We start from the raw sequence: 57,671 nt of genomic DNA, 5'->3' as shown, positions 1-57,671 counted from the left end.
AAAATGCACAAAGGCCGCAACCGCGGTTTAGCGCAAAACGGTAACAAAGTAAGCTTCGGTACTTTCGGTTTGAAAGCTACTGGTCGTGGCCGCATGACTGCTCGTCAAATCGAAGCAGCTCGTCGTGCTATGACGCGTCACGTGAAACGTCAAGGTAAAATCTGGATCCGTGTCTTCCCTGACAAGCCGATCACAGAAAAGCCTCTTGAAGTTCGTATGGGTAAAGGTAAAGGTTCTGTTGAATATTGGGTTGCTGAAATTCAGCCTGGTAAAGTACTTTACGAAATGGAAGGTGTTTCTGAAGAGCTTGCTCGTGAAGCGTTTGACCTTGCAGCTCGTAAACTGCCATTCAAAACAACTTTCGTAACTCGGACGGTAATGTGATGAAAGCAAGCGAACTAAAAGACAAAAGCGTAGAAGAGCTAAATGCTGAACTTCTAGGACTTCTTCGTGAGCAGTTTAACCTGCGCATGCAAGCAAGCACTGGTCAGTTAGCTCAGACACACACGCTAAGAACAGTACGTCGCGATATCGCGCGTGTAAAAACAATTATTAACCAGAAGGCAGGTCAATAATGAGCGATAAAATTCGTACTCTTCAAGGCCGTGTAGTAAGCGACAAGATGGAAAAATCTTTCACTGTTGCTATCGCACGTTACGTGAAGCACCCAATCTATGGGAAATTCATCAAACGTACTACTAAGCTACACGTACATGACGAAAACAACACAGCAAAAGCGGGTGACGTAGTTACTATCCGTGAATGCGCACCAATTTCTAAGAATAAATCTTGGACTTTAGTAGACGTTGTTTCTAGTCCAAAACAAGCTTAATTTTTAAATTAAGTAAGTTTTGTAAAAAAGCCCTGGCATTAGCCGGGGCTTTTTGTTTGCGTTTAAAAAGGCTGTAAGTTTGAAGTTTTCAGTCGTTAGCTGCTCGCAGTGAAGTGAAGCGCCGTAGCTTGGGTTGAGACTAGAACACTTGAAAAAAAGCACGCCACGAATACGTAATAGTCCTAATTCTAATCGAAAATAATACCAATCGTGTTAAGTTATTAGGCATTTATAGCGACAGATTAAAATTTCTGATGTACGACTGTATAGATGTTTCAGGTAGAGTAATACTGGAGTAATTGCCAAGAACAACTAAATAACAGCTCTATAATTTACCAAACCTATGCCTTTGCGAGAGTAAAGCTGCAACAATAGATATTAATATGCACACGGCAGAGCCTACCACTAGGAAGCGGTTCTCGATTCGACTGACTTGCCTTTCACCTACAATTTGATAGGTCACATCCCCCTCAATAAAGCGTTCGCCTTGGTATTGCTGAGTGACGTTAAATGCTAAAAAGTCACCTAGCTTTGCTTGATAGGTAAAGTAGGTTTGTGGATAAAAAATTTCATATGTTGCACATAACCACGCTATCAGCCCACATATAAATAAAGTCAGGCACATAATTAAAGTGATGTTTGAGGGCTTATCTATCGCTGAACTTATAGGTAGGCATTTATCAATACAGCCTTCGCCATAGCAAAGTTTAAGCTTTTCAATTACCTCAGTTGAGGGGATAAACTGTCCATTTTCAAGCTTTGAAAGGTACGACTGTTGAATTCCAATTTCACGCGCTGCATAAGCCTGAGTCCACTTTTTATTTGCTCTAAGGCGTTTTAACTCCATTCCTAACGCTTGCATACCCTCTGCTCTTATTTGATTAGTTAAGCGTTTTATTATCGCTAAAATTAGTATTTATAAATAGTCTAAAAGCGTATATTCATGCTTATTAATATAAAGAATATTATGAATATTAATAGCTTATATTAAATTTAACAAAATATAAGGTATGCTCAATTTGATTTTAATAAGGAGATATAATATGCCGAATAAATTTACTAGCGCTATTTTAGTGCTCATCAGTTCACTGTTTTTTATAAACCCCAGTTACGCAGAGCCTGTTTTTGCAATTAAGGCCAGTATTTATAAATTACAGAATGAGATTACCGTAGATAGTAAAATAGAGCAGGCTTTAAAAAATCTAAGCCCTACGCATCAACCTCAGCTACTCACGCTATTAAATAAAAGTGCAATGATAGAAATTGGTGATGATACGCAAATGACGGCGCTTGAAGTAAAGCCTAACGCAGAGGGGTCGCACTTTAACGCTAGTTTGAAGCTAAAAGAGCAGGTTGATGGCAAGTGGGAATCTATTTCTTCCTTTATGCCGCAAATCCCAAATGGGCAAACAGTGTATTTAAGTCGCACCTTTACAGATAAAGTATGGCTGATAAAAATTACAGGTAAACGCTACGAATCAATAGAACGTGCAGAGCAGGCCTTAAATCAAAAGTAACGCCTGTTAATTTACCGTACAGTGTGTGGCTGCAAAAAAAGTTTAATATAAGTTTGCTGGTAAAGTGTGGCGGGCACGTTAGTATGCGCTAATAAAGGTACAAGGAGCGTAGTATGGCTAAGCAAACAGTGTTAATTATAGGTAATGGCCCCGTCGAAAAGGATGTAAGTAAAGCTCTAAATAGCTTTGATAGAGTGGTGCGCTTTAATATGTGTGCAAACATGCCTGCATACTTAGGCCGTAAATGTACTGATTTATGGCTAGTGGGACGAGGTAAGCAAGGCGCAATGCTTTGCGCAGCGTTTCCAGATATAGATATAATGCAGCTGAAAAATGTCATGATCACTGACCCAAAACCTAACTTATTTACTCAACCTTTTTATAAGCTAATTAACCGTAGGGGCTGTATTGACCATGGCGATGAAATAATACGTAAATATAGCCCGCATGCAAACGTGAGTCGAATCGCCCAGCACGATAAAACAGCATTATTAAAACACTTATATACGTTTGGCAAACCTGCTTTTAAAGCTAAAACACCCAGTTCGGGAATGTTAGCTATTGAGCACTTTTTAAAGCAGCAAGCACAGGTGCATATTATCGGTTTTGGTTTTAAGGGCTGGAAGCGTCATCCGTGGGATTTAGAAAAGCAGTATGTAGCGTCACTCATTGCCAGACAAAAAGTACAGTTATTAAAAAGCCCCAGTTAATGCTGGGGCTAAAAAGTTATAAGCAGGCTATTACCAAATCATCTCAACAAATTCAGGGTGATCGATATACGGGTTACGATTACCTTGAAACTCATAAGCTGCTTGGTTACGGTCAAGTTCCATTTGGCTAACAGGGTCGGCGTTATGCCAGTTAAGTAGCATAGCTACTACCCAGTTTTCGAATACTTGATTGCTTGTACCATTAAGGACTGCATTACTGGCAGTTGTGTTATTTTGCCACGAGCCTATTACATTCTCGTAGCGGGTTGCCATGTAAAAATAAGCGCGGGCAAAGTCACCTTTAAACTCATCAATTGGCTCAAACACCGTACCTGAGTAATTAATAGAGCTTGCTGCTGAACCGACTTTACTACCGTTTGTTGATGTAAATGATGCACTAGCCACTTCACCAAAAGGGTAGTTACTACGTTTTGAGTTTACATAACCGTCGGTTGCATAAATGTGGTGCACGTCTGAATTCATTGGCTCATTTGTACCGCCAAACCAGCTTTTAGGGAACGAATGCTCGCGGTTATAGCAATCTGCTTCACTGTTATAAGTACCACACTGATCGCTTACCGCAGTGTAAGTATAGCTGTCGCTACCATTTGGCTTTTCACTATACATATCTAAAATACTGTTATCGTTTTCAAAGTATTTATCGCGTGCTGAAGAATCGTAAAAGTTCCAAATAGCCGAGTAACCTTGCGAGCTGTGATTTTTGATAATGTTATAAAGTTCAGTTTTTAATGCATAACCAGATAAACCCTGAGTTGTTACGTAATAACCTGTTGGTGTTGGGTTAGTGCCACCGCCAGTATCACCACCAGAGCTATCGCCTAATTCAAAAGTTGTACTATCTGTGTTATTAAAACTTGCGCCACTGGCAAGTGTGGTGCTGCCCTGAGTGAGCGCGTAATTACCATTACCTACGTTACAGCACATACCGTCGCCATAGCTGTCACTTATAACGAGGGTGTATGCGCCATCAGTTAAACAGAGTTGCTCATTATATTGTGTGTTAGAGGCATAACCACTACCACTGGCTACGCTGCTACCTTGGCTGTTGTTAACCACCCAGCTGGTTTCGCTGCCGTAGTTATCGGTATTAAGTGTTAAAGTAAGGCTATGGTCGTTACAGCTGCCTGAAGCGCCGCCGTCTGTATTAGGCAAAAAATTATCTACATAAACGGTTTCATTACCATCAAAGCCGCTCATATCGTAAAAACGTAAACCAACATTAATGGTTTTATTACTGCTAGGCGTATAACTGTGGTTAATTGTTTGCCACTGGTTAGTTTGCGCTTGGTTAGAGTACCCTTGGTAGCCATCTACATACAGGCGGGCCCTTATGCTTCCTTCAGTGTGATATACATCCACTGAGAAATCATATGTTTTGCCAGCCTCCACACTAACTTGTTGTAATAAGTCGGTATTGCTTTGCGAGCCGGTGGTCACATTAATAGCCGCCGCGCTGCTTGCGTTATTTACGATACTGGTTGAGCGCGATACATTAATACCGCTATCAATTGTGGTCCACGCGTCAGGCGTATTGCCTGTCCACTGCTCAAAGCCGCCATTTGCGACATTAGCCATTGCTGGGGTGGCGGCAATCAGTAATGCCGTGCTAAGTAACTTATTTTTGTATGTCCCGTGTGACATGATTGTTCCTATTTTTTATAGTTGAGTAAATAACATACACTATCTGCACAAGGTTACAAATTTGTTAAATACAAAATTAATAAAATAGCAATAATCAGCCTTTAAGCTGTTTTTGAAGGTCTTTATATAAATTAATAACTAAATGGAATAACAAAGCAGATTCTATTCTTTTTTTCTCACCGCATAGCCCGCTATCCTGCACACTAATAAAACCTCAGCAGAGTTACTCTGGGTGAGGTAAAACTCATTTTGAACAGCGCATTATGTGGGCTGTATGTAATTTTCAGGGTTATGGGGAACAAATTCATGTTGTTAGGTCAACTTAACGCAGCGGCAAGCCCGCTATCGCAAGAGCAAGTACAAAAGCTGCAAGGCTTAGTAGCAGAACTTAATCCGATTCAGCAAGCGTGGGTAAGTGGTTACTTAGCTGCAAATGCTAATTCTGCGGCTCTTGGTGGGCAAGCGCCTACAGCGGCTGCAAGCGATGCTGCGCCACTTACTATTTTGTATGGTTCGCAAACAGGTAATGCAAAAGGTGTGGCGACTAAGCTTAAAGAGCAAGCAGAGTCGCGCGGTTTAGCTGTAAAACTTGTGAGCATGTCTGACTACAAACCTACAGCCCTGAAAAAAGAAAAGTTTTTAACCGTTGTTGTATCTACCTACGGTGAAGGTGAGCCACCTGAAGATGCTGAAACACTGTATGAATTTTTAACTACCAAAAAAGCACCTAAGTTAGATGGCGTTAAAGTCGCGGTACTGGGTTTAGGCGACTCTAGCTATGAGTTTTTCTGCCAAACAGCAAAAGACTTTGAAGAGCGTTTAAACAAACTTGGCGCAGAAACTATTTTCCAACGTGCCGACCTAGATGTTGATTACGATGATGAAGCAGCCACTTGGATCACCGGTGCACTTGATGCATTCGAACCTGATTTAAAAGCGCAGCAAGATGCTGCGGGCGGCCAAGTTGTATCAATGCCATTTGGCGCGCCAACAGCGGCAGCAAGCCAATACACTAAGCAAAACCCATTTGCGGCAGAGCTTGTTACAGTACAAAAAATTACAGGGCGCGATTCTACTAAAGATGTACGCCATGTTGAGATTTCGCTTGAAGGCTCAGACATCACCTACTTACCTGGTGATTCATTAGGCGTGTACTTTTTAAATGATGAAGCCCGCGTAGATGAGCTACTAACACATACGCAAATCGATTCAAGCACACTTGTAAAAGTGGGCGAAGAGTCACTGCCTATTCGCGATGCATTAATCGAAAAGTTAGAGCTTACTCAGTCATACCCAGGCTTTGTAGAAAAATACGCAGTTGCAACGGGCACGCCAGAGCTACTAAAGCTTGTAGAAGATAAAGCCGCGATGCGTGAGTACATTGAGCCTCGCCAAATTTTTGATGTAGTGGCACAAAATCCTGCAAAAATAGACGCACAAACCTTAGTTGATTGCCTACGTAAACTACAAGCGCGCTTATACTCAATCGCTTCAAGCCAAAGCGAGGTTGAAGAGGAAGTGCACTTAACGGTAGGTTTAGTTGAGTTTGACGCCTTTGGCAGCGAACATTTAGGTGGCTGCTCTGGTTATTTAGCACGCCGTGCTGAAGAAGGGTGTAAAGTTAAAGTATTTAGTGAGCACAACGACAACTTCCGTTTACCTAGCGATGATAATACCCCCATTATTATGATTGGCCCAGGTACCGGTATTGCGCCATTCCGTGCATTTTTACAAGAGCGTGACTCGCGAGAAGCACAAGGCAAAAATTGGCTGTTTTTCGGTAACCCACACTTTACACAAGACTTCTTGTATCAAGTAGAAATTCAGGGTTATTTAAAATCAGGCCTATTAAGCAAAGTTGACGTTGCATTTAGCCGTGACCAAGCCGAAAAAGTATACGTACAAGACAAACTACGCAAAAATTCAAAAGAAATTTTTGAGTGGCTAGAAGCAGGTGCGCATTTTTATGTGTGTGGTGATGCAAACCGCATGGCAAAAGATGTACACAACGCCTTAGTTGATATCATCAGCGAAAACACCGGTAAAAGCTACGAAGACGCAGAGCAATATTTAAAAGACTTACGTAGCGCTAACCGCTATCAGAAAGACGTGTATTAATCACGTTTCTTATTTTATTAACAGCTAGCAGCCGTCACTGTAACAAATTTAGGATTTAAAATGAGCGAACAAGATAAAAACGTAAAACTTTCTGATAACGAACGTTTGAAAAGAGAAAGTAACTTTTTACGTGGCACCATAGAGCAAGATTTAAAAGATGAAATTACCGGTGGTTTTACAGCCGATAACTTCCAACTTATACGTTTTCACGGTATGTACCAGCAAGATGACCGCGATATACGCCCTGAGCGCGCAAAGCAAAAGCTAGAGCCGCTGCACAATGTAATGCTACGTGCACGTATGCCTGGCGGTATTATCAAGCCTGAGCAATGGCTAGCAATTGATAAATTTGCCGATGAAAAAACAAGCTACGGCAGTATTCGTTTAACAACACGTCAAACGTTTCAATTTCATGGTGTATTAAAGCCAAATATTAAAGGCATGCACCAAATGCTTAATAGCGTTGGTATTGACTCTATTGCCACCGCAGGCGATGTAAACCGTAACGTACTATGTACGACTAACCCTGTTGAGTCAGAGTTACATCAAGAAGCGTATGAGTGGGCTGCAAAAATTTCTGAGCATTTACTTCCAAAAACGAAAGCATACGCTGAAATTTGGTTAAATGGCGAAAAGGCAGAAACCACAGAAGAGCCAATTTTAGGTTCTAACTACTTACCGCGTAAGTTTAAAACCACGGTTACTATTCCGCCTAACAACGAAGTTGATGTGCATGCGAATGACTTAAACTTTGTTGCTATTGCTGAAGATGGCAAGCTTGTTGGTTTTAACGTACTTGTAGGTGGTGGCCTTGCTATGACCCACGGTGATACGGCTACGTATCCGCGTAAAGCTGACGACTTTGGTTTTATTGCCCTAGAAGACACCTTAAAAATTGCTGAGCACGTTGTATCAGTGCAGCGCGATTGGGGTAACCGTTCTAACCGTAAAAATGCAAAAACTAAATACACACTAGACCGTGTTGGGTCTGACGTATTTAAAGCCGAAGTAGAAAAACGTGCCGGTGTAAGCTTTGCACCAAGCCGCCCTTATGAGTTTACTCACCGTGGCGATCGTATCGGTTGGGTAGAAGGCATTGATGGCAAGCACCACCTTACGCTATTTATACAAAGCGGCCGTATTTTAGACTACCCAGGTAAGCCATTAAAAACAGGTTGTCGTAAAATTGCAGAAGTGCACCAAGGCGATATGCGCATGACGGCTAACCAAAACTTAATTATTGCTGGTGTGCCTGCCGATCAAAAAGCAGTTATTGAAGAAATTGCCCGTAACCACGGCCTAATTGATGACAAAGACACTGAGCAACGTAAAAACTCAATGGCGTGTGTAGCATTGCCAACGTGTCCGCTTGCTATGGCCGAAGCTGAGCGTTACTTACCAAGCTTAATTGAAAAAACCGAAGCACTACTTGCTAAGCATGGCATACCTGATGACAGCATTATTATGCGTGTTGTAGGTTGTCCTAACGGTTGTGGCCGCGCAATGCTTGCAGAAGCTGGTTTAGTAGGTAAAGGCCCTGGTAAATACAACGTTTACCTAGGTGGTAATTTAGAAGGTACACGCATTCCTAAACTGTACCTAGAAAACGTAGGTGAAGATGTTTACCTAGACGCGTTTGATAAGCTAATTGGCCAGTGGGCAAGTGAGCGAAACGACGGTGAATGTTTTGGTGACTTTGTAATTCGCAAAGGCATTGTTGCTGAAGTAAAAGTATCAGTAACCGATTTTCACGCTTAATTAAATACCCACGCGGAGCGTGGGTGAGGTTTAAAATTGACCATGAGTGAATTTAAAAACATATTACAGCTTGATAAGCAAAGCCAAGCGGCATTGCTTGCAGATGCAAACGGCATACTTGCACCAATGAGTGCGGAGCAGCGTGTTGCATGGGCACTAGAGAACTTACCCGATACAGCTTTTTTATCATCAAGCTTTGGTATTCAAGCGGCGGTCATGCTGCATTTAGTAACATCTCAGCGTCCTGATATTCCTGTGGTATTAACCGATACGGGTTATTTATTTCCAGAGACGTATCAGTTTATTGAGCAAATGACAGCGCGCCTATCACTTAATTTACAGGTGTATAAAGCTGAGCTAAGCCCTGCATGGCAAGAAGCTAAATACGGTAAGTTATGGGAACAAGGCGAGGACGGTATTAAGCAATATAATCAGCTTAATAAAGTAGAGCCCATGACCCGCGCATTAAAAGAAATTGGTGCCGGTACTTGGTTTAGTGGCTTGCGCCGTGACCAATCATCGACCCGTGCAGATAAACAGTTTGTTGAGATAAGCCGAGGTACGGTAAAAGTGTACCCGATTATTGAATGGTCAAACCGCGATGTATATCAATACCTTACCAAGCATGATTTACCTTACCACCCATTATGGGAGCAAGGTTATGTGTCGATGGGTGATGTGCATACTACGCGTAAACTTGAGCCAGGTATGAGCGAAGAAGAAACGCGCTTTTTTGGTTTAAACCGCGAATGCGGACTGCATATTGACGGCGATGGTATTTAAAAAAAGCGAATGCTAAACAACTATTTAAACGCAACTTAGGTTGCGTTTTTTATTGCAAAAAAATTGCCTGATTAAGTATTTTTTATTAGACTTGCCTTTCAAGGATTCATTTTTAAGCAGGAACGCTATGAAATACTTCACCTACTTGGCAATATCAGTCATGATTATTGCTGTTATCTCTTTGTTTTACCTAAAAAAGCCAGATGGCCAAACATGGCTTTCTAGTTCATCTATTAGTGCTGAATCTCACAAAATTAAAGAAAAAATGGTCGCGTTATCTACCAATACGCTTAATCAGGCAGTGCAAGGCGCAAAACAAGCGGGCGATAAAATTGCGCAGAGTGTAAACAATGATGCGGCGACAATTAAACCCGGTAGCAAAATTTATAAGTGGCAAGATAAAAACGGCCAATGGCATTTTTCAGATACGCCTAATGCAGATGGCAAAAGTATTGAGGTAAAACTTGATGCCCGCGATGTCACTGTTGTAGCCGCAGAAGACACCTCAATTTTGAGTAGCAGTGCAAGCACCTCAAAAAAGAGTATTCAACCACCTACACCTACCGTTTACAACGCTGAATCTATTCAAAAACTGTTTGAAGATGCTGAAAAGGCAAAGCAAAAATTAGAGCAGCGCAGTAAAGAGATGCAAAGTATAGGTGGGTACTAAATTTTTATTGTGCGCTTAGCATTAAAGCTTACTCAATATGAGGGGTTTTAATCGTGCGGGGTTTGTAATTAGTGAGCTGAGTTACTGCGCCTTCGTTATGCTAAGGGCTTATAACCAGTTAAGAGCAATATCAAGTTGCAATACTCGTTAATTTTTTTGTGCATAAAAAAGCCTAGCGACTGCTAGGCTTTTTAGTTTTAAGTATATGATTAGTCAAGCATGTTACGTAAAACGTATTGTAGAATACCGCCGTGCTTGTAGTAATCCCACTCTTTAGGGGTATCTATACGTACATCGGCGCTAAAGCTGACTTTTTTGCCCTCAGCATTCGTGGCAATAATGCTCACTTCATTCGTTTTGTCGTACAAACCTTCAATATCAAACTGCTCTTGGCCAGTTAAATTTAATGATTCGTGGCTCTCACCTTCTTTAAACTGTAAAGGCAGCACACCCATACCAATAAGGTTAGAGCGGTGAATACGCTCATAACTTTGTGCAACCACCGCTTTTACACCTAATAAAAGCGAGCCTTTTGCTGCCCAGTCGCGTGATGAACCGGTACCGTATTCTTTACCAGCTAACACAATTAATGGTGTGTTACTATTTTCATATTCCATTGCGGCATCGTAAATGCTGGCAAGCTTGTCATCAGGTTGGGTGCGAGTAACGCCACCTTCTGTACCTGGTGCGAGTAAGTTTTTAAGCCTAACGTTCGCAAATGTGCCTCGCATCATCACTTCGTGGTTACCACGGCGTGAACCGTACGAGTTAAACTGCGCTTTTTCTACGCCTTTTTCCTGTAAGTAAATACCGGCTGGCGCTTCAGCTTTAATGGCCCCCGCAGGAGAAATATGGTCAGTGGTTACTGAGTCGCCAAGTTTAGCTAAACAACGCGCCCCTTCAATTGTTGGCACGCCTGGTGGTTCAACGCTCATGCCCTCAAAGAATGGTGCTTTTTTAATGTAAGTTGACCCATCATCCCAATCATAGAGCTTACCATCAGGAATTTGAATTTTTTGCCAACGGCTGTCGCCTTCGTATACGTTGGCATAGCTTTTTTCGAACATTTCTCTGGTTACCGTTTTTTGTACTAGTTCGCTGACTTCGCTCACGCTTGGCCAAATATTTTTTAGGTAAATATCGTTACCGTTTTCATCTTGCGCTAAAGGTTCGTTGTATACATCTATGTCTGTACGCCCTGCAATGGCATACGCTACCACAAGTGGAGGCGAGGCTAAAAAGTTCATTTTAACGTCTTGGTGTATACGCCCTTCAAAATTACGGTTACCCGATAAAATAGAGCTTACAACTAGCTTATGCTTTTGAATAGCTTCGCTAATTTCATCTGCTAGCGGGCCTGAGTTACCTATACACGTGGTACAACCATAACCGACCAAGTTAAAGCCTAAGCTTTCTAGGTCATCCATTAGGCCTGCTTTTTCAAGGTAGTCGGTTACCACTTGCGAACCGGGTGCAAGCGATGTTTTAACCCACGGTTTTACATTAATACCCAGCTGTTTAGCTTTTTGAGCCACTAAGCCTGCGGCTAAAATAACACTGGGGTTAGAGGTATTTGTACAGCTTGTAATAGCGGCAATAACACAGGCGCCATCGTTTAGTTCAAATTCTTGGCCTTTAAACTTCACTTTGGCTGCACCCATAAACTGCGCTTCGTCTACCGGTTCATCAGGGTTGGTTGTTGGGCCTTCACTTTCAATGCGCGCTTCTTCAATATCGCTTTTATCACGACGAGCCATACGCTCATCTTGGAAACCTTTTAGGTGCTGGCCTATCACATCACCGGCTTTATCAAGTGTAATTCTGTCTTGTGGGCGTTTAGGACCTGCAAGGCTAGGTACTACATCGTCTAATTTAAGCTCAAGGGTGTCTGTGTAATGCGCTTCGTCGCCTTCATGGCGCCATAAGCCTTGGTGTTTAGCGTAGTCTTCAATCAGTTTGAGATGATCTTCATCGCGGTTCGTTAAACGCAGGTAGTTAATTGTTTCATCATCAATTGGGAAAATACCACATGTTGCACCGTACTCTGGCGCCATGTTGGCAATGGTTGCTCTATCGGCTAGCGGTAAATCAGCTAGGCCGTCACCATAAAACTCAACAAATTTACCCACTACGCCGTGATTACGTAGCATTTCGGTAACGGTGAGCACTAAATCGGTAGCTGTGGTGCCCTCGGGTAAGCGGCCATTTAATTTAAAGCCCACTACCTGAGGAATAAGCAAGCTAATTGGCTGCCCAAGCATGGCTGCTTCGGCTTCAATACCACCTACGCCCCAGCCTAGCACACCTAAACCATTAATCATGGTGGTGTGCGAATCAGTCCCTACAAGGGTGTCTGGGTAGGCTATTGATTTTCCGTTTTCACTGTCGTTAAAAACAACACGCGCTAAAAACTCTAAGTTTACTTGGTGCACAATACCTGTAGCTGGTGGTACTACTTTTAAATTATCAAAAGCAGTTTGCCCCCAGCGTAAAAATTCGTAGCGTTCTTTATTTCGTTCGTATTCTAGCTTGGCGTTTAAATCAAACGCACCGTCGTCACCATAGCCATCTACTTGCACTGAGTGGTCAATTACAAGTTCAGCAGGAGAAAGCGGGTTTATTTTTGCAGGATCGCCACCTAGCTTTTCCATTGCATCACGCATGGCAGCTAAATCAACAATGGCGGGAACACCTGTAAAGTCTTGCATTACAACACGTGCCGGCGTAAAGGCCACCTCAGCTGAGGGCTTTGCTTTAGGGTCCCAGTCAAGAAGGGCTTGAATATCTTGTTCTTTAATATTTACGCCATCTTCATTGCGTAATAGGTTTTCTAGTAATACTTTGAGAGAAAAGGGCAATCGCTTTGCTTTGTCGCCTAATCCTTTAAGTGAGTGAATATGGTATTGCTCGCCATTAATCGTTAATTGTTGTTGGGTGTCGAAACTATTCATTTTTTGCCCCTTTGATAGTTAGGATTATGTCCTTGATAAAATAACGTGTTTATTTGCCAATAGTTTGCAAAGTGCATACCAGAGATAATAAATATGACAAATCAGGCTAAAAAGCAGGTAGCGCAATGCATGTTTTTTAGACAGTACTAAGTATAGAAGTGCTACCTAAAATTGTTTTTTCAAGTAGCAAAATAATGAGTTTACAAAAGGGGGGGAGGTTAGTTCAACCAACCTTGTTGTTTGCTTTTTATGCTTAAATATAAAAGCAAAAACGCAATAACAATCACTAAAATAGGCATAAACACCGCGCTTACCCCCAGCATTTTAATGCTATTTATCACAATGAAATTATAAAATTGCTGAATAAATATCGCTACCAACGATAGCGCAAAGGTAGGCGTTGCAAATGCATTTTTGGCCAATAGTAGTATGCAGCCAAGGGTGCCACCAAATACCGCTACAGCAAACGCAATGGTAGACCATAAAGGCACGTTTGAATATGCAGCTTGTTGATCTAACGGAAGTTTACTTATCATCTCGGGGGTCATCATAAGGTGCATTATAAATGCAAACACACCTAATAAATTCCAGATAAGTGCTGCCCACAGGGCGGGTTTAAACCAATTGGGTATGGCTGAGGTTGTCATATTATTACCTTGTTTTTATTGTATTTTACGAGGTAATTAAAGAGCAAAAAGGCTAACTGTTCAAGCTAGCCTATACATATAATAAAAATGGCACAAAGCGCTAATGGCTAGCCAAATGAGATAGGGCGGCGCCCTGTATTTTCATCAACCTTTGGCTTTTTAGTGCGCTTTCTTTTATTTTTTGCCGGCTTTTGAGCTGTTTCATTAGGTGTTTTTTCTGGCTGTGGCTGGGTTGTTGCCACTGGGCGCTCTACAGGAGTCGCATCTTCACTTAAAGTGAGTTGAAAAAGCTCGCCATCAAATTCAAGTACATCGCCACTGTATAATTTTTTCCGTTTTATTGTACATATTTCATGGTTAACCCCAACATAGCCTTGCGCTATTAGGTTTTTAGCTTGGCCGCCACCTTCTACTAAATCGAGTACTTTTAGTAATTTACAAAGCTCTATAGGTTCTTCTTCAAGTTCAATTTCAATGTATTCTTCTGACATGGTTATCTCTGTTGGTGGCGCATAAGCAGCAAGTATAAAGGCTTGCACTGTTTTTTGCACCTAGCAAGCTCGCCCTAGTGGGATAAAAAAGAGTGACAAATATAAAACTTTTTTCAATTTTAAAAAAACTGCAGCATTTGATGCGTATGCTCTAGAAAAAATTTGGTGTGGTATTTGCTATTGCTTTGGCAAATAAAAAATCGTACCTAAAACATGGTAATTATTTCACCGTTTTAATTGTTTAGGTCTGCATATAATTGGAGCAGTAAATGGGCATAAGATTAGCAATGAAAAAAGAGCTAATGGGCTTAGATAATTCAGATATGCTGACAGCAGATGATGTAAGAGCTCACTTAGCTAACTCGGTAAAAACACAAAAAGAGCAAGATGAACGCGGCTTTTCGGTTATTTCTAAGTTTAACGATACGCACAGTCGGCTAATTAGTGGCGATCCACTTAAAAAATCAAAACTGGAATTTGAACGTCATCGCTTATTTAACGAAGTTTTATATACGCGCCAAAGTGTAGATGCCTGGTTAGACAGCCAAACAAATTATACCAACGTACAATAATACTTAATTAAGCACATGAGTATTAAGTTGCTATAGATAGTTTCCTCCAATAGACTACAATTGTAATCATTGGAGGTAACTATGAAAAATGGCATTTTAATCTGTATGTGGGCACTATTATTAACTGCGTGCCAACAACCTACCGTTTATGTTTTTAGTGAAAACTTGCAAGATGAGCAGCGCAAGCAGCTCGATGCTGCGCTAAAAGCACAATCGCTTCCTTATGAATATGTTGAGCTAAAAATCCCACCTACCTTTGGTGAGGCTACATTACTCTTATCAAGCGATAAAATTTATTCCAAAGAGACAGAACGACTTGCGTCCATAATGCAAGCGCTCGGGTATGAGCCACAAGTTAACTATACAACGCGATCAAATCATTTTTATGGCGATGGCAATATAGGCTTTTATCTAAAAAATGCAGTGGCGGGGCCAACCTTTGTTATGCCTAAAAAGTTACGAACAACCCAATGCAGCGAAGACAAGTACAATGATTTAGCGGTTAGATTTTCAAATGAACACGTTGACTTTACCTTACCCAGTGGCGCTGTTGTAAGGTTAGGTTGGGAGTTTTTATATGGTTATGTTGTTATTTATTATAAAACCTACTCGCAAACATATAGCCACTCACAGCCGCTTGTAGCGACGCCCTTTGGCGCCAAGCCATCCGATACGTATACATTTACGGCGCATGTTAATCACCCCAACTGGCTTGATTGCTCACTACAAATTGTTTATATGGACTGAGGGATAGAGTTAACCGTGGGTTTCTATGTGCTCACTCAGCTTTGCAATACGCAGGCTCATACCTTCTATGATTCTATCTTTAATTTTTTCGCGTATTACATTAGGCAAGCGAGTAAGTGCCTCTGGGGTAATGGCAAGTACTATGGTGTCGGTTTTAGCGCGAGCGCTCGTACTGCGCTCGCGGTTATTAATAAATGCGCCTTCACCAATAAACTCACCGGGCTCTATAGTGCCAAGCTCCAGCAAGTGGTTATGTTTAAAAACAAGTAACGCACCACTTAATACAATGTATAAGCGTTTGTCGTTATCGTATTGTTTAAATAAAAACTGATGCTGGTTAACTAAATACAATAACCCAAACGACTCTAGTAGCACTTGGCGTTCAGCAAGGGTGAAGTCTTTAAAAAAGTGCAATCTATTCACTATTTCCATTTGTTTAAATAATGGAATGTGTTCTATTAATTTCATCCTAGGGCCAACGAGTAACGGTTAGAAACTAGCTAATATTGCGCTCTTTTAATTTGCGGGTCAACGTGTTGCGCCCCCAGCCAATTTTTATGGCTGCATCTTGTTTATGGCCAGAGCAATTAGCCAGTGCTGTTTTTATAAGGCGAGTTTCAAGCTGAGCTTGAATATCAGGCCAAATGTTTTCTTTACCTTGCTTAAGCTCTTGATTGAGCCATTGCTGAAACGCATCGAGCCAATCACCTTCTTGTTGAACAGGCGCTGCATCAATGATCTCTGGTGGTAGGTCTTGCTCACTTACTAATTCACCAGGGGCCATAACGGTCAACCAGCGACAGGTGTTTTCGAGTTGGCGAACATTACCAGGCCAGCTAAATAGCCTAAGCTGCTCTGTGGCTTTTGGGCTTAGCACTTTACTTTCTACTTGCAGGTCTTTTGCGCTTTTGTGTAAAAAGTGCTGCGCTAGGCGTTCAATGTCTTCAGTTCTTTCTCTAAGAGCCGGTAAACGAAGGCGCACAACGTTTAAACGATGAAATAAATCGTCCCTAAATTTACCCTGTTTTACTAAATCTTCTAAATTTTGATGCGTTGCAGCAATAATGCGTACATCAACTTTAATACTTTGGTGCCCGCCCACACGGTAAAATTCACCATCGGCGAGTACACGTAATAAACGTGTTTGCACATCCAGTGGCATATCGCCAATTTCATCTAAAAACAGTGTGCCGCCATTGGCTTGTTCAAAGCGGCCTTTACGAACGCTATCGGCACCAGTAAATGCGCCTTTTTCGTGGCCAAATAGCTCAGACTCCACAAGCTCTTTTGGAATAGCGGCCATGTTTAATGCAATAAACTGGTTTTCTTTACGTGGGCTGTGGTTATGTAAGGCACTGGCTACAAGCTCTTTACCTGTGCCTGACTCACCATTAATTAATACGCTCATACTTGAAGCCGACAATTTACCTATCGCTCTAAACACTTCCTGCATCGCAGGGGCTTCGCCAATAATATGGGCACTTTTAGGCGGAACTTGTTTACGCTTAGTTTTTTTAGTTGAGTTTGCTCTACAGGCACTTTCTATTAATGCCACGGCTTCGTTTAAATCAAATGGCTTGGCTAAGTACTCAAACGCGCCTTTTTGAAATGCGTTAACCGCTGAGTCTAAATCTGAGTGGGCGGTCATTATAATAACCGGCAACCCTGGGTTTTGCTCTGCTATGAGTTCAAGCAATGCCATGCCGTCCATCCCTGGCATCCGTACGTCAGATACCAACACGGTTGGCTGGCTAAATTTTAGCGCGCTTAACACGTCTTGCGCATTTGCAAAGCTTTCTGCTTCAAACCCTGCGCGTGTCAGCGCTTTTTCTAATACAAAGCGAATTGATGCGTCATCATCTACAAGCCAAACTGTTTTCATGCCAACTCCAAAACATTAATCTGCAAAAGGCAGATAGATATTAAATTCAGTATGGCCAGGCCAGCTATCACAGTCTATATAACCGTCGTGCTGATCTATGAGCGTTTGTGCGATTGAAAGCCCTAGCCCTGAGCCACCTTCTTTGTTGGTGATCATCGGGTAAAACAATGTTTCGCGAACGCTAGGGTCTATGCCTGGTCCATTATCAGAAACCTGGATCAACAAGGCTTTTTTAGGGGCTTTTCCGGGGCGGCGATACTGATGATTAATGCGGGTTTTTATTTTTATTTCACCGCCATCAACTAACGCCTGTTGAGCATTGCGTACAATATTAAGTACAACTTGCTGAACCTTGCCTTGGTCAATAAACACATCAGGGATACTTGGGTCGTAATCTTTAACTAGACTAATATTTTTACAATTATCTAATGTGCTTAATTTAACAACCGACTCAAGTGTTTGGTGAATATTGCCATACGACTTTTGCGGAAGCTGATTTGGCCCAAGTAGCCTATCAACTAATTCGCGTAATCGGTCGGCTTGCTCAATTATAAGCTCAGCGCATTCGTCCCTTTCTTGTTGATCTACCTCATACTGCAATAACTGCGCCGCTCCGCGTATTCCCCCTAAAGGATTTTTAATTTCGTGAGCAAGCCCTCTAATTAAATTTCGTGCAGCTTGATATTGATGCATTTGGTTAGAGGCTTTGTCGTGTTTTATTTCTTCATCGGTTTTACGACACTCAAGTAAAATATAGCGTTCGTTTTTAAACTTAACTTGGCGCGATGTAATGGCTATTTTTGCATGGCGAGAATCTATAAAGACCACGTCAGCTCTGTGCTGGCTGCAATCTACACCATCAACAAGTGAGTACTGGGCTATGCGCTCTAAATCCACAGAATGGTAATTAAATAAGCTGTTAAAGGTTTGCCCAATAATGCGCTTTTTACCCAAGCCGAGTAGTTCGCTGGTGCTGGTGTTGGCATAAACAAGGGTAAAATTTTTATCAAGTAACATGACCGATGTAGTTTGATTTTGCCAAATGGCATTGAGAAGTTCAGGGCTAAAGTTTTGTTCGTTTGACATCTTTGCACCACTTTAGTGCGTTAATATTTGCAAGCAAGTTTTAATCAGTAAATACTGCTGCGCTAATTTTGCTTCATGAGACATTGTACTTAGTTTACAGCCTTTCTTTGCATCACAAAGGTACTGGGCTGACTGATAGCAATGGCTTGATTTTGTTTATTATAAAGTTTGAGATACAAAGTATGAGCTCCGTTTTCTACATCCCGTATGGCAAACGTTGATAAATCGCTTGCGGGCCCATAAGCGTTACCGTTTAAAAATAGCTGTATGGTAAAGCCAGCTTCAAAACGCGGCGTTATGCGGCTTGTTACGTACACCGAGCCGGTGTTTTCGCGTACGGTTTGGTTATGTGTAGGCGACGATATCATAATTTGAAAACGGTTAGGGTGCGTTGGTTGTGGTGAACCAGGGGTGTGTTTATCGGTCTCAGACAGGGTAAGATCTTGGCTGCTTAGTTTTATTTCGTGCGCGCCACTACGTGGTGTATCTGAGAACACTAAAACACCATTTTTATCTTTCCAAGCATAAATTTTCTTATTGCCTGCATAACTATAAATGCTTAATCCTAAAGCAAAAAATAGTAATAATATCCTGTAATTCACATTGCTACCCTGCATATTTTGTAATTACATAACTTTAGTGGAGATAACCCTAATTTACCATAAAAAAAAGCCCGCTAAGCGGGCTTGAGAACACACATTTATTATCTTATCGATAATTTTGTCTACGGCGTATTAAACGCTGTAGTACATTTCAAACTCAACTGGGTGAGTTGTCATGTTAAGTTTTTCAACTTCTTGAGATTTAAGTGCAATGTATGCATCGATTAAATCATCAGTGAATACGCCACCTTGCGTTAAGAATTCACGGTCAGCACTAAGTGCTTCTAGCGCTTCATCTAGAGAAGATGCAACTTGTGGAATTTCTGCTGCTTCTTCTGCTGGTAGGTCGTATAAATCCTTGTCCATAGCATCGCCAGGGTGGATCTTGTTTTTGATACCGTCAAGGCCAGCCATAAGCATTGCAGAGAAAGCAAGGTATGGGTTAGCAGTTGGATCTGGGAAGCGTACTTCGATACGACGACCTTTTTCAGATGGTACAACTGGAATACGGATTGATGCAGAACGGTTACGTGCAGAGTATGCAAGCATTACCGGTGCTTCAAAACCTGGTACTAAACGTTTGTACGAGTTAGTTGAGGCATTTGCAAACGCATTGATTGCTTTAGCGTGCTTAATAATACCGCCAATGTAGTAAAGTGCATCTTCAGAAAGACCACCGTACTTATCACCAGCAAAAAGGTTAACACCGTCTTTTGCTAAAGATTGGTGACAGTGCATACCAGAACCGTTATCGCCTACAACAGGCTTAGGCATAAATGTGGCCGTTTTTCCGTAAAGGTGAGCCATGTTATGAATAACATATTTCATCTCTTGGATTTCATCCGCTTTTAATACCATTGTATTAAAGCGAGTTGCGATTTCGTTTTGACCCGCTGTTGCAACTTCGTGGTGATGCGCTTCTACTACTTGGCCTAGTTCTTCAAGTACTAAACAAGTAGCTGAACGCCAATCTTGTGAAGAGTCAACTGGTGAACATGGGAAGTAACCACCTTTAACACCTGGGCGATGACCTGTGTTACCACCTTCGTAGTCTTTATCTGAGTTCCATGCTGCTTCAACAGCATCAATTTTGTACATAGAACCTGACATATCTGACTTGTATTTAACATCATCAAATAGGAAGAATTCTGGCTCAGGGCCAAATAAAACTGTATCTGCGATACCGGTAGATTTCATGTACTCTTCAGCGCGTTTAGCAACTGAACGAGGGTCACGCTCGTAACCTTGTAGTGTAGATGGCTCTACAACATCACAACGTACGATTAGCGTAGCTTCTTCTGTGAATGGGTCTAATTTTACTGAATCAGCTACTGGCATAAGTACCATGTCTGATTCGTTAATGCCTTTCCAACCTGCAATTGAAGAGCCGTCGAACATTTTGCCGTCTTCAAAAAAATCTTCATCTACTTGGTGATGAGGAATAGAAACATGTTGTTCTTTACCTCTAGTATCAGTAAAGCGTAAATCAATGAACTTAACGTCATTTTCTTTAATAAAATCTAAAACCGATTGTGACATGTGTCCTCCAACTGTTGGGTTTTATTATTGCTGCATTAAATGCTTTGGTTTTTTAGTAAGCCGATTTTATGCCATTATTTTAACTTGCTGTTTATTAAGTTAAAAATTATGGTTGCACAAAAGTGGTCACGGGCTTTGCACTTTTGTGGTGCGTAAAATATCCACATTGGTGCAAAAATTTCACGCTCGATTCTGCACGTATTTTAATCACCTAAATCAGCTTAACTTAAATAGTAAATAGTGCCAAAGCAATCAACAAATTAGCTAAAAAACGACAATTTATGTAATTTGTCGAAATTTATTTCATATAATTGTCATATAAAAAACAGATACTTAGTAAAAGTATTAAGAAAGTTTTTAAAATTGTATTGGATAAACTTTCATCCATGTCATTAATGAGGGATAATATGCGCCCTTTTAAATCCTATGCTGGGACATCTGGTGAAAACGCAGATGAGTGCGTAGATCTTGCAGGATCAATGAGAATAAACTTCTCTGAGTAAAAATATGAGCATCGAACAGTTAAGAAATATAGCGATTATCGCGCACGTTGACCACGGTAAAACGACATTGGTTGACAAACTACTTGAGCAATCAGGTACATTAGAAACACGCGGCGGTAACGAAGAGCGTGTGATGGACTCAAACGACATTGAGAAAGAACGTGGTATTACCATTTTGGCTAAAAACACAGCCATTTCTTGGAAAGACTACCATATCAATATCGTAGATACCCCGGGACACGCCGATTTTGGTGGTGAAGTTGAACGCGTACTTTCGATGGCTGACTCAGTATTATTACTTGTTGATGCTCAAGAAGGTCCAATGCCGCAAACGCGTTTCGTAACGCAAAAAGCATTCGCGCAAGGCTTAAAGCCAATTGTTGTTATCAACAAAATCGACAAGCCAGGTGCACGTCCTGATTGGGTTATGGATCAAATCTTTGATTTATTCGACAACCTTGGTGCAACTGACGAACAGCTAGACTTTAAAGTAATCTACGCTTCAGCAATCAACGGTTGGGCTACACTAGATTTAGACGAGCCTTCTGATAACATGGAACCTATGTTCCAAATGATCGTTGACGAAGTATCACCACCGGATGCAGATCCTGAAGGTGACTTCCAAATGCAGATTTCTCAGCTTGATTACAACTCTTATAAAGGTGTAATCGGTATCGGCCGTATCAAACGTGGTTCTGTTGTGCCTAACCAGCAAGTAACGATTGTTAGTGCTGATGGCTCTACGCGTAACGGCAAAATTGGTTCAGTACAAAGCTACTTAGGTCTTGAGCGTATCGAAACAGATAAAGCTTACGCTGGTAACATTGTAACGGTAACAGGTCTTGGCGAGCTTAAGATTTCAGATACTGTTTGTTGTCCTAACAACGTTGAAGCATTACCACCACTAAGTGTTGATGAGCCAACAGTAACAATGACGTTCTCAGTAAATAACTCTCCTTTCTGTGGTAAAGAAGGTAAGTTTGTAACATCACGTAATATTCGTGAGCGTTTAGACAAAGAATTAGTACATAACGTTGCACTTCGTGTTGCTGATACTGACAACCCAGATAGCTTCCGCGTATCGGGCCGTGGTGAATTACACCTTGGTATCTTAATCGAAAACATGCGTCGTGAAGGTTATGAGCTAGCTGTATCTCGTCCAGAAGTAATCTTGCGTACTGTTGATGGCGTATTAGAAGAACCGTATGAAACACTAACAATTGACTGTGAAGAAGAGCATCAAGGTTCTATCATGGAGCAAATTGGTCTTCGTAAAGGTGAACTTACTGATATGGCACCAGATGGTAAGGGCCGTATGCGTTTAGACTTTATGATCCCAAGCCGTGGCTTAATCGGTTTCCAAACTGAGTTCATGACGTTAACTTCAGGTTCTGGTTTACTTTACCATACATTCGATCACTACGGTCCGCACAAAGGTGGCGAGCTAGGTGTTCGTAAGAACGGCGTAATGATTGCAAATGCTACAGGTAAAGCACTTACTAACGCATTATTTAACTTACAAGAGCGTGGTAAATTATTCATCGGTCACGGTGTTGAAGTTTACGAAGGTATGGTTATCGGTATTCATAGCCGCGATAACGACCTTACAGTTAACGCCCTTAAAGGTAAGCAACTTACTAACGTTCGTGCATCTGGTACAGATGAAGCACAAACATTGACGCCACCATTGAACTACACACTAGAGCAAGCGCTTGAGTTCATCGATGATGACGAGTTAGTAGAAGTAACACCTGAGAACATTCGTATTCGTAAGCGTCACTTAACTGAAAGTGAGCGTAAGCGTGCGGGTCGTGCTCCAAAATCATAATCTATTAATTTAGAGTAATGGTTTAAAAGCCGCTGTATTGCAAAATACAGCGGCTTTTTTGTGGGTTAAAACAAGAGTTGTCAGCTATAAGTTATCAGCGGTCAGTTTAGAACGGCGCAGCTAAATAGGCTGGTTTAAGCTGAAAGTTAGTAGGCTATATAAACCTGCAACAATGCATAGTTGTAGTGCGTATTGGTAGAGTGTTTTTTCGTTGGGTTTCGCTGCGCTCAACCCAAACTACTTCTCAACTATTTATTAGTAGTTACTCTTTGGCGGTTGAGTGGTTTTTCCAAATACGTGAGTGTTTATAGTTCGTTCTATAGTGAAACTGCCACAATGTGTTTATCTCTAAAAGCGCAGCGCCTCTTATCCTCTTTGTGAATAATTCACTTAAAAAATATTTGCACAAGGAGAAGGGAATGAGAAGTAAAAGAGTCAGATCTTAATCAATCGATAATGCAAAGCATCTGTCATTGTTGGTAGGGTATTTTTTCGTTGGGTTTCGCTACGCTCAACCCAACCTACATCTCAACTATTTATTAGTGGTTACTTTTTGGCAGTAGAGTGGCTTTTCCAAATACGTCTGTGTTTATAGTTCGTTCTATAGTGAAACTGCCGCAATGTATTTATCTCTAAAAGCGCAGCGCCTCTTATCCTCTTTGTGAATAATTCACTTAAAAAATATTTGCACAAAGAGAAGTAAAAGAGTCAAAGCTTAATCACTCGATAACGCAAAGCATCTGTCATTGTTGGTAGGGTATTTTTTCGTTGGGTTTCGCTACGCTCAACCCAACCTACTTCTCAACTATTTATTAGTGGTTACTTTTTGGCAGCAGGGTAATTTTGCCAAAGACATCTGCGTCTATAAAACCGCGGTTTCTGTCGCCATTGACTGGCTGTACTTCGTGAGAGCCCATAAAGTGCTCGCGTACTTCGCTGCCATCGTTATCGCAATACGCGAGCATAAAACCAATGACTTGTTTTTCATTAAGCGTGATGGGCGTGTTTACAGCGCCTTCTTGGTAATCGTTAGGGTAGAGCTTTATAGCAACTTCCCAGGTGATGTTATAAGGGGCTTGGGTATTACGCTTCCAGTTACTTGTTAAGTGGTCGGTGTATAAATGGGCTTTTTTATCGGGGCCGTAATCGGCGGCTTGGTTATCAAGGCCAATATGATATGCCAACGCGGTATGGTTAAACTGGTGAATACCACCTGACGCGTCGCTATCGATAAAAATTTCCAGCGCATCGTCATCCCAATATTTTACGGTCGGGTCTGGGTGCGTATCAATAAGTACATCGTCAGTTATATCAGCTTGTAAATACAGGTAGTTTTTATCCCACAGCAGGCGGTAGCGGCCTTTAAAGTCGGCATCTGATGAGGGCAAGGTGCCATCCATTAAATGCGGCATATCATGCCACGTTGCTTTATCCCATGCGCTTTCAGATACGCCATCAATAGTAATAGGGGTCGATGTGTGCGCTACATCAATGGCCATTACTGGGGCGCTTAATAAACAGCTTAAAGCTAATGCGTGTTTTTTCATTAATTTCTCAATGTTAATATGTATTTAGATATTACAATCATCCTAAAACAGTTCAGCAATGAGTTACAGTGAAATACTTTCGCCTTCGTTTAAAATATATAAAGGTGTGGTTGAAGCCATTTTATTGTGCATATGTAGCAACCTTAACAGTGCTGAATGGCTTGTCCGGTCGCCCATTTTCCAGCTTGAGTTACCATAGCCCCACGGTATCATTACTTTACAGTTAAGATCGCTAGCTGCATTTACAGCATCCTCTGGTGTGGTGTGCACATAACGATACCAAGTAGGGCTGTCTTCACTGTAATACGAGGCTATGGGCAGTAGGCATATGTCTATATCGCCATACTTTTGCTGAATGTCTTTAAAGTGTTTTGAGTAGCCGGTATCGCCTGCAAAAAACACGGTACTGCCGTTTTGCTCAAGCAACCAGCCATTCCATAGGTCTTTATCGTTATCTTCGTAAATAAAGGGTACCAATACACGGCTACTAAAGTGGTGCGCTGGTAGGGCATGAATCGTTAAATCATCAAGCTGTGTTTTTGCATACCAGGCCATTTCGCTAATGTTATAGCCACCAGTAGGGAAGTTGTCGGCCATACCTAATGGCGTTAAGTAGCGAGGTTGATTACCAAGCTCTTCTATATCGGCTTTATTAAAGTGATCGTAATGAATATGCGAGTACATCACCGCACTTAAGTTTTTAAGCTCGGTTTGTGTAAGCCAATCGCCGGGTTGCCTGTAAAACCCTGAGGCTAACCTAAAGGCTAAATCAACAGGTGAGTCGAACTGCTCTTTTACAGGATCAAATAGCACGTGCTGTCCGTTAGGTGTGCGGATCATAAACCCAGCGTGTCCTAGCCAGCGCACGGTAAAGCCCGTATTTAAATTAATTGGCTTTTGCTCAGCAATAAATTGGCAATCTTCAGCGTCTTGTTTGCATTGTAATTTAGGGCTTGGCGGGTAGCAGCCGGTTTCGCAGGTGGTGGGGTAGGTTTTTTTGCCAGGGTAGAGGTTATAAAAGCGTCCTTTTCGCTCCCCTGTTTGATGCTGCGGGGTAAGCGTGTTTTCCCCTGCAATCACCTCAATGCGATTAGCGGTTTCGCAAGCGCTAAGCAATCCACAAATAAATACAAGGCTGGTGGTTTTTAGTTTCATTGTTGTTATCTATTATTATTTTTATAAAAGTATAACAACATCAAAAGATTAACAAATAGTTCAAAGGTAACAAAACGTAACAACAAAAAAGCCTGCAATATGCAGGCTTTGTTAGGCAGATTTTAATTGATTAGCCAGCGCTATTCATTTGCTCTATAAACTTGTTTGAATCGGCAATTGATTTATTCATGTCGTTCATCAGCACTTGAATATCACGCTTTAAATTAGTGAATTCGCCTTTAATAGCGGCAACCGCCTGTGCGTTTAAGTTATGCTTTAAGTACAGTACGTTATCTTGTAAAGACGATAGCACTGGCTCCATTTTGCTCTCTGCACTGCGCATAGAGCGTAGTAACTGGCTAAATTGGCGTTGTGTAGCCGCTAGCTTTTTACTGCTTTCGCGTTTAAGCGACGCGCTTTTGTATTGCTCAAGCTCATCGCTCCATTCATCAAATAAAGCTTCTGCTACATCTTCAACTTTATTAATATTGCTCGATACTTCATTAGCTGCTGCTAAGCTCGACTCATAATCGTCATTAAGTTGATTGTAGGCATCTTGTAACTCGCCGCCATCAAAATTAATTAAGGTCGTTAGGCGCTCAAGTGCTGATTGAAATTCTTCTTGCGACTCTTCTTGTGAATCTTTGGTTTCTTCTACACGGTCAATAAGAATGTCGCGCTTATGTACACCTACTTTTTCCATTGCAGAATAATAGGCCGACTGACAGCCCGATAAAGTAAGCGTAATGGCCAGTACCGAGGCGCTAAGTAATGTTTGTTTTTTCATTTGGATCCCTATTTACCAGTAAGTGCTGTAAATTATGGTGCTGATTGCTATCATAATCAAAATTCGATTAGCACAAGTCAATTGTATGAATGATAAGCTCTCCCTTTATAAACAGCAAGCTATCTCCTTTTTAAGGCAACAGCCAAGCTGGTGGATGCAGTACGTTAACCGCTGTATAGACGATCAAATTACAGTGAATGCAGGCTACCTTGCCTATGTTACTTTGCTTTCATTAGTGCCTTTGATAGCGGTAGGCGTGGCAATATTTTCGGCCTTCCCGGGGTTTGAATCGACCCGTATAGCCATAGAAAGCTTTTTGTTTACTAACTTTGTACCTACCTCATCTGATGTGATTAAAGAGCATATAAGCTCCTTTGCTGGCAATGCGAACCAAATGACCGCCGTGGGTATTGGCTTTTTAGCGGCGATTGCACTGCTGCTTATACGTAATGTTGATGCCACGCTTAATCGTATTTGGCGTATTAAGAAAAAACGCCCCATGATGATCTCTTTTGCGGTTTATTGGATGGTATTGAGCTTAGGCCCCGTACTTCTGGGCGCAAGTATTGGTGTTACATCGTATATTGTTTCGTTAGTGTCGTTTGCCGATCAGGGCATTCCTGGGTTTAGTGGCTTTTTGTTAAAGCTGGTGCCTTATGGCTTTTCGATGATTGGCTTTTTAATGTTATACACTTTAGTGCCTAACACGTCTGTATCTATTCGGGCTGCGCTACCTGGGGCTCTTTTTGCGGCAGTATTATTTGAGCTGACTAAAAAAGGCTTTGCGCTTTATATTAGCCATTTTCCTTCGTACGAAGTAATTTATGGCGCTGTTGCGACTATTCCTATTTTATTTGTGTGGGTGTATTTGTCGTGGGTGGTGGTGTTATTAGGGGCCGAATTTACCGCCTGTATAAGCCCTAATCATGTACCACAAACACCAGAAATAGATATTGATGAAGAACTAAAAACAGAGGAACGCAGTTAAATGCAGGGCTTAATACAACGTGTAAAAAGTGCCAAAGTAGAAGTTGATAACCAAGTTATAGGTGAAATTGGCCAAGGTATATTATTGTTACTCGGTGTTGAAAAACCAGATGATGAGCAAACCGCCGACAAACTATTGCATAAGGTAAGTAATTACCGAATATTTACCGATGAAAACGACAAAATGAACTTAAGCCTAAAAGATATAGGCGGTGAGTTACTCGTGGTGTCGCAATTTACATTAGCGGCTGATACTAAAAAAGGCATGCGGCCAAGCTTTTCATCGGCAGCCACACCTAGCCAAGCTAACGCGCTTTACGAGTATTTTGTAACTCAAGCTAAAGCGCAAGGTATTAGTGTGGCAACGGGAGAGTTTGGCGCCGATATGCAAGTGAGCTTGTGTAACGATGGGCCTGTTACGTTTAACTTATCGGTTTAATTACCAGCTTTAGTAACAATAATAATATGATTCACAAAGCCCGCAATTTTATGCGGGCTTACTTTTACGCCAAACACATTAAATAGTAATTGCTGTAACTGAATTAACTGCGACTCATGTTGCGATAAAAAGTTAATAAATAACGTGCCACCTGCGTTTAGCGCATCGTATATTTTTTGATAAAAAGCGCGTTCAAACAAAAATCGTGGTGCATCTATCTGGCTAAATAAATCAAGAATAATCCAGTCATTGTTATGTGCTTTGCTAAGTACATTTTGCGCATCATCACACTGCACGTCACTTTGGTTTTTAACAGCGAAAAAGTCTGTATAGCAGGCAATTATATCTGCATTTTTTTCAACTGATGTTACGTGTGCCTGCGGGTAAGTGTATTGTAAGTAATTACGTATAGCGCCACCGCCAAGACCAAGTTCTAACACATGATTTGGCGGTGCTAAGGTTTGCCACTGCTTAGCTAAATAGGTTAAATGTGGAAATAGTAAGCGCTGTGGATTGTTAAGCTCTATCACCGATTGCAATGTATCGTTAATTAGCAGCCAGCGAAGCTGCCCGAATTGGCGAACCTGTATGTGATCGCCTGCATATTTATGCCAGTAAACTAGTTGCCCAATATCTTGACTGTGACTAATAAAGTGGCTACTCACTACACCCGTTAAAGGGTTTATAAAATCGCTCATAACATTAAGGGCCTGTTGACCTTTCAGGATTAAAGTTTGTTCAATCTAGGGGCGATTTAATCGCGGCGCGAGATTTGTAACCTGGTGGGCTAGGTAACTGCTCCTGCATTACTCTACTGGCTTACACCCATGTAGGCAACAAAGAGTAAATTTCCCCTAGGCAGAACCCTTCGCTCAGTGCATGTTCAATCTCTAAAGGCCCAGCATAAACTAGCCGGTGCTATGGGTAAAACAGTTATTTTTTCGCTTGCTTACCAAAGTCGTATTGGCAGTGTTTAAAAGATGGAGTATGGTATTTGCCATAATAATTCCAACCAACTTAATCTTTAATTTTCTAATGTAAAAACCAATGTGCAGGTTAAAGAGTTATTCAGTTGGATTACATGCCGTAGCCTTTATTTTTATTTACGGCAAAACAACAGGAGTATATATGTTTCAAGTAACTACACCGCAGAGCAGCGAAGACTGGCAAGCGTACTACCAATTACGTTGGGAAGTACTACGTGCGCCTTGGAATGAGCCTCGTGGCTCTGAACAAGATGATATGGAACAAGACTCAGAGCATCGCTTTATAAAAAATAACAATGGTGATGTGCTTGGTGTGGCCCGTTTACACTTTAACAACCATGAGCAAGCGCAAGTACGTTACATGGCCGTAGCCGAAGGTAACCGTAACCAGCATATTGGTAGCCGTTTATTACACGAGCTTGAAAAAATAGCATGGACGCAAAATGCAGGCGAATTAGTGTTATTTGCTCGCGAGCGTGCGCTTGAGTTTTATAAGCGCCACGGCTATGAGCTAAAAGAAAAAGCCCACTTAGCGTATGGCGATGTTCAACATTTCAAAATGATTAAGCAAAAGCCTAGTGAGCCGGGATGGTTTCGCCACCCTGATTGGACGCAAGTACTGCAAAATATTTGGCGTGAATCAATCCCAATTAGTGATGCAATGGGTATAAAAGTAGAAAGCTACACAGATTGGCAGTTTACAACGCGTGCTGATTTAGACGCTAACTTAAACCTACACAACACTATGTTTGCAGGCTCTATATACAGCTTAGCAACCTTAACAGGTTGGGGCGCAACGTACTTAGCGCTTAAAGAGGCAGGGCTTGAGGGCAATATTGTATTAGCCGATGCCACTATAAAATACTTAAAACCACTTAATACCGACCCACGCGGTTGTGTTGATGTGCAAACCTGTAAAGGTAAACTCAGTGAGCTAGAAACAACAGGCAAAGCAAGTTACGTAGTACCTGTTACTATATTTGATGGCAGCGATGTTGTTGCAGAGTTTGAAGGGGTGTTTGCCGTTAAAAAATAACGAGTAACGCTTTAGTAAAAAAGCCAAGCACTTTATAAAAGGGCTTGGCTTTTTTTATGGTGTATTAATAAATTATAGTAAATCGGTAAGTAATATACCTACACCAATACGCTCTACATCAGCGTTATAATCAATTAGGCTCTCACCGTAACCGTTAAAGTATTGCGCGTAGCCACGTAAACGACCCCAAAGCGGGAATGACCAATCTAGTTGAAGTGCACCACGGTTATCTGAATTTAAATTGTTACGAGTCATAAAGCTAAACTCATGATCGTGATACCGATACGCCCCGCCAAATTCAAAGTAACCCATGTATTTGTAAATATCTGGATTGTCGTCGCCATCGGCTTCTAATATATTGTCTTTTTCATCCTCGGCAATGCGATACCAAGGTTTAAAGCTAAATACAAAACCGCTCTTTTCCCATATAAAATCGGCGTAAATTCGGTTCCATGAACGAGAGTTTGGCTGGCTGCGGCCATTAGATTGGTGCGAAATACCCAGCGCTATGGCCATTTCGTCGCCCCAAAGTACGTTTTCTTGGTCTAGGTAGTTTACCCAAAATATTTCTGGTTCGTAGTTGGTTTCACGAAACGGAGAAGAAATCTCTGAGTTATAAATTTGCCAATACGACTGCAAGGTAAAGCCAAAAAATATGGCTTGGTCGTCATCTGCAAAATCATCGTACAGTGGCACTTTAATAGAAAGCTGGTATTTAGCCTCTAGGTTATCAAGGGGTTCGCCATTTTCTTCATCTGTTAGCTCGTCAAAGCCATCAAACGGGCGATCGTTAGGGTGCGAGACATACGATAAAGGTAAAATGTAGTTACGTTTATGGGGCGTAATTACGTTACGATTTTTTTTGCTTACCTCTTCGCGAGCCTTGCGTTTATCAAGTGCGGTAAGTTGTTTGTTTTCTTCAAGGGCTGAGCATTTTGTGCGCAGCTCGTCTAAGGTTTGCTTACCATCGCCACCAATTACTTCATTTAAAATACATTGCTTAACTAGCTCTATGTCGTTGTCTTGTTCATTTTTTTTAACCTCTTGTTGGGCAAAAGAGGGTGTGCTTAGTAAAGCCGTAACTGCAATCCAATAACGCCAGCTCATTGTTTATTCCTTTGAGAGTAAGGTAGATTTATAAATTATAACGTGTTTTTACATTTGTAACGGTGAACTTTCACTGAATTTACACTTATTTGATTACCTTACGTTTACACCGTTATCACAGATCAAAAAAAGCGGCATATAGCCGCTTATAGTGTAAGTTAGTTAACTTACTCTCACGCAATGAGAAGGGGGAGTTATAGCGCGGTGCGTTATAACTCAAATACGTTAGTAAAAAACTTATAAAGTTCAGTGCCTTGGTTTACGCTTGCTGAGGCAAAATGCAAAATAGCAATTGCATCGCAATCAAGGCTTAATGTTTGTAGGGGCTGCTCAGTTAAATAGCGCTCCATGCGTAATATATGGGCTATTGGCTCACCTGCCTTTATGTGTGCGCCTAACGGAGCAACATATTCAACCATGCCGCCAATCGGCGCATAATAAGCAAAGTAGTCATCTAAATGGCACGCATAACGAGTCATCTGCTTAGGTTGATGCGCTGCATCTACCAATACATTTTTATGGTTCAAATAGCTTAAAATGCTATTTGCATCGTCAAAGGCGGCTGCTAAATCTATTTTTTCTTGGCTGCCTAGCTCTACTGTAAAGGCCTCAACCTGTACATTAAAGTCCCTGCCTTGCGCACTAAGTGCATCACTTAGATGCCACCATGGGCAAAAGCTAGCTTCATCCATTGCGCCATCAAAGTCGCTTGGAATAAGCAGTACGTGTTCAATATTAAAATAACGTGCGCTGTCGCTGGCATACGTTGGGCAGTACAGATGCTTACTTGAAATAGGCCCCGTGTGTAAGTCGAGCACGATATCGGCTTGATGCGCAAGCTTTTGCAGGTTAAGCGCAATGCGTTTACCGGTATTGAGCAAGTAAGCTGGGCCGTTAAGTTTGGCATCTATTTCATCAAGCAGGGCTTTTTTAAAATTGCTTTTTAAAGCTGCATCGTCGTACTGGCTATGCTCGTGTGCAAACTGGGTGACTAAATCACTATTGTAGTGATACATACGGTTCCAGTTAGTGCCAGTAATAGGGTCGAATCGGCCAAGGGTAAATTCCCCTGATTTTTGATTACAACCTATAGGGTTAGCATAAGGTACTAAGGTAATGTCGCCTTTTAAATTGAGCTGTTTTAACTGCTCTAGCAGCTGAAAAATAACCGCGTTACCTTGTACCTCGGCGCCATGCATATTGGCTTGAATATACACGCTTGGCCCGCTGCCATCGCCTTTTAAGCGATACACCGGAATAGTTAGGGGTAAGCCGTTTGCTACTTCCCCTACTACAATGTTTTCTTGGCTAATGGGTGTTGTTATGCTCATGTTTATTACCTTAAGTAGTGACTGGCATCTTCTGCTTGGCGCACACACGTGAGCTCGCCATTTTGTAACACGTATTCTGCAGCTAGTTCATGGCATAAAAAATAGGGCATGCTTTCGGTAAAACCATAGGCGCCACATTGGCTAAACACCAGCCAGTCTTGCTCGTTTAAATCGCTTGGTAGGGTATGCTCGCCTAAGCAATCAAGGGCAGTACATAATGGGCCGTATAAGCTCATTGCTTGTTCTGGCGCCGTTGACTCGCGCAGTAACGCCGCAGGAAAATCTTGGCTTGTAACAGCTGGGCGCAATAAGTGGTTAATACCACCGGTTAAAATAACTTGCTGTTGGCCGTAGTTTTGTTTGCACTCAACGACGGGGTTCGCGTAATGACCGCATTCGCCTACAGCGTAACGGCCAAGCTCCATCCAAAGCTCGTCTACACCCGCATCTTTTTTAATTTTTGCCAGCGCGGTGATTAATCCATCCCACTCAAGTGTTGCATCGTTTGGTGTGTAAGGGATACCTAAACCGCCGCCTAAGTCTAAAATTTTCAGGTTTATATTTAAGTTATTAGCCAAGGTGGTAAGCGGTGCAATCATCTGTGACCACAGCTCGCTTAGCTTTTGTGTGCTAAGCATGTTGCCCCACTGAAAAATATGTAGGCCATCAAAATTAAGTGCTGGGTAATCGCCAGTATTGAGCGCTTGCCATTCATCGCAACCAAGCCCAAACGGAGTAAGGCTGTCACCCCCTAATGGGTTTTTTTCACCTTCTGGCCAGCGTAATTGCACACGCAGTAATACTTGCAGCTGCGTATTTTGCAGCTGCGCTTGCTGGTTTAACCAACGCACTTGATTGAGGCTTTCGGCAACAAAAATACGCACGCCGCGCTCAATAAAGTGTTTAATTTGTTTAGGGCTCTTTGCAGGCCCTGTGTTGAGCACGCGCTGTGAACTAATTCCTTGTGCAAGGACTTGTTCAAGCTCACCTTTACTTGCTACGTCAAAGTTAAATCCGGCGCTGTCTAGGCATTGAATAACCTTAGAAAGCGGATTGGCTTTTACCGCATACCAAAGCTTTACATCGGTTTGCGCAACTAAACGGGTAAGGTGTGCGTTTAGTTTGTCTAAGTCGTAAACAAAAAAAGGTGTATCAAGTTGCTGAGTAAGTGTATTTACGGCGGCCTTGATAGGCGTGCTCAAAAAGCTCATTATCGTAAAACCTCTTCTAGCAATAACGATGCATCGCTTTGCTCGTCGCGGTATTTAACAATGAGTGCACACGACATGCTTAAGCCTTGCTCACGAGCCCATTCGTTAGACGCTGGGCGAGAACCTGGTATTACAATAGCGTACTCTGGAATTGGCTCGCCTTTATCTAGCTGGCGCTCGTTAACACAGTCGTAAACCGGAATAGTGGCAGATAAACGCACACCTGGGGCAAGTACAGCGCCTTTTTTAACCACTACGCCTTCAACAATGACACAACCTGCGCCAATAAACGCATCGTCTTCAACCACTACTGGGCTTGCCCCAATTGGCTCAAGTACACCACCAAGTTGAACAGCTGCGCTTAAATGTACATTTTTACCAACTTGTGCACACGAACCCACTAATGCGTGGCTATCAACCATAGTACCTTCGTCGATGTATGCGCCAATATTTACGTACGCTGGTGGCATAATAATAGTGCCTTTAGCTACGTAGGCACCGCGGCGAACACTGGTGCCACCTGGTACCATACGCACGCCATCGTCAGTGCTAAATTCTTGCGGTGCAAGGTTGTGCTTATCAACAAACCCGCCTGCAAACTCGGTGTTAGTGCCATTTTTAAAGGCTTCTAAAATGCCTTGTTTTACTTCTACGTTAGCTTCCCATTGGCCGCTTTCGTTTTGTGATGCTGCGCGTACTGCGCCCGATTCTAAATTATTTAGTAGTTCTAACCAGCTCATTATAAAAACCTGTGTTTAATGCCAAGATAAAATGGTGTCGTTTGCAGTGGTAATGCAATCGGTTTGCGTTAACTCAAGATGCGTTAAAGGTGGACGCAACAGTGGGCTATTTAAACGCCCTTGCTGGTGCATTAGCACTTTAACGGGAATAGGGTTTGCTACAGCAAATAGGCTATTAATAGCGCGAGTCCACTGAGCAAATAAATTGGGGTGTTGACCGCTTAGGCTGCGCTTTACAAATTCGTGTGTTTGCAAAGGCCATGCATTGGCCGCAACCGAAACTAAGCCTTTTGCACCTGCTTGGGCAAAGTAGGGCATAAGTGCATCGTCGCCACTGTATAGCGCTAAATTAGGCGCGGCTTGTCGGTATGCTTCAAATTGGGTGATGTTGCCACTGGCTTCTTTTAAAGCCCACAGTTTTGGATGCGCTTTTAAGTTTTCAATGGTTTCGATAGGAATGCTTACACCGCTGCGCCCAGGTACGTTGTACAACATACACGGATGCGCGCTTTCGTTTAATAAGCTTTCGTACCAATGTGTTTGACCTACAGCCCCTGGTTTTGCATAAAGAGGCGAGCCTAATAAGTAGCTGTGAATAGGTAATTGGTTACAGTAGCTAACCCATTCTTTTTGTTGGGCCAAGTTACTACCACCAACAGCAACCATAAGCGGTACACTGGGTTTTAATTGGCACACGTGCTCAACAATGCCTTGCTGCTCTTTAAGTGTAAGGGCTAAGCCTTCACCTGTGCTACCGAGCAGTAAAACACCGTTGTGTGCCGCTTCTTGTTCGCTAACAAGTGTTGTGAGCGTGTCGTAGTCAACATTACCTTGTTGATCAAACGGCGTAACAAGCGCTGTCCACAGTGCGTAGTCGTCTAAATTGAAGTTGTGAATCATCTCTTACGAACCTATAAGGTGTTCGAGATATTAAGGAGGCTGTATGATGTGAGCCGCATTAACGTCGTTCGAACAGTATTCGAAGAGCGAATGGGCTTAAAATAATAGGGCGCACGGCCTTATTATTTAAGACCAGAAGCTCTCCACCAAACTAATAAGCTGCTCTAAAACAGCTATTGGTGACAGTCGCTAGGATTCAACCTAGTCGCCCGAAGTAATTGCTTCGCAAAAGCGTTTACCTCTCGGCGGTATTCCCCTCACATATGCTCACTGGAGTTTGCGCTCCTAACATACGCTACCTGAATAACGCACCTCTTCTAGCCCTTTGTATTTTGTTTAACCGCAAAAGGTTTAACAAAATACAATTTAAATAGGGTAATTGCGGCGATTAAAACATTTTAGCCGTCTAGGTGTCAAGTTGCAGGATACAGATTAGTTCATCGAAAATGTGGGTGGTTACGTATTAGCTGCTTTTCTCGTAAACTAACCCTATGAGCAGTGATGAGGTATTTAATAAGTATGGAAAAATTTAGCGATATTTATCAGCGAGCAGTAGAGCGAAAAGGTTCTGAAAAAATGCTTAAGTTATTACTCGCAAAACCCTTATCTAAAAAAGCATTAAGCGCATTAAGTGACGACGACTGGCTTGAAGAGTTTACCCGTAAAGTATTTCAAAGCGGGTTTTACTGGTCGGTAATAAACAGTAAATGGCCAGGTTTTAGAGAGGTTTTTTGGCAGTTTAGTGTTGATAAATTACTTATGATGCCGCCCGATATGCTCGAGCAAAAAGCAACTGATGAGCGTATTATTCGTAATTATAAAAAGGTAAAAACAATTCCTGAAAATGCCTACATGATCCACGAAATAGCTCAGCAACATGGCAGTTTTAGCAAGTTTGTAGCTAACTGGCCAAGCGATGACATTATTGGCTTATGGGCATATTTAAAAAAACACGGCGCCCGTTTGGGTGGAAATACTGGCCCGTATGCCTTAAGAGCGCTTGGTAAAGATACTTTTTTACTTTCGCGAGATGTAGAAAGTTACCTAAGAGCGCACAAAATTATAGATGGCGGCCTGCAAACTAAAAAATCGCTCACTGGCGCACAGGCGTTTTTTAACGAAATGCAAAAGCAAAGTGGTTTGAGCCTGCAAGAACTTAGCTTAATTGTGGCTTACAGCGTGGGCGACAATCGCGTAGGCATAAGCCAACAAACAGAGGATTAACCATGAAACTAGTGCCAAGATACACAGGCATAGCAGATAACTTCGCAATAGAGGACAGTCCTTCAAGCGTTGCAGCCCCGCAATTACTTTTGTGGAACGAAGCGTTAGCACAGCAGTTTAATATAGATGTTGAGCCAGCGCTGCGCGCCAGTACTTTTGCTGGTAACGAGCCACAACCGGTAAGTGCTGTAGCGCTTGGCTATTCTGGGCATCAGTTTGGGCACTTTTCGCCGCGCTTGGGTGATGGGCGAGCGCACTTACTGGGTGCTATCAGCGATGATAAAAATCAGCTGTGGGATATTCAGTTAAAAGGCTCAGGCGCCACGCCTTTTTCAAGAGGAGGCGATGGACGATGTGCACTAGGCCCCGCTATTCGCGAGTATATTATGAGCGAGGCTATGCACGGCTTAGGGATTAAAACCACGCGGTGTTTGGCTGTTGTCGGCACAGGTGAAGCTGTTTATCGTAATCCGCCGCAACCAGGCGCAATTGTTACCCGCTTAGCAAGTAGCCATATTCGCGTTGGCTCGTTTCAGTATTTAGCAACTCAAGGTGATGTAGAGGGATTAAAAAAATTAGCTGATGTAGCCATTGAGCGCCATTACCCAAGTATTCAATCAGCTGGGGCTCAGCGCTATTTAGACTTTTTAGCAGCCGTTATAAATAGTCAGCTAGCGCTGGTTATTAGCTGGATGCGAGTAGGCTTTATTCATGGCGTTATGAATACTGATAATACCTTGATAAGCGGCGAAACTATCGACTACGGCCCGTGTGCAATGATGAATACCTTTGATTTTGATACCGTGTTTAGCTCAATTGATAAGCAAGGTCGCTATACCTATGGTAATCAGCCAAATATTGTAAGTTGGAACTGCGCGCGTTTAGCCGAGAGCCTAATACCGCTTATAGATGAAGATGACGAACAAGCTGTAAGTTTAATGACGCCGTTAATTAATCAGTTTTCTACGTTATTCAACGAGCAATATAATCAAATGTGGGCACAAAAATTAGGCTTAGCAGGTTATAACGAAGACGATGTAGAGCTTGTGAGTAAGTTATTATTGTTATTTCAAGAGCATAAGCTCGATTACACCAATACCTTTGATGCCCTAACCGAGTCACTAAAGGGTGGCAAAGTGCCAGATGAATTAACGCAATGGGCTCCGTTATGGCAAAAAAGATGTGATGAAAACAGCTATAACCTAATGAGAGCGGCTAATCCAAGGGTTATACCGCGTAATCACATCGTCGAAGAAATCCTTGCGCAATATAATCAACACGGCGAGAGCGAGCTGCTAAGCGACTTCTTAGCGGTGATGAGTAACCCATATGATAAAACAGCTAACTTAGCCCGCTTTCAAGAGACAGGTAAAGATGACAAGGGTTATCAAACTTTTTGCGGTACTTAAGTATTGTAATTAATTGTAAGTTTTTGATTATAAATAGTCATTTTTAAATAATGCAGTGTACAATGATTGAGCAGTTACTCGCTCGGTGTTATTGTGCGCATTCATAAAAAGTAACTATTTATAAATTACCATAATTTATTAATTGCAGATTAGGTAAAAATTTTTACTTAACCTACAATTGGTGGTTGGAATGCCTGTAGATCGTTGAAAAAATTTATAAACTTTATTTTTCGTTAAGTATCGATTAACAAAAGCTCGGGTAGTGTGTACAAAACTGGTTGAGCTAGTATTGATTAGCTACAATTTTCTAAGTTGTTAAAATGGGAAGAAAACAATGAAATTAAAATCACTTACAATTGCAATTGCGTTAGCTGCAACTAGCGCGTCTACATTCGCTGCCGATAAAGAAGAAGGTTTCTACATTGGTGCATTTGGTGACTACTATGATGCGTCATGGGAAAACATGCGCGCTCAAGCTGGCCTTGACGTAAACGAGTCAACTGGTTGGGGTGTAGAAGCAGGTTACCGTTTCAGCGATTACTGGAGCGCACGCCTTGAGTATGCAGATATGGACTTTAACGCGTTCGATAAAGCTGCGGGCAATCGTAATAATATCGACGGCGAGCGTTACGGTATTGATGCGCTTTACCACCTTGACGGCGGTCCTTTCTACGGTCTATTCGGTATTAAAGAAATGGACGTAGTAGATGACAACACATTCTTAAACGCAGGTGTTGGTTACCAACACTTTATTACTGATGGCTTTTTCGTAAACGCTGAAACTGCGGTATACCAAGGTCTTGATAAAGGTTACACAGATGTAGGTGCTAAAATTGGTATTAACTACTTATTTGGCCAAAACTCTATGCCTGCACAGCCTGTAGAACCAGCGCCTACAGCAGTAGTAGAAGTACCTGTAGAACCTAAAGACAGCGACAACGACAACATCCTAGATAAAGATGATAAATGTCCTAACACGCCAATGACAGACGCTGTTGATGGCGATGGCTGTACTTTATACGAAGACCGTGAAGTAACAACAAGCTTATTAGTTACTTTCCCACATGATTCTGCACAAGTTGGTCAACGTTACTTTGACGACATTGCATCAGTATCTGAGTTCTTAAAAGAGCACGAAGATACAACTGTACTACTTGAAGGCCACGCGTCAGCGGTAGGTAACGCAAACTACAACAAGATGCTTTCTAAAAAGCGTGCTGATGATGTAGCACAAGAGCTAATTAAAGATGGCATTGCTGAAGATCGCATTACAACTGTTGGTCTAGGTGAAGAACGTCTTAAAAACACAGCTAACACGAAAGAAGCTCACGCTGAAAACCGTCGTGTAGAAGCACATGTAAAATCTATTGAACGTGTAAAAGTTAAGCGTTAATAGTTACTTACTTTATTTTAAAAACCCAGCTTAGTGCTGGGTTTTTTTTATGCCTTTAAAACAGGATATGCAGTATTAATTTGATTAAACAAGAATGATTATTACTTAACAAACATTCACGAAAATAGAATTTACGCTTACCACTATTCATAATATTTATAGTCGGTATAATCAGTTGCTTAGCTGGATGGATTTTCATCTATACATAAAAGCTTTATAATCCCGCGTTAGAATACTATAAGTATTGGGTTACTTTTTTTGCGCATGAGGCGCTACCGAATACTTTCACGTCACCAAGAGGGCAATATTGTGCTACAAGAATATCGTAAACACGTAGAAGAACGTGCCGCGTTAGGTATCGTACCAGCGCCATTAGATGCTCAGCAAACGGCTGATCTTATTGAACTAATTAAAAACCCACCAGCGGGTGAAGAAGAGTTCATCTTAGATTTACTAATCAACCGCGTACCTCCAGGCGTTGATGATGCAGCATACATCAAAGCAGGCTTTTTAGCGGCAGTTGCTAAAGGCGAAGCACAATCTCCATTAGTATCTAAAGAAAAAGCAGCAGAATTATTAGGTACAATGTTAGGTGGTTACAACATCGCCCCAATGATTGAGCTACTTGATGACGAAACACTTGCGCCTATCGCTGTAAAAGGTCTATCAAACACATTATTAATGTTTGATGCATTTTATGACGTAGAAGAAAAAGCAAAAGCAGGCAACGAGCACGCTAAAAAGATTATTCAATCTTGGGCAGACGCTGAATGGTTTACTAACAAGCCAGCTGTTGCTGAAAAAATCTCTGTTACTGTATTTAAAGTAACCGGCGAGACTAACACTGATGATTTATCACCTGCACCAGATGCATGGTCACGTCCAGATATCCCACTTCATGCTTTAGCAATGCTAAAAAATGAGCGCGACGGTATCACTCCTGACAAAGCGGGTGAAGTAGGTCCAATCACTAAACTTGAAGAATTAAAAACACAAGGTTTACCACTTGCATACGTAGGTGACGTTGTAGGTACTGGTTCGTCTCGTAAATCTGCAACTAACTCTGTGCTTTGGTTTATGGGTGATGATATCCCATACGTACCTAATAAGCGCGTTGGTGGTGTATGTTTAGGTAACAAAATTGCGCCTATCTTCTTCAACACAATGGAAGATTCAGGTGCGTTACCAATCGAGTTAAATGTTGATGAGTTCAACATGGGTGATCAAATTGATATTTACCCATACGAAGGTGTAGTTAAGCGCCACGGTACTGATGACGTTATCTCTACTTTTGAACTTAAATCAGACGTAATTTTAGATGAAGTACGTGCCGGCGGCCGTATTCCTCTAATCATTGGTCGTGGTTTAACAGACAAAGCACGTACCTCTTTAGGTTTAGGTGCTACTGACGTATTTAAAGTACCAGCAGTAACAGAAGTATCTGATAAAGGCTTTACACTAGCGCAAAAAATGGTTGGTAAAGCATGTAACGTAGCAGGTATTCGCCCAGGCCAATACTGTGAGCCAAAAATGACGACTGTAGGTTCGCAAGATACTACAGGTCCTATGACACGTGATGAGCTTAAAGACTTAGCATGTTTAGGTTTCTCTGCAGATTTAACAATGCAGTCATTCTGTCATACCTCTGCTTACCCTAAACCAATTGACGTAAACACTCATCATACGCTTCCTGATTTCATCATGAACCGTGGCGGTGTTTCACTTCGCCCAGGTGATGGTGTAATTCACTCTTGGTTAAACCGTATGTTATTACCAGATACTGTAGGTACTGGTGGTGATTCACATACACGTTTCCCATTAGGTATTTCGTTCCCAGCGGGTTCAGGTGCAGTAGCGTTCGCAGCAGCAACAGGTGTTATGCCACTTGATATGCCTGAGTCTATTTTGGTTCGCTTTAAAGGTGAAATGCAACCAGGTATCACTTTACGTGACCTAGTACACGCAATCCCTTACTACGGTATTAAGCAAGGCTTATTAACAGTAGAGAAAAAAGGTAAAATCAACGAATTCTCTGGTCGCGTACTAGAAATTGAAGGTGTTGAGCACTTAACTGTTGAGCAAGCGTTTGAATTATCAGATGCATCAGCAGAGCGTTCAGCAGCAGGTTGTACTGTTAAGCTTTCTAAAGAGTCTATCAGCGAATACCTTGAGTCTAACATTGTTATGCTTAAGTGGATGATCTCTGAAGGTTACGGCGATGTACGTACAATCGAACGTCGTATTAATGCAATGCAAGAATGGTTAGCTAACCCAGAACTTATGGAAGCTGATGCTGATGCAGAGTACAAGCACGTTGTAGAAATCGACCTAGCAGAAATTAAAGAGCCAATCCTTTGTGCTCCAAATGACCCAGATGATGCGCGTTTACTTTCTGATGTTACTGGCGAGAAAATCGACGAAGTATTCATCGGTTCTTGTATGACTAACATTGGTCACTTCCGTGCTGCGGGTAAATTACTAGATGGCTTTACTGGTCGTATCCCAACTCAACTTTGGGTAGCTCCACCAACGAAGATGGATAAAGACCAACTAACTGACGAAGGTTACTACGGTATCTTTGGTCGTGTTGGTGCGCGTATCGAAACGCCAGGGTGTTCACTGTGTATGGGTAACCAAGCACGTGTTGCTGATAAAGCAACGGTTGTTTCTACCTCAACACGTAACTTCCCTAACCGTTTAGGTACAGGTGCAAATGTATTCTTAGCATCAGCTGAGCTTGCTGCAGTAGCGGCAATTTTAGGTAAATTACCTACACCAGCTGAGTACCAAGAATACGCAGAGAAAATCAATGCAACGGCTGCAGATACATACCGTTACTTGAACTTCCACCGTATGCCTCAGTACACTAAAAAAGCAGACAACGTAATTATTCAGCAAGCTGTATAATTTAAAGCTGTTTTAAAAAACCCGCTTAGGCGGGTTTTTTATTGGTTAAAATAAAATTGAATATTTCATGCTGTAATAAGTTTTAATTGAATTAAATATAACCATTACCCACTTTTTATATAAATAATAAAGCAAATATTCCTTTCTACATGCATTAAAATCCCTTTCAATATTCTCATTATTTTAAGCGAGATTTTATGACTGCATTAAACAACCAGAATTTACTGCAACTTCGTTTTATTAACCAAGCAAATATTGACTTGGTTAAGCCTTCTTTTGATAACCTACCTGCTAATCCGTATGCAGATGGTGAATTTCGTAAGCGTCGTTACTCGGTAATTAAATTTCAAAATGGTGAGCTAAAACTACAAGCTGCCAAAGCGTTTGTTCAAGACGATTCTATTAATACCTTCCAGGGTAATGTTGAGCGTACTTATGAAAACTTAGAGCAAAGCTTACTTGAGTCCGAAGGTATGAAAAGCATTGTAAGCGAGTTTTGTGAGCTTACCGGTATTGATGAAGACCGTGATATTGAAATTCACCAATTTAGAATGCTTGCGATTGATAGCGATACGCCCGCAGCACCAGAAGGTGTGCATCAAGATGGGTTTGACCATGTTTGTGTATGTGGTGTTTCTCACGAAAACTTAGAAGGCGGCGAGCTGCTTGTATACGAAAACAAGCAAGCAGAACCGTGTTTTAAAATGGAAATTAAAGACGGAATGTTTGCACTAATAAACGACCGTCAAGTTTGGCACAATGCAACGCCAATGAACAAAGTAGATACAAACAAGCCAGGTTACCTGGATTGTTTTGTACTTACCTCTTAAGGAATGCTCATGAACATAGCGCAATTACGTGAGCAGTTTCCTGCATTAATACAAACCGTTGATGGTAAATCGCCAATATTTTTAGATGGCCCAGGTGGCTCTCAAGTGCCGCAGTCTGTACTAAGTGCAATGACTGCTTATTTAGGGCACTACAACTCAAACTTAGGCGGTGCGTTTTTTTCAAGTGATAAAACCGTTGAGTTAATGGCAAATGCGCGCCAAGCAGCAGCCGATTTACTTAATGCGCCAAGTGCACAAAATATAGTGTTTGGCCCTAACATGACCAGCCTTACCTTTAGCTTTAGCCGTGCTATTTCACGTGATTGGCAAGCCGGCGATGAGATTATTGTGACTAACGCTGATCACTTCTCAAATGTATCGTCGTGGCAGCAAGCAGCGCAAGATAAAGGCGCTAAAGTTCAAACAGCTTTAATTAACGAGGCTGATTGCAGCTTAGATATGGCGCAGTTTGAAAGCTTATTAAACAGCAATACTAAACTGGTTGCGGTAACTTACGCTTCAAATACTACGGGTTCTATTAACGATATTAAACGTATTATAGAGCTTGCCCATGCTGTAGGCGCATTAGTGTACGTTGATGCTGTGCATTATGCACCGCACGAGCTTGTTGATGTTCAGGCCCTTGATTGCGACTTTTTGGCTTGTTCTGCCTATAAGTTTTTTGGCCCTCACTTAGGCATGGTGTACGGTAAAACACAGCATCTTGAAGGTTTTACGCCTTACAAAGTAGAACCAGCTAAAGATGTAGCACCAGGTCGATGGGAAACAGGCACGCAAAGCTTCGAAGCCTTAGCAGGTTTTATTGCCGCTGTTGATTACATTGCTGCAATTAGCGGGCTTGATGAAGGCCACACGCGCCGCGAAAAGTTAAGCGTGGCTTTTGCTAAAACAAAGCAGCACGAAATGGCGCTTAGTGAGTACTTTTTAACGCGTTTAGTTAATTACCCGCGCATTAAGCTATTTGGTATTGATGACCTTGAGCGCTTAAACGAGCGTACGCCTACATTTGCTTTAACCTTTGAAGGGCTAGAGCCGCGTGAGGTGTCTGAGTTTTTAGGCAAACAGCATATTTGTGTGTGGGATGGACATTTTTATGCACAAGGCTTATGTGAGCAGTTAGGCGTACTTGATAAAGGCGGTGTAGTGCGCATCGGTTGTATGCATTACAACACCACCGAAGAGCTAGATAAGTTATTTGATTTGTTTGATCAACTTCTCTGAAACTGACAGATTATACCAATCCGCATAATTAAGTATTATCGCGGATTGGTATGAATACAAATCTGCGCTTGTGAATAACTCTTTTTAAAGCTCAAATGCTTAAAGTAGTCAGCGGTTAGTTAGTTTTTGCCCGCTGACTGTTTTAGCTTTTAGGTGTGCCGTATATGTGCTCTGCGCGATTAAATAGCACCCATGAAGTTAAAATATATTTATCGTTCGATACCGGTTTATTACCTCGATGGGTATGCGTAAAGTAGCCAGGGGCAATGACCATAGTGCCTTTTTTAGGCGCAATTTTACGTTTTTGATAATAAAACTCTGTTTCGCCACCTTCCTCTACATCGTTTAAATAAAACATAAATAATAATACACGGTGCAGGGCTTCATTGTGTTGTAGCTGTGGATACACTTCACTATGCCAGTAAGGGTAGCCGCCTTTATTTACCTCGTACTTTTGCGCCTGAATGTTCCCAAGTCTAAATATTTGCTGCACCAACACAGAGAGCTGTGGTTTGCCCACTTCGTCAAAGTTATCCTGAGTTAAATCCACCACATCCCCCGTTTTTGGGTGATAAACTTTTAAGCCAAATGCGCCAATTAGCATAAAAAAGTGTGCTTCTACATAGTTAAAAACATGCTGTGCAGTGGTTTGCTGAATATGCTTTAATTGTTGGGCGTATTCTGGGTAACTGTTTAATTGCAGGTCGTGGCTGTCTTTCTTTTTTAAGTCCACACCACCAGAGGTTACACCTTGTTTTACATGCGGGCTGTTAGAGAATGTGGTAATAAAGTTATCGCAAAAATCATCGCTTAACGCGTTATCAATAACGTGGATAAAGTCCGTCATGACTTACCTTTTTATTTAGTTTTTATTTGGATTTTTATGTTTATTGAAAAAGTGATGCCGCGCTTTAGCGAAACAGATGCACTAGGACACATCAACAATACCGTACTACCTGTGTGGTTTGAAGCCGCACGCGTCCCTATTTTTAAATTTTTTACCCCCGATCTAAACCCACACGACTGGAAACTGATCATCGCTAAAATAGAAGCATCGTTTGTAGGGGAATTATTTTATGCTCACGAAGTGACGATTAAAACAGCTGTTGAGCATGTAGGAAATAGCTCTTTTACCATTAAGCAAGAGGCGTGGCAGCAAGGTAAATGCTGTGTTGTGGGTAAAACTGTATTAGTGCGTTATAACTTTAAAAACAAAGCTAAACAAGATTTAAGCGAAGCAGAAGTCGCAGCACTCAGCGAACACCTAGTTTAACTAGGTGCATTTACTCCACGCAACGAGGAGCGGTGATGTAAACCACAAGCGACAGCTGTGAATTTTTATAGCGTTATTTTAACGCATTTTGATTGAGTTACGCTTCTCACTTATATACTATTTATATTATATATTGTTGCACCGCTATGACAGGTACTGTTGAGCTGGTAGTTTATGGAGAATGAATGTGGCATCTACAACTGGCAATAAACCGTTAGAGGTAATAACGCTTAGCGATGGTAAAAGCTTAATTGCAGAAATATTACCATTTGGCGCTATTATCAAAAGCATAAAATTTAATAACCAAGAGATGACACTGTGCGTTAACGAACCTGCTTATTATTTAGAAAACCCATTTTATTTAGGGGCAACAGTCGGGCGCTACGCAAATCGTATTGAAAACGGACGTTTTGTATTATCAGGCACAGAGTACCAACTTAAAGCAAATAATGGCCCAAATAGCTTACACGGCGGCGAAAAAGGCTTTAATAAAGTACAGTGGCAAGTCACTAAACAAAGCAATAATGAAGTGGAGCTTTATTACTGCTCGGCAGATGGAGAAGAGGGCTTTCCTGGCCAATTACAAGTTTGGCAAACAATTACTGCACGCAATGGCGAGCTAATCCTCAGTTACAAAGCCATTACTGATAAAGAAACCCTCGTTAACTTTACCAACCACTGCTATTTTAATCTTGAAGGCAGTGAGAGCATTAATAATCACCTGCTGCAAATAAATACCGCAACGTATTTACCTATCGATAGTAACAGTATACCGCTTGCCCATCATGAAGATGGCTCGGGCAGCTGCTTTGATTTTACTCACCCTAAGCCCATTGGCGATGCACTTTGCGCACAGCATGCGCAACTTGATGCCGGTAGTGGCTTTGATCATTGCTATATTTTTAGTGATGACAATCGTTTAAAAACAATGGCTACATTAACCTCGCCACACACGGGCGTTAATTTAACCCTTAAAAGTACCCAACCTGGTATGCAGCTTTATACGGCAAATTTTGTAGGTTCTCCTTTTAAAGCACGCCAAGCAGTGTGTTTAGAAGCTCAAAACTGGCCCAATGCAGCAAATAGAAGCGATTATCCAAAAGCTAATTTATTGCCGGATGAAGAATATAATCAGCAAATAATTTTTGCGTTTTCGCAATAACGTACTAATTCCACTGTTAAATTAAAGAAAACAAAAAGAAAAATACACGTAACAAAAAGATAGCCATAATTAAGGAAAAGGTTGCACTTTTGCTCAATTTAAAGTATTTATATTATAAATAGTATTTGAAGCTATACACACCACACAACGACAAAATGACTACACACAATCAGGAGTTTTTAAAAAATGATAATTAACAATAAGTTATCGTTCAACAAGAAAACCGCACTCAGTATTGCTATTACAGGCATATTGGCAAGCGGCCACGTTGCAGCTCAAGGCGCTGAAGGCGACACACCGACAGTAGTAGATAAAGATGTTGAGGTTATCGCAGTAACGGGTATTCGCAGCAGCTTACGTTCATCAATGTTAGATAAAAAAGCATCTAATGTTGTAACCGATGGGATTAAAGCAGAAGATCTTGGTAAATTTCCTGATTTAAACGTAGCAGAGTCTCTGCAACGTATTACAGGTGTAGCCATTGACCGTAGTGGCGGTGAAGGGCAAGCAGTAACAATTCGTGGTTTTGGTCCACAATTTAACACGGTACTTGTAAATGGTCGTCAAATTGCGACTGACAGTGCAGGGCGTGAATTTAATTTTGATGTATTAGCGGCAGACCAAATCACCGGTGCTGATATTTATAAAAGTAACAGTGCAACGCTTCAAGAAGGCGGCATTGGTGGTACGGTTAACGTAACCACAGCTCGTCCATTCGATTTTGGTGGCTTACATGTGATTGGTTCAGTAAAAGGCATGTACGAAAGCCTTTCTGAAGAAGTATCGCCATCGGCTTCATTTTTAGTCAGTAATACGTTTAACGACGACAAGCTCGGTGTGCTTTTTGCCATCACTAACCAACAACGTAAGCTGCAAAATAACCAAATTTTAACGGCTGGTTGGCGCGGTGGACAAACTATTTCAAATCCACAAGACGGCGTATTGTACGACAATGCATACATCCCTCGTAACTGGGACCAAGTTGTAGATGAGCAAGACCGTGAACGTACTAATGCAAGCTTAGTATTACAATATGCACCGTCTGACGATATTACTATTACCGTAGATGGTTTAATTTCTAAATTTGAAGTGGACTCATCAGTACGTGATTTAGCTTCTTGGTTTGAACCAGACCGCGTAGGTAGCGCAACAATCGATCCAGAAACGGGCACCTTGCTTACCTTTACGCAAGAAGTAGGTTTAGGTAACGCCAGTGGCAACCCTGCAACCGACTTTGTATCACACACACGTAACTCGCGTGATGTGACTAACAAAGCATTTGGTATTAACGTTGACTGGCAAGTAAACGAGTCATTAAAAGCAAAATTTGACGTATCTCGCTCAACAGCTGAAAACGACCGTGCTGGTAATGACCGCTTTAACGTAGTGGGTATTATTAACAGCTACAGCTTTGACGGCACCGGTAGCGTTCCTACCGTACAGCATGATGGTTTTGAAAATGGCTCGCTGCCAGATGCAAGCCTTGCTCGTCTTCACTACAACGAAATTGGTAACCAGTTTACTGATGAAGATGAAATTACCGAAATCAAAGCCGACTTTGAATACGTACCAGATAAAGGCCCAGTTGATCGCATTAACTTTGGTGCTTATCGTCAAGAACGTGAAAAATCAAGCTTCCAAATTTTTGGTAGCCAATGTCAATTTTGTGGTTACGGCACTGAAGCACCACTTGATGAAATTGATTTTGAAGCTTACTCAGCAAGTAACTACTTCCCAGGTTTAATTGATACATTTTATAGCTACGACGGCGACAAAATGCTTGATTACCTTGCTGACCAAGGTTTCCCTGTAGAGCCAACACTACAGAATAACCGTTACACAATTAACGAAGATATCACTAGCCTTTACATGGACTTTACCATTGGTTTTGACCTAGCTGATATGCCAGTTACGGTTAACATGGGTGCACGTTACTCAGAAACTGATATTGAAGTAGCGGCTGTACAAAGCTTTATTAGCGATGTTATTCCTACCTCTGATGCCACTTTATTCCAAAACGTATTTGGCCCGGCAACAGACATTCAAGAAGGGACGAGTTACTCAAACTTACTTCCTTCTTTTAACGTAAAGCTTGAACTGCAAGACAACATGATTTTACGCTTTGCAGCGTACGACAGTATTACTCGTCCTACTATGTCACAGTTATCGCCTGCGACTACGTTTAACGAGCCTCGTCGTCAAAACTTAACAGCAAGTGGTGGTAACCCAGCACTTAAGCCGTTCCAATCTGAAAACTGGGATATTTCTTACGAGTGGTACTACAACGACGCTAACTTATTTAGCTTTGCCGTATTTAGCAAAGAAGTGGATGACTTTATTGTTACCCTAACCGGCGACGAAACATACGACATGACTGACCGTACAGGCCCTGATTTTGCGTGTACAACCTGTACTGACCAAACCGATGCCGAACTTAACGGTAGCTCAGAAGTTTACACTGTAAGTCGCCCGCAAAATGGCGAGTCTGCAACGGTAACGGGTTACGAAATCGGTGTAACTCATATGTTTGAAAACGGCTTTGGTTTTATTGCTAATGCCACGGTAGTAGATAGCGATATTAGTGTTGATGGCGATACAAGCCAAACATTTGCGCTTGAAGGGTTAGGTGATTCACAAAACTTAGTGCTGTTTTACGAGCAAGATAACTGGCAGGCACGTGTTGCATTTAACAACCGTGAGGGCTTTTTACGCTTAGTTGATAACGGCTTTAACGGCGAACCAGTGAACGTAGAAACGTACGGTCAATGGGATATTAGTGCAAGCTACGATATCAACGAAAACTTCACTATTTTTGCCGAAGGCATCAACATTACTGAAGAAGAGCTAGTGCAAACGGGTCGTTTTGCTAATCAAATCTACTCTGTAGAAGATAATGGCTCACGTTACGCGTTTGGTATTCGCGGTACGTTTTAATTGATAGCAGAGGCAGCGATTGCCTCTTAGTTTTCATTGCAGTGCATTATAAGTACTGTTACTAATAAAGTTAGTAGCTAATTTGCACAAAATGAGACTAATTTAAACAAATGCCCGAAAGGGCATTTGTTGTCTAACCGGTTATCAATAAAGTACTCAAAGAGTAGTCCGTTATGAATAAAGCAATAAAAACAATCGCCGTAATTGGTGGCGGCACAGCAGGATGGCTGAGCGCTGCAATTATCGCTTCGTATCACCAAGGTAATAAGGGTGATGGCTTAAAAGTGATGTTGGTAGAATCATCAGATATTCCAACAATTGGTGTAGGTGAAGGTACCTGGCCCACTATGAAAAACACGCTTCAGCAAATTGGTTTGCGAGAAGTGGATGTATTTAAAGCCTGTAATGCCACCTTTAAACAAGGCGGTAAATTTGTAAACTGGACGCATGGCAACAACGATTTTTACTACCATCCCTTTACGGTACCGCTAGGTTACGGCCGTATAGATTTAGCCCCCTATTTAGATAATGTTGAAAACTTTGCTCAGCAAACTAATTTTCAGCACGATATTTGCGAAGCAAACCTAGCACCAAGAGGCATTGCGCAAGGCGAGTATCAAGCAAATTGTAATTATGCATACCATTTAGATGCCGGTGCCTTTGCCGAGCTATTAAAACAGCATTGTAAGAGCAAACTAGGCATTGAGCACATTATTGGCACCGTTGATCAGGTAAAGCTTGATGAAAGCGGGGCTATAGACACGCTTACCTTAACCGATCAAACCCGCACCATAAACGCTGATTTATACATAGACTGCACGGGTTTTTCATCGCTGTTATTAGGCCAAGCCCTTAACGTGCCATTTAAAAAAATGGATCACGTATTATTTAACGACAGCGCCCTAGCTATGCAAGTCCCCTACGAAGAAGGTGATGAGTCACTGGCCAGTCATACCATTGCCACCGCACAAAATGCTGGGTGGATTTGGGATATAGGCCTAACGCATCGCCGTGGTGTAGGGCATGTATATTCAAGCAAGTTTTTATCAGATGAAGAAGCCGAGCAAAACTTACGCAACTATTTAGGTGATGCCGCTAAAGGCTTAACTGCCCGAAAAATAAGTTTTGAGTCAGGCTATCGCGAAAAGTTTTGGCACAAAAACTGTGTTGCAGTGGGAATGTCGGCAGGTTTTGTAGAGCCCCTCGAAGCAACCGCCATTATGTTGGTTGAAATTTCGTCTCGCTTTGTTGCAGAGCACATGCCAGCCGATACCCAAGTAATGCCCATTGTTGCAAAGCGCTTTAATGAGCAAATGGATTATCGTTGGCAGCGTATTATCGACTTTTTAAAACTACATTACATGTTAACTAAGCGCCCAGAGCCTTATTGGCAAGCGCACGTACAACCACAAAGCATTCCGCAAAGTTTACAAGAAGACTTACTGCTTTGGGGGACGCGTGGCCCTCTTATTCAAGATTTTCATGGCGCATTAGAGCTATTTCCTGCCGCCAGTTACCAGTATGTTTTATACGGTATGGGCTTTAAGCCCGACTTTACTAAGCAAGCGTATTTGTACTCAAACGATGCGCAAGCAAATCAAATAATTGAACGTAACAGCCAGCTTACACAGCAGATGTTGCAAACGTTGCCGCCTCACCGTGCTTATATTGAGCAGTGGCTTGCGGCTAACCCAGTTTAAGGATGTGTAACTATGGCAATTAGTGAACTATCAAATACTCAACACCAAGCAATAAAAATTAACCCTAATGCGGGTGTTGAATACGCAAAAACACAGCATTTAGTTAATCTACGTGCAAACGAAGTAGCAAAAGCGGCCTGCGATTTACCTATTTTTTTAGCGCGTAACGCACACAACGGCAGCTACACTATTTCGGGCTTAACCAGCTTTAGTGCTCAGCAAAGTTTATTTGTGAGTAACAATCAATGGCAAGCGCTGTACACGCCTGTGTGCATGCAAACCCAGCCGCTTTATCTACTCACTCGTGAGGCAAATAGCAGTGAGTACTTTATTGCTATTGATGAGCAAAGCTCAGCCGTTAATACCCAGCAAGGCGAGCCGTTATTTGATGCCAAAGGCAACCCAAGCCTGTATTTAAGTGCGCAGCAAAAGCTACTAGAAAGCGATTTAAAAAATGATTACCAAACGTACCAATTTACCCAAGAAATTGCCCGCTTAGGGCTTATTAAAAACATAGATATTGTTTTGCAGTTTGAACAAGGCGAGGCGCAAACTATTCAAGGTTTGAGCACTGTTGATGAAGATAAACTGCAAACTTTAGACAGCGATACCATTGCCAATTTACACAAACAAGGTTACCTGAGCGTACTTAACAGCATGCTTATTTCGTTGTTTCAGTTAAATGCGTTAGTAAAGCGTCACAACCAGCATCCTGAACTTATGCCATTAAAGCAAATTAAGTTAGAACTAAGTCGAGATGCACACGCACTGTAAGGTGCAATTTATTAATTAGCCTTCATAGGTTAATACGTTCACATAGACAGACATTGCGTTTAACGCGCTGGAGACACACACATGTCAGACAACATTTTGCAGTTGGTGGTTTTTTTCTTTGTAACCGCTTTAATTGGTGGACTTACATATTGGAAGTGCCGAGGCCAAAACCGTAATAGTGGTGATAATCAAACAAAAGAGTATTTTTTAGCGGGCGGTGGCCTTACTTGGATGTTTGTAGCAGGCTCAATTACGCTCACAAATTTAAGTACCGACCAGCTGGTGGGCATGAATGGCAATCAAATGGCCCTGCTTGTGTGGTGGGAATTGGCGGCTATTTTAGGGCTTATTATTTTAGCCAAAGTATTTATTCCTGTTTATTACAAGTACAACTGTACAACCACCACGGAGCTGTTAGAAAAACGCTACAACAACAAGCACATTCGCGCTGTTATTGGTGGCTTATTCTTTTTAGGTAATGCGCTAATTTACATGCCTGCGGTTATTTATTCTGGTGCGCTATTTATGCAAACCATGTTTAAAGTTGATATTCCGCTAATGTACATAGCGACCGCATTTGCTTTAGTAGGGGCTATTTATGCATTTTTTGGTGGCTTACGTGCGGTTGCCGTATCCGATACCTACAATGGTTTATTAGTGTTAGGTATGGCAATACTGGTCGTATTTTTAGCGCTTAACGCGATTGATTACGACTTTAGCGGTATTCCACAAGAGCGCTTAACATTAATTGGTGATGCTGACTCGCCAATCCCTTGGCCTACGCTTTTAACCGGTATGATCTTTATTCAAATGTATTACTGGGGTACTAACCAAACCATTACCCAGCGTGCAATGGCTGCGCCAAACGTTAAAGAAGCGCAAAAAGGGATATTTGCAGCAGCGGGTATTCGCTTTTTAATTGTACCGGCGATTGTGGTACTACCGGGTATTATTTCGTACAAATTGTATGGCGACATTGGCGATGCAGCTTATGGCCGAATTGTAGGTGATGTAATGCCTGCATGGTTAACGGGCGTGTTTGCCGCAGCAATGGCGGCGGCAGTGCTTTCTACTTATAACAGCTTATTAAACTCGGCTACGGCACTTTACGTGTGTGATATTCACGAAGCTTACTTTAATAAAGAGCCAAGTGTAGTAAAGCTAAGCGGCTACGTTACGTTGTTACTTACTAGCTTAACGCTTGTGCTTGTGCCAATTTATCAGCAAGCCGACAGCATTATTAACTTACTACAACAGTTAAACGGCTTATTAAGTATGCCTATATTCTCAATTTTTGTAGTGGGCTTATTGTTTAAAAATGTAGATGCGCGTGCAGGTATAGCCGCGGTAATTCTAGGCGTGGTTATGTATGGCATGCTGACGTTTGAAAATTCGCCGCTACATACTGAACTACACTATATTCACTTAATGCCAATTACACTTATTGTATGTGTAGCCTTTGCGTTAATCGTTAATAAAGTAGTGTTTGGTTTAAATGCACAGTGGGCAGGTAAAACACCTGCTATTGAAGATACGCCACCAGTGCACGCACCAAAATAACCAGCAGTAAAAAGTTAAGTCACTTTTTATTAGCCAGTTAACACATTACTAAATCGGCCTAAGGTAACTTAGGCCGATTTTTATTTATTCAATTAACCGACACTGTAGATAACACCCATGCGCAATAATACTTAATCATTTTGCGGGGCTAAACGTGTGACTACCTGCGGGGTTTTACAGACTACCCCAGGCTAAAAGCCCACTAAATATAATATTGCTCAAGGTGGTATTAAATTTTTTAACCGCTGTTTAAGTTAATGACTGGTATAGCCAGTAATAATATTGGCTAAATTACACCGTAAACACTATCTAAAAGTAATTTGTATGATATATACTATTATTATAAAATCACTGACTGCAATTTGATGCAGTAAGCGGCGAGTAAGCACACATATAATGTACTCGCGTATTAAACTCATCTTCATTAAAGAGGACAGGAGAATCATGGCTGATATTAAACCATTCTTTCGATTAGACAGCGCAAACAGCACCGTTATTTTCGACTGCCAGAGCAAAACACCAGCGTTACTTTATTTTGGTAAGCGCCTATCTGAGCAAACAACTGAAACAATGCTAACTCAGCTTGCGACTCGTCAGGAAGTAAAATGTGCCGTGGTTGAAGAAGCACCTATTTCTCTTTCTCCACTATTAGGTGAAGGCTTTACAGGCGCGCCAGGGCTAGAGCTGTCAAACGACACCATAGCTTGGTCAGTTGGGCCTGCTCTTCAAGATGTTCGTCAGCCAACCCCTTCTAGTTTAGAGTTTGTAAGTGTTGATGAGCTGCGTGGTATTGAAGTAGTGCACAGCATCACACTTGATAGCAACACCGATGTGCTAAGTGCGCATACCGTATTAACCAATTTAAGTGATGCACCGCTAAGCGTTAATTTTTGCGCCGCACCTACGTTCCAACTACCCGATAGTACGAACAAACTAGTGAGCTTTGAAGGACGTTGGTCTAACGAGTTTCAACGCCAATCGGTTGATTTAGTATTAGGCAGCTTTGTACGCGAAAACCGCAAAGGTAAAACATCGCACGACGTATTCCCTGGTTTATTAGTTCATAGCGAAGGCGCAGGCGAGCAACAAGGCGAGTGTTATGGCTTTCATTTAGGTTGGAGCGGTAACAACAAGCTACGCGCTGAGCTACTACCAGAAGGGCGCCGCTATGTGCAAATGGGTGAGTTATTATTACCGGGCGAGCTAACCCTTGCTAAAGGCCAAACGTATCAAAGCCCAAGTATTTATGGCTCGTTTTCGAGCGATGGCTTTAGTGCGCTGTCGCGTAATTTTCATCGCTTTGTTAAAGCTAACTTACTTAGCCAAGCACAGCGCGAAAAAACACGCCCAGTGCATTACAACACGTGGGAAGGTATTTACTTCGATCATGATGTAGACACGCTAAAGCAGTTAGCCGATAAAGTAGCGCCATTAGGTATTGAGCGTTTTGTACTGGACGATGGTTGGTTTAAAGGTCGCCGAGGTGATTATGCAGGCCTAGGTGATTGGACCGTAGATTACGAAATTTACCCTGACGGCCTATCGCCAGTGATTGACCATGTAAACAGCTTAGGCATGGAGTTTGGTATTTGGTTTGAACCTGAAATGGTAAACCCAGATAGTGACTTATACCGCGCTCATCCTGATTGGGTATTAGGCTCAGAAAATAACGAGCAACTTAGCTTTAGAAACCAGCTAGTGCTTGATTTAACGCGGACTGAGGTTGTTGAATACCTATACAAAGCGATTGATGACATTTTAGTTGAATACCCAACAATTAAGTACATTAAATGGGATATGAACCGCGATATAAACCACGCGGGTAACTTCTCAGGCAAGCCTGCGGTGCATCAGCAAACACTGGCACTGTATCGCTTAATCGATCGTATTAAAGCGGCTCACCCTGGCCTTGAAATAGAAAGCTGTTCTTCAGGTGGTGCCCGTGTAGATTATGGTGTGCTTGCACACACAGACCGTGTATGGACGTCAGATTCTAACGATGCACTTGACCGTCTTGAAATTCAACGTGGTTGTTCGTTCTTCTTCCCATCGTCGGTTATGGGTGCACACGTAGGCCCTCGTGATTGTCATATCACAGGTCGTAATGTCAGTATTGAAATGCGTGCTGCGGTATCTATGTTTGGCCATATGGGTATAGAAATGGACCCACGCGAGCTAACCGATCACGAATACAATGCGCTTAAAGCGGCTATTTCGCTGCACAAAGAGCACCGTGAATTTATTCATGCTGCCGATTTGTACCGCCTCGATAGCGACGATTTATCAATTAACTTTGGTTTAATCGACGAGCAAAAATCAAAAGCGTTATTTGCGTATAACAGTGTACGCGAAACACCGCGCACTGCGCCTAATAAGCTTCGTTTTGTTGGTTTAGATGTAGATACGCAGTACACACTTAATTTAGTGTGGCCTGTTAAATTTGAAGAATACCGACCTTCGTCTATTGCCGCTGTTAACGGGCAAACTTTTACGGGTGAAGCGTTGATGGAATTTGGCCTACAAATGCCAATTTCATTCCCGCAAACATCGCTTATTTTTGAGCTTAACAAAGCTTAAAATATAGCAAGCAGTAAAAAGGGAGCTAATTAGCTCCCTTTTTTAATAATGTTTTTTAAGCTATTAGTCGAGTTTAGACTCAATCAGCTCAAGCGCTTCTTCTAAAATGGTTTCTACTGCTTTTTTAGCGCGCTCTGGATTGCGCGATTTAATCGTATCTAAAATATCAGCATGCTTTGCAACGTCGGCCCCGGGCACACCTTTAATGTGGTTGGTGTAACGAATACTTACGCGCAGCGCGGTGCTAATAAATTCAGTGAGCTGTACAAAAAAGCGGTTATTACTGGCTACTAAAATACTGGTATGAAAGGCAATATCGGCTTCAAGCGGATCGTCTAAGCCTTGGTCTGCATCGGCCATGCGGGCAAGTGCGTTGTCTATTTCAGCAAGTTGTTCGGCGCTGGCATTTTCAGCTGCTAGGGCAGCGGCTTGTGGCTCAAGTGCGACACGTACTTGCGTAAACTCTTTTAATAAAGAAAGCGACGGTTTACTGCTTAAAATCCAGCGCAGTACATCTGTGTCAAACATATTCCAGCTGCTTTCTGGCAGTACGCGGATCCCTTGCTTAGGGCGAGAAGATATTAAGCCCTTAGCAGAGAGCATTTTTACAGCTTCGCGTGTTGCACTGCGGCTCACATCGTATTTTACGCATAGGTCAGCTTCTGAGGGCAGGCCTTCGTTAACTGGGTAAACGCCACGCACAATTGCAAAGCCTAAATCATGGGTTAATTGTTGTGTTAAATTTTGACGAGGTTGGCTTTTCATTGAGCGTTATCCGAATGAGTTATTGCTTTATTATATATCATATATCATATTAATGTACGAAAGGATATGTTATAAACTTTGTTAAAGGCAAGTATTTTAACACAGCTGTAACAGTAATCCTCTTTAGCAAATAATTATAAATATTGAGAGGGGCAGTCTGTATTATGGAGAAACGCATTTGAATAATCACGCTCACTATCCCAGTATTTCTGGCAAAGTTGTTTTTATTACCGGGGGCGCTTCAGGCATTGGCCGTGCAATGGTAAAAGCGTTTGCCGCTCAAGCTGCCAAAATTGCCTTTATAGATATTAATAACGAGGCTGCCCAATCTCTTATAGCCTCACTGCCAAACGCCAAATTGTGGTTTAGACAGGTTGATGTAACCGACTCAAATGCTTTACAGCAATCTTTGGTAGATGCATGTGCTGAACTAGGCGCTATTAATGTACTGGTAAACAATGTAGCCAATGACCGCCGCCAAGCCAGTGAAGACGTTACAGTACAAGATTGGGATCAATGCCTACAAATTAATTTAAATCCGGCGTTTTTTGCCTCGCAAGTCGCTATGTCTTTTATGAAAAGCGAAGGCGCGGGGAGCATTATTAATTTTAGCTCTATCAATGCCATCATGGGGCAGCCACAAATGGCGGGTTACGTAACGGCAAAGGCCGGTTTAATCGGCATGACTAAAGCACTGGCACGCGATTATGGTGAATTTGGTATTCGGGTGAATGCTATTTTACCGGGTTGGGTTGCCACCGACCGCCAATTAGCCAGTTGGTTTACCGAGCAAGAGC

Annotated in this window: 50 protein-coding genes and 1 riboswitch (2 of these 51 cut by a window edge); of the genes, 29 read left to right on the top strand and 21 right to left on the bottom strand. The window is 41.9% G+C overall.

Features of this window, described 5'->3' with window-relative positions; genetic code table 11:
* The 3 genes in view from rplP to rpsQ are tightly spaced (each overlapping or abutting the next) and all read left to right on the top strand, a layout consistent with a single transcriptional unit that may run on beyond the window.
* Nucleotides 1-384 carry the 3' portion of a 50S ribosomal protein L16 gene (rplP, locus tag PSH48_RS14295; RefSeq protein ID WP_002957890.1) on the top strand. 30 nt of this gene lie to the left of the window's left edge, so only the last 384 of its 414 coding nucleotides appear in the window; the start codon falls outside the window, past its left edge; the stop codon is at nt 382-384.
* Nucleotides 384-575, top strand: coding sequence for a 50S ribosomal protein L29 (gene rpmC, locus PSH48_RS14290; protein ID WP_004588692.1), 192 nt, complete (start codon nt 384-386; stop codon nt 573-575). Before rplP ends, rpmC begins: the two co-directional genes overlap by 1 nt.
* Nucleotides 575-832, top strand: coding sequence for a 30S ribosomal protein S17 (gene rpsQ, locus PSH48_RS14285; protein ID WP_004588693.1), 258 nt, complete (start codon nt 575-577; stop codon nt 830-832). The genes rpmC and rpsQ overlap by 1 nt, the downstream gene beginning before the upstream one ends.
* A gap of 325 nt (nt 833-1,157) precedes the next feature.
* Here the strand turns inward: rpsQ and PSH48_RS14280 are convergent, their stop codons facing one another.
* Nucleotides 1,158-1,694, bottom strand: coding sequence for a helix-turn-helix domain-containing protein (locus PSH48_RS14280; RefSeq protein ID WP_273611789.1), 537 nt, complete (start codon nt 1,692-1,694; stop codon nt 1,158-1,160).
* A 181-nt stretch (nt 1,695-1,875) separates the two neighbouring features.
* Between PSH48_RS14280 and PSH48_RS14275 the strand changes: the two genes are divergently transcribed.
* On the top strand, nt 1,876-2,349 hold the full coding sequence (locus PSH48_RS14275) for a hypothetical protein (protein ID WP_004588695.1): 474 nt from the start codon (nt 1,876-1,878) through the stop codon (nt 2,347-2,349).
* Between the two features lie 113 nt (nt 2,350-2,462).
* Nucleotides 2,463-3,059: a hypothetical protein gene (locus PSH48_RS14270; RefSeq protein WP_273611788.1), complete on the top strand. Its 597-nt coding sequence runs from the start codon at nt 2,463-2,465 to the stop codon at nt 3,057-3,059.
* A 30-nt stretch (nt 3,060-3,089) separates the two neighbouring features.
* Here PSH48_RS14270 and PSH48_RS14265 read toward each other — a convergent pair whose 3' ends face one another.
* Nucleotides 3,090-4,721 carry an endonuclease gene (locus PSH48_RS14265; protein ID WP_064386693.1) on the bottom strand — a complete coding sequence of 544 codons (1,632 nt, stop codon included), beginning with the start codon at nt 4,719-4,721 and terminating at the stop codon, nt 3,090-3,092.
* Between the two features lie 306 nt (nt 4,722-5,027).
* Here PSH48_RS14265 and PSH48_RS14260 point away from each other — a divergent pair, with 306 nt between their 5' ends.
* The 4 genes from PSH48_RS14260 to PSH48_RS14245 all read left to right on the top strand — a co-directional run bounded on the left by PSH48_RS14260 (nt 5,028) and on the right by PSH48_RS14245 (nt 10,050).
* Nucleotides 5,028-6,839, top strand: a complete 1,812-nt coding sequence (locus tag PSH48_RS14260; RefSeq protein ID WP_273611787.1) for an assimilatory sulfite reductase (NADPH) flavoprotein subunit — start codon at nt 5,028-5,030, stop codon at nt 6,837-6,839.
* Between the two features lie 60 nt (nt 6,840-6,899).
* Nucleotides 6,900-8,597: an assimilatory sulfite reductase (NADPH) hemoprotein subunit gene (gene cysI, locus PSH48_RS14255; RefSeq protein WP_024031990.1), complete on the top strand. Its 1,698-nt coding sequence runs from the start codon at nt 6,900-6,902 to the stop codon at nt 8,595-8,597.
* A gap of 42 nt (nt 8,598-8,639) precedes the next feature.
* Nucleotides 8,640-9,380 (top strand): phosphoadenylyl-sulfate reductase, encoded by a 741-nt coding sequence (locus PSH48_RS14250; RefSeq protein WP_004589442.1) that lies wholly within the window; start codon nt 8,640-8,642, stop codon nt 9,378-9,380.
* Nucleotides 9,381-9,507: 127 nt separating this feature from the next.
* Nucleotides 9,508-10,050 carry a DUF4124 domain-containing protein gene (locus tag PSH48_RS14245; RefSeq protein ID WP_004589443.1) on the top strand — a complete coding sequence of 181 codons (543 nt, stop codon included), beginning with the start codon at nt 9,508-9,510 and terminating at the stop codon, nt 10,048-10,050.
* A 209-nt stretch (nt 10,051-10,259) separates the two neighbouring features.
* Here PSH48_RS14245 and acnA read toward each other — a convergent pair whose 3' ends face one another.
* From acnA to PSH48_RS14230, 3 genes are all read right to left on the bottom strand, one after another.
* Complete coding sequence (gene acnA / locus PSH48_RS14240; protein ID WP_273611786.1) at nt 10,260-13,001, bottom strand: aconitate hydratase AcnA; 2,742 nt, start codon at nt 12,999-13,001, stop codon at nt 10,260-10,262.
* A gap of 218 nt (nt 13,002-13,219) precedes the next feature.
* Complete coding sequence (locus PSH48_RS14235) at nt 13,220-13,648, bottom strand: hypothetical protein (RefSeq protein ID WP_273611785.1); 429 nt, start codon at nt 13,646-13,648, stop codon at nt 13,220-13,222.
* 107 nt (nt 13,649-13,755) lie between these two features.
* A complete protein-coding gene (locus PSH48_RS14230; RefSeq protein WP_024031994.1) occupies nt 13,756-14,139 on the bottom strand; it encodes an RNA-binding S4 domain-containing protein in 384 nt (127 codons plus the stop codon).
* Between the two features lie 269 nt (nt 14,140-14,408).
* On the opposite strand from PSH48_RS14230, the gene PSH48_RS14225 reads away from it, so the two are divergent.
* Nucleotides 14,409-14,711, top strand: a complete 303-nt coding sequence (locus tag PSH48_RS14225; RefSeq protein ID WP_004589447.1) for a hypothetical protein — start codon at nt 14,409-14,411, stop codon at nt 14,709-14,711.
* A gap of 81 nt (nt 14,712-14,792) precedes the next feature.
* On the top strand, nt 14,793-15,458 hold the full coding sequence (locus PSH48_RS14220) for a hypothetical protein (RefSeq protein WP_273611784.1): 666 nt from the start codon (nt 14,793-14,795) through the stop codon (nt 15,456-15,458).
* 9 nt (nt 15,459-15,467) lie between these two features.
* Here the strand turns inward: PSH48_RS14220 and PSH48_RS14215 are convergent, their stop codons facing one another.
* From PSH48_RS14215 to glnA, 5 genes are all read right to left on the bottom strand, one after another.
* Nucleotides 15,468-15,926 (bottom strand): cyclic nucleotide-binding domain-containing protein, encoded by a 459-nt coding sequence (locus PSH48_RS14215; protein WP_004589450.1) that lies wholly within the window; start codon nt 15,924-15,926, stop codon nt 15,468-15,470.
* Between the two features lie 28 nt (nt 15,927-15,954).
* Nucleotides 15,955-17,340 carry a nitrogen regulation protein NR(I) gene (glnG, locus tag PSH48_RS14210; protein WP_004589451.1) on the bottom strand — a complete coding sequence of 462 codons (1,386 nt, stop codon included), beginning with the start codon at nt 17,338-17,340 and terminating at the stop codon, nt 15,955-15,957.
* 15 nt (nt 17,341-17,355) lie between these two features.
* Nucleotides 17,356-18,426: a nitrogen regulation protein NR(II) gene (gene glnL / locus PSH48_RS14205; RefSeq protein WP_273589400.1), complete on the bottom strand. Its 1,071-nt coding sequence runs from the start codon at nt 18,424-18,426 to the stop codon at nt 17,356-17,358.
* An 89-nt stretch (nt 18,427-18,515) separates the two neighbouring features.
* The gene (locus PSH48_RS14200) at nt 18,516-19,028 is read right to left on the bottom strand and encodes a DUF4124 domain-containing protein (protein WP_024031997.1); all 513 of its coding nucleotides are present in this window, start codon (nt 19,026-19,028) and stop codon (nt 18,516-18,518) included.
* A 132-nt stretch (nt 19,029-19,160) separates the two neighbouring features.
* Nucleotides 19,161-20,567 carry a glutamate--ammonia ligase gene (gene glnA, locus PSH48_RS14195; protein WP_024031998.1) on the bottom strand — a complete coding sequence of 469 codons (1,407 nt, stop codon included), beginning with the start codon at nt 20,565-20,567 and terminating at the stop codon, nt 19,161-19,163.
* A gap of 507 nt (nt 20,568-21,074) precedes the next feature.
* Here glnA and typA point away from each other — a divergent pair.
* On the top strand, nt 21,075-22,898 hold the full coding sequence (gene typA / locus PSH48_RS14190; protein WP_004589455.1) for a translational GTPase TypA: 1,824 nt from the start codon (nt 21,075-21,077) through the stop codon (nt 22,896-22,898).
* An 812-nt stretch (nt 22,899-23,710) separates the two neighbouring features.
* On the opposite strand, the gene PSH48_RS14185 is transcribed toward typA, so the two are convergent.
* From PSH48_RS14185 to PSH48_RS14175, 3 genes are all read right to left on the bottom strand, one after another.
* Entirely contained in the window at nt 23,711-24,445 is a 735-nt protein-coding gene (locus PSH48_RS14185; RefSeq protein ID WP_024032000.1) for a CBM9 family sugar-binding protein, read from the bottom strand.
* A 63-nt stretch (nt 24,446-24,508) separates the two neighbouring features.
* Entirely contained in the window at nt 24,509-25,600 is a 1,092-nt protein-coding gene (locus PSH48_RS14180) for an MBL fold metallo-hydrolase (protein ID WP_273611783.1), read from the bottom strand.
* A gap of 130 nt (nt 25,601-25,730) precedes the next feature.
* Entirely contained in the window at nt 25,731-26,387 is a 657-nt protein-coding gene (locus PSH48_RS14175; protein WP_004588426.1) for a DUF2959 domain-containing protein, read from the bottom strand.
* An 85-nt stretch (nt 26,388-26,472) separates the two neighbouring features.
* Here PSH48_RS14175 and PSH48_RS14170 point away from each other — a divergent pair, with 85 nt between their 5' ends.
* On the top strand, nt 26,473-27,375 hold the full coding sequence (locus PSH48_RS14170; protein WP_273611782.1) for a virulence factor BrkB family protein: 903 nt from the start codon (nt 26,473-26,475) through the stop codon (nt 27,373-27,375).
* Nucleotides 27,376-27,813, top strand: coding sequence for a D-aminoacyl-tRNA deacylase (dtd, locus tag PSH48_RS14165; RefSeq protein ID WP_096040994.1), 438 nt, complete (start codon nt 27,376-27,378; stop codon nt 27,811-27,813).
* Here the strand turns inward: dtd and PSH48_RS14160 are convergent.
* The gene (locus PSH48_RS14160) at nt 27,810-28,511 is read right to left on the bottom strand and encodes a spermidine synthase (RefSeq protein ID WP_273611781.1); all 702 of its coding nucleotides are present in this window, start codon (nt 28,509-28,511) and stop codon (nt 27,810-27,812) included. The genes dtd and PSH48_RS14160 overlap by 4 nt on opposite strands.
* Before the next feature lie 430 nt (nt 28,512-28,941).
* Here PSH48_RS14160 and PSH48_RS14155 point away from each other — a divergent pair, with 430 nt between their 5' ends.
* Entirely contained in the window at nt 28,942-29,835 is an 894-nt protein-coding gene (locus PSH48_RS14155) for a bifunctional GNAT family N-acetyltransferase/hotdog fold thioesterase (protein ID WP_024032005.1), read from the top strand.
* Between the two features lie 72 nt (nt 29,836-29,907).
* On the opposite strand, the gene PSH48_RS14150 is transcribed toward PSH48_RS14155, so the two are convergent.
* The 5 genes from PSH48_RS14150 to dapA form a co-directional block, all read right to left on the bottom strand.
* On the bottom strand, nt 29,908-30,942 hold the full coding sequence (locus tag PSH48_RS14150; RefSeq protein WP_004588421.1) for a phospholipase A: 1,035 nt from the start codon (nt 30,940-30,942) through the stop codon (nt 29,908-29,910).
* 209 nt (nt 30,943-31,151) lie between these two features.
* A complete protein-coding gene (locus PSH48_RS14145) occupies nt 31,152-32,273 on the bottom strand; it encodes a succinylglutamate desuccinylase/aspartoacylase family protein (RefSeq protein ID WP_248462968.1) in 1,122 nt (373 codons plus the stop codon).
* A 5-nt stretch (nt 32,274-32,278) separates the two neighbouring features.
* A complete protein-coding gene (locus PSH48_RS14140; RefSeq protein ID WP_273609830.1) occupies nt 32,279-33,484 on the bottom strand; it encodes a PLP-dependent decarboxylase in 1,206 nt (401 codons plus the stop codon).
* Nucleotides 33,484-34,224, bottom strand: a complete 741-nt coding sequence (locus tag PSH48_RS14135) for a 2,3,4,5-tetrahydropyridine-2,6-dicarboxylate N-succinyltransferase (protein WP_029773501.1) — start codon at nt 34,222-34,224, stop codon at nt 33,484-33,486. The genes PSH48_RS14140 and PSH48_RS14135 overlap by 1 nt, the downstream gene beginning before the upstream one ends.
* Before the next feature lie 15 nt (nt 34,225-34,239).
* Entirely contained in the window at nt 34,240-35,124 is an 885-nt protein-coding gene (gene dapA, locus PSH48_RS14130) for a 4-hydroxy-tetrahydrodipicolinate synthase (protein ID WP_273611780.1), read from the bottom strand.
* Between the two features lie 128 nt (nt 35,125-35,252).
* Nucleotides 35,253-35,449: riboswitch (Lysine riboswitch) on the bottom strand.
* Nucleotides 35,450-35,643: 194 nt separating this feature from the next.
* Between dapA and PSH48_RS14125 the strand changes: the two genes are divergently transcribed.
* The 6 genes from PSH48_RS14125 (at nt 35,644) to PSH48_RS14100 (ending at nt 44,129) form a co-directional block, all read left to right on the top strand.
* A complete protein-coding gene (locus PSH48_RS14125) occupies nt 35,644-36,348 on the top strand; it encodes a DNA-3-methyladenine glycosylase I (RefSeq protein ID WP_273611779.1) in 705 nt (234 codons plus the stop codon).
* 2 nt (nt 36,349-36,350) lie between these two features.
* Complete coding sequence (locus PSH48_RS14120) at nt 36,351-37,757, top strand: protein adenylyltransferase SelO (protein ID WP_273611778.1); 1,407 nt, start codon at nt 36,351-36,353, stop codon at nt 37,755-37,757.
* A 334-nt stretch (nt 37,758-38,091) separates the two neighbouring features.
* Entirely contained in the window at nt 38,092-39,150 is a 1,059-nt protein-coding gene (locus PSH48_RS14115) for an OmpA family protein (protein WP_004588161.1), read from the top strand.
* Nucleotides 39,151-39,459: 309 nt separating this feature from the next.
* The gene (gene acnB / locus PSH48_RS14110; protein ID WP_004588162.1) at nt 39,460-42,057 is read left to right on the top strand and encodes a bifunctional aconitate hydratase 2/2-methylisocitrate dehydratase; all 2,598 of its coding nucleotides are present in this window, start codon (nt 39,460-39,462) and stop codon (nt 42,055-42,057) included.
* A 197-nt stretch (nt 42,058-42,254) separates the two neighbouring features.
* A complete protein-coding gene (locus tag PSH48_RS14105) occupies nt 42,255-42,887 on the top strand; it encodes a 2OG-Fe dioxygenase family protein (protein WP_273611777.1) in 633 nt (210 codons plus the stop codon).
* 9 nt (nt 42,888-42,896) lie between these two features.
* Nucleotides 42,897-44,129 carry a cysteine desulfurase-like protein gene (locus tag PSH48_RS14100; protein ID WP_273611776.1) on the top strand — a complete coding sequence of 411 codons (1,233 nt, stop codon included), beginning with the start codon at nt 42,897-42,899 and terminating at the stop codon, nt 44,127-44,129.
* Between the two features lie 142 nt (nt 44,130-44,271).
* Here PSH48_RS14100 and PSH48_RS14095 read toward each other — a convergent pair whose 3' ends face one another.
* On the bottom strand, nt 44,272-44,976 hold the full coding sequence (locus tag PSH48_RS14095; protein WP_004588165.1) for a 2OG-Fe(II) oxygenase: 705 nt from the start codon (nt 44,974-44,976) through the stop codon (nt 44,272-44,274).
* Nucleotides 44,977-45,012: 36 nt separating this feature from the next.
* Here PSH48_RS14095 and PSH48_RS14090 point away from each other — a divergent pair, with 36 nt between their 5' ends.
* From PSH48_RS14090 to PSH48_RS14060, 7 genes are all read left to right on the top strand, one after another.
* Nucleotides 45,013-45,402, top strand: a complete 390-nt coding sequence (locus PSH48_RS14090; RefSeq protein WP_273611775.1) for an acyl-CoA thioesterase — start codon at nt 45,013-45,015, stop codon at nt 45,400-45,402.
* A 187-nt stretch (nt 45,403-45,589) separates the two neighbouring features.
* Nucleotides 45,590-46,564 (top strand): aldose epimerase family protein, encoded by a 975-nt coding sequence (locus PSH48_RS14085; protein WP_273611774.1) that lies wholly within the window; start codon nt 45,590-45,592, stop codon nt 46,562-46,564.
* Nucleotides 46,565-46,750: 186 nt separating this feature from the next.
* Entirely contained in the window at nt 46,751-49,498 is a 2,748-nt protein-coding gene (locus tag PSH48_RS14080) for a TonB-dependent receptor (protein WP_024032017.1), read from the top strand.
* A 173-nt stretch (nt 49,499-49,671) separates the two neighbouring features.
* The gene (locus PSH48_RS14075) at nt 49,672-51,198 is read left to right on the top strand and encodes a tryptophan halogenase family protein (protein ID WP_138685768.1); all 1,527 of its coding nucleotides are present in this window, start codon (nt 49,672-49,674) and stop codon (nt 51,196-51,198) included.
* A 12-nt stretch (nt 51,199-51,210) separates the two neighbouring features.
* A complete protein-coding gene (locus PSH48_RS14070; protein ID WP_273611773.1) occupies nt 51,211-51,972 on the top strand; it encodes a SapC family protein in 762 nt (253 codons plus the stop codon).
* Nucleotides 51,973-52,053: 81 nt separating this feature from the next.
* A complete protein-coding gene (locus tag PSH48_RS14065) occupies nt 52,054-53,532 on the top strand; it encodes an SLC5 family protein (RefSeq protein WP_024032020.1) in 1,479 nt (492 codons plus the stop codon).
* A 444-nt stretch (nt 53,533-53,976) separates the two neighbouring features.
* Nucleotides 53,977-56,109 carry an alpha-galactosidase gene (locus PSH48_RS14060; RefSeq protein ID WP_273611772.1) on the top strand — a complete coding sequence of 711 codons (2,133 nt, stop codon included), beginning with the start codon at nt 53,977-53,979 and terminating at the stop codon, nt 56,107-56,109.
* Between the two features lie 63 nt (nt 56,110-56,172).
* Here PSH48_RS14060 and PSH48_RS14055 read toward each other — a convergent pair whose 3' ends face one another.
* Nucleotides 56,173-56,874: a FadR/GntR family transcriptional regulator gene (locus PSH48_RS14055; RefSeq protein WP_004588172.1), complete on the bottom strand. Its 702-nt coding sequence runs from the start codon at nt 56,872-56,874 to the stop codon at nt 56,173-56,175.
* Nucleotides 56,875-57,052: 178 nt separating this feature from the next.
* On the opposite strand from PSH48_RS14055, the gene PSH48_RS14050 reads away from it, so the two are divergent.
* Nucleotides 57,053-57,671, top strand: the 5' portion of a protein-coding gene (locus PSH48_RS14050; protein WP_024032022.1) for an SDR family NAD(P)-dependent oxidoreductase. The gene runs 140 nt beyond the window's last position; only the first 619 of its 759 coding nucleotides appear in the window; the start codon lies at nt 57,053-57,055; its stop codon lies off the right edge, out of view.

It is taken from the genome of Pseudoalteromonas sp. Angola-4 (assembly GCF_028599265.1).
In the GTDB taxonomy this organism is placed as follows: Bacteria; Pseudomonadota; Gammaproteobacteria; order Enterobacterales; family Alteromonadaceae; genus Pseudoalteromonas; species Pseudoalteromonas atlantica.
Note: the sequence above shows the minus strand (reverse complement) of the source record. Positions and strands in the feature narration are given on the sequence as shown.

Bases quoted from the DNA above. Each gene is read 5' to 3' on its own strand.
- glnG (WP_004589451.1), bottom strand. From the start codon at position 17,340: ATGAAAACAGTTTGGCTTGTAGATGATGACGCATCAATTCGCTTTGTA.
- PSH48_RS14225 (WP_004589447.1), top strand. From the start codon at position 14,409: ATGGGCATAAGATTAGCAATGAAAAAAGAGCTAATGGGCTTAGATAAT.
- PSH48_RS14250 (WP_004589442.1), top strand. From the start codon at position 8,640: ATGAGTGAATTTAAAAACATATTACAGCTTGATAAGCAAAGCCAAGCG.
- PSH48_RS14140 (WP_273609830.1), bottom strand. From the start codon at position 33,484: ATGAGCTTTTTGAGCACGCCTATCAAGGCCGCCGTAAATACACTTACT.
- PSH48_RS14100 (WP_273611776.1), top strand. From the start codon at position 42,897: ATGAACATAGCGCAATTACGTGAGCAGTTTCCTGCATTAATACAAACC.
- PSH48_RS14135 (WP_029773501.1), bottom strand. From the start codon at position 34,224: ATGAGCTGGTTAGAACTACTAAATAATTTAGAATCGGGCGCAGTACGC.
- PSH48_RS14160 (WP_273611781.1), bottom strand. From the start codon at position 28,511: ATGAGCGATTTTATAAACCCTTTAACGGGTGTAGTGAGTAGCCACTTT.
- PSH48_RS14090 (WP_273611775.1), top strand. From the start codon at position 45,013: ATGTTTATTGAAAAAGTGATGCCGCGCTTTAGCGAAACAGATGCACTA.
- acnA (WP_273611786.1), bottom strand. From the start codon at position 13,001: ATGAATAGTTTCGACACCCAACAACAATTAACGATTAATGGCGAGCAA.
- dapA (WP_273611780.1), bottom strand. From the start codon at position 35,124: ATGATTCACAACTTCAATTTAGACGACTACGCACTGTGGACAGCGCTT.
- PSH48_RS14185 (WP_024032000.1), bottom strand. From the start codon at position 24,445: ATGAAAAAACACGCATTAGCTTTAAGCTGTTTATTAAGCGCCCCAGTA.
- PSH48_RS14070 (WP_273611773.1), top strand. From the start codon at position 51,211: ATGGCAATTAGTGAACTATCAAATACTCAACACCAAGCAATAAAAATT.
- PSH48_RS14270 (WP_273611788.1), top strand. From the start codon at position 2,463: ATGGCTAAGCAAACAGTGTTAATTATAGGTAATGGCCCCGTCGAAAAG.
- PSH48_RS14155 (WP_024032005.1), top strand. From the start codon at position 28,942: ATGTTTCAAGTAACTACACCGCAGAGCAGCGAAGACTGGCAAGCGTAC.
- PSH48_RS14150 (WP_004588421.1), bottom strand. From the start codon at position 30,942: ATGAGCTGGCGTTATTGGATTGCAGTTACGGCTTTACTAAGCACACCC.
- dtd (WP_096040994.1), top strand. From the start codon at position 27,376: ATGCAGGGCTTAATACAACGTGTAAAAAGTGCCAAAGTAGAAGTTGAT.
- PSH48_RS14075 (WP_138685768.1), top strand. From the start codon at position 49,672: ATGAATAAAGCAATAAAAACAATCGCCGTAATTGGTGGCGGCACAGCA.
- PSH48_RS14120 (WP_273611778.1), top strand. From the start codon at position 36,351: ATGAAACTAGTGCCAAGATACACAGGCATAGCAGATAACTTCGCAATA.
- PSH48_RS14180 (WP_273611783.1), bottom strand. From the start codon at position 25,600: ATGAAACTAAAAACCACCAGCCTTGTATTTATTTGTGGATTGCTTAGC.
- PSH48_RS14280 (WP_273611789.1), bottom strand. From the start codon at position 1,694: ATGCAAGCGTTAGGAATGGAGTTAAAACGCCTTAGAGCAAATAAAAAG.
- PSH48_RS14125 (WP_273611779.1), top strand. From the start codon at position 35,644: ATGGAAAAATTTAGCGATATTTATCAGCGAGCAGTAGAGCGAAAAGGT.
- PSH48_RS14080 (WP_024032017.1), top strand. From the start codon at position 46,751: ATGATAATTAACAATAAGTTATCGTTCAACAAGAAAACCGCACTCAGT.
- PSH48_RS14060 (WP_273611772.1), top strand. From the start codon at position 53,977: ATGGCTGATATTAAACCATTCTTTCGATTAGACAGCGCAAACAGCACC.
- rpmC (WP_004588692.1), top strand. From the start codon at position 384: ATGAAAGCAAGCGAACTAAAAGACAAAAGCGTAGAAGAGCTAAATGCT.
- PSH48_RS14235 (WP_273611785.1), bottom strand. From the start codon at position 13,648: ATGACAACCTCAGCCATACCCAATTGGTTTAAACCCGCCCTGTGGGCA.
- PSH48_RS14055 (WP_004588172.1), bottom strand. From the start codon at position 56,874: ATGAAAAGCCAACCTCGTCAAAATTTAACACAACAATTAACCCATGAT.
- rpsQ (WP_004588693.1), top strand. From the start codon at position 575: ATGAGCGATAAAATTCGTACTCTTCAAGGCCGTGTAGTAAGCGACAAG.
- PSH48_RS14260 (WP_273611787.1), top strand. From the start codon at position 5,028: ATGTTGTTAGGTCAACTTAACGCAGCGGCAAGCCCGCTATCGCAAGAG.
- PSH48_RS14115 (WP_004588161.1), top strand. From the start codon at position 38,092: ATGAAATTAAAATCACTTACAATTGCAATTGCGTTAGCTGCAACTAGC.
- typA (WP_004589455.1), top strand. From the start codon at position 21,075: ATGAGCATCGAACAGTTAAGAAATATAGCGATTATCGCGCACGTTGAC.
- PSH48_RS14215 (WP_004589450.1), bottom strand. From the start codon at position 15,926: ATGAAATTAATAGAACACATTCCATTATTTAAACAAATGGAAATAGTG.
- PSH48_RS14170 (WP_273611782.1), top strand. From the start codon at position 26,473: ATGAATGATAAGCTCTCCCTTTATAAACAGCAAGCTATCTCCTTTTTA.
- cysI (WP_024031990.1), top strand. From the start codon at position 6,900: ATGAGCGAACAAGATAAAAACGTAAAACTTTCTGATAACGAACGTTTG.
- glnA (WP_024031998.1), bottom strand. From the start codon at position 20,567: ATGTCACAATCGGTTTTAGATTTTATTAAAGAAAATGACGTTAAGTTC.
- PSH48_RS14105 (WP_273611777.1), top strand. From the start codon at position 42,255: ATGACTGCATTAAACAACCAGAATTTACTGCAACTTCGTTTTATTAAC.
- PSH48_RS14145 (WP_248462968.1), bottom strand. From the start codon at position 32,273: ATGAGCATAACAACACCCATTAGCCAAGAAAACATTGTAGTAGGGGAA.
- glnL (WP_273589400.1), bottom strand. From the start codon at position 18,426: ATGTCAAACGAACAAAACTTTAGCCCTGAACTTCTCAATGCCATTTGG.
- PSH48_RS14220 (WP_273611784.1), top strand. From the start codon at position 14,793: ATGAAAAATGGCATTTTAATCTGTATGTGGGCACTATTATTAACTGCG.
- PSH48_RS14265 (WP_064386693.1), bottom strand. From the start codon at position 4,721: ATGTCACACGGGACATACAAAAATAAGTTACTTAGCACGGCATTACTG.
- PSH48_RS14275 (WP_004588695.1), top strand. From the start codon at position 1,876: ATGCCGAATAAATTTACTAGCGCTATTTTAGTGCTCATCAGTTCACTG.
- PSH48_RS14230 (WP_024031994.1), bottom strand. From the start codon at position 14,139: ATGTCAGAAGAATACATTGAAATTGAACTTGAAGAAGAACCTATAGAG.
- PSH48_RS14245 (WP_004589443.1), top strand. From the start codon at position 9,508: ATGAAATACTTCACCTACTTGGCAATATCAGTCATGATTATTGCTGTT.
- PSH48_RS14065 (WP_024032020.1), top strand. From the start codon at position 52,054: ATGTCAGACAACATTTTGCAGTTGGTGGTTTTTTTCTTTGTAACCGCT.
- PSH48_RS14175 (WP_004588426.1), bottom strand. From the start codon at position 26,387: ATGAAAAAACAAACATTACTTAGCGCCTCGGTACTGGCCATTACGCTT.
- PSH48_RS14095 (WP_004588165.1), bottom strand. From the start codon at position 44,976: ATGACGGACTTTATCCACGTTATTGATAACGCGTTAAGCGATGATTTT.